Consider the following 55,180-nt stretch of genomic DNA (forward strand, 5'->3'; position numbering starts at 1 on the left):
GTGCGCGACTCCGCCGCCAACGAAGCCATCGTCATGCGTGCCGCGCACCACTGCGGGCTGAACGTGGCCCCCGTGTTCTACGAACCCACCACCCGCGCCTGCATCGTCGAACGCTTCGACCGCGTGCGCCAACCCGACGGCAGCCTGCGCCGCCTGGTGCAGTACGACTTCTGCCAGCTCTCCGGCCTGGGCTCGGAGCGCAAGTACGAGAAGGAAGGCGGCCCCAGCCTGGCGGCCTGCGCCGCCCTGGTGCGCCGCTACAGCGCCCGCCCCGCGCTGGACTTGCAGGCGCTGGCGCAGTGGGTGCTGTTCAACCTGTACGTCGGCAACAACGACAGCCACGCCAAGAACCTCTCCATCTACCACCGCCCCGGCGAAGGCGTGCGCCTGACGCCCTTCTATGACCTGATGTGCACGCGCATCTATCCCGGACTGTCAGACGAATTCGCGTTCAGCCTTGGCGGCGAAACGCGCCCTGGGCAGTTCGGCGGCGAGCATCTGGAGGCCCTGGCGGCGCAATTGGGCATGGGGGCTCGCTATGTCCGCGGGATGGCAGGCGAGTTGGCTGCGCGGGTGCCGGAGGCACTGAACCTTGGCCTTGAAGAAGTCATGCCCTTCCTCCCTGCCAGCGGGCAAGGTTTGGCTGACAGGCTGGCCATGAAGGTGAAGTCCATCACACGGCGCACGGTCGAGCGTTTCAGGTAGCGGCGTTTCGCTGCTCAGGCTCGCCCATAGGCCGCTGGGCGACTGCCCGTCATCCCCTTTCACACTCCCGCATTCCAATCGTCACATGCACCCACGCGCTGGCAGCGCCGGGCGATGACGCGCGGCATCGGTTACCTGATCGCGGCACAGTTCGTGTCGGGGCTGGCCGACAACGCATTGCTCATCGTCGCCATCGCGCGGCTGGCGGAGCTGGGCGACCAGCCGTGGATGGCGCCGCTGCTCAAGGGCGTGTTCACGCTGGCCTATGTGGTGCTGGCGCCGCTGGTGGGCGCGCTGGCCGACCGCTGGCCGAAGGCGCGGGTGATGCTGGCCGCCAACGCGCTGAAGGGCGCCGGCTGCGCGCTGATGCTGGCGGGCGCCGACCCGCTGCTGGCCTACGGGCTGGCGGGCGTGGGCGCGGCGGTGTATTCGCCCGCCAAGTACGGCCTGGTGGTGGAGCTGGCGCCACCGCAGCAACTGGTGAACGCCAATGGCTGGCTGGAGGTGACGACGGTGGCCGCCATCATCCTGGGCACGGCGCTGGGCGGCGTGCTGGTGGGGCCGACGCTGGTGCAGGCGCTGGGCACCGCGCCGGCCGGCGCGGGCCTGGCGGTGGGCGGCGCGCTGGTGGTGGCGCTGGGCGTGGTGCTGGTGCTGTACGGGCTGGCCGGGGCGCTGAACCTGGCGATTCCGCGGCCCGCGGCCAGCGTGGCCGAGCGGCACGCGCTGCCACCCGGCGCGCTGCAATTTTTGCAGCGCTTTGCGCACGCCCAGCGCACGCTGTGGCGTGATGCGCTGGGTGGCGCCTCGCTGGGCGTGACGACGCTGTTCTGGGGTGCGGGGGCCACGCTGCAGTTCGTGGTGCTGGCCTGGGCACAGCAGCGGCTGGGCTTGTCGCTGTCGCAGGCGGCGTACCTGCAGGGCGTGGTGGCGGTGGGCATTGCGCTGGGCGCGCTGGCCGCCGGGCGCTGGGTGGCACTGGGGCAGGCGCTGCGCGTGCTGCCGCTGGGCGTGGCGATGGGCCTGGCCGTGCCGCTGCTGACGCTGGTGCACAGCGTGGCGCTGGCGGCGCCGTTGCTGGCGGCGGTGGGTGCGCTGGCGGGCTTGTTCGTGGTGCCGATGAACGCGCTGCTGCAGCACCGCGGCCAGCGGCTGCTGGGCAGCGGCGAATCCATCGCGGTGCAGAACTTCAATGAAAACGCGGCCGTGCTGGCGATGCTGGGCACGTATGCGGGGCTGCAGGCCGCGGGCTGGCCGCTGCCGTGGCTGGTGGGGCTGCTGGGCACGGCGGTGGCCGCCGGGGTGGCGCTGGTGATGTGGCGCCTGCGCCAGCGGGCCGCGCGCGGGTTGATGTGGAGCGCACCTTGAAGCCGTTGAGATTTCCGCCGTCCCTGACACGCTGCCGGCCCTCACCCCAACCCTCTCCCAGAGGGAGAGGGAGCTTTCTTTGGCGCAGCACGCGCTGTCGAGCCTCGAGAAGCCGCCCTCCAGGAAAACGCCGACAGGTTGAAGCCGCCTGGCTTATCTGCACCCGACAAACGACGCATGACTTGGCTTCGCCTCCATGACGAAGCGCGTCGTCATTTGTCATGCCGGCACCCGCCGGCAGTCATTCGTCATTTGTCATCGCAAGCCTTGAAGGAGCCAACATGAAGATCATGATCGTCACCGACGCGTGGGAGCCGCAGGTCAATGGCGTGGTGCGCACGCTGAAGATGACCACGCGCCACCTGCAGGAGATGGGGCACAGCACGCACATCCTGTCGCCGCTGGATTTCAGGTCGTTCCCCTGCCCCACCTACCCCGAGATTTCCCTCGCGGTGGTCACGCGGCGCGCGGTGGCGCGGCACATCGACGCCGTGGCGCCCGACTGCCTGCACATCGCCACCGAGGGGCCACTGGGCTGGGCCGCGCGGGCGGTGGCGGTCAAGCGTGGCTGGCCGTTCACCACGGCGTACCACAGCCGCTTTCCCGAGTACGTGCATGCGCGCGTGCGGGTGCCGGTGGGCTGGAGCTACGCGCTGCTGCGCAAGTTCCACAACGCCGGCCGCGCCACGCTGGCGCCCACGCCGGCCATCGTCGATGACCTGCGGGCGCGCGGCTTCACCCAGGCGCGGCTGTGGTCGCGCGGGGTCAATCTGGAAGCCTTCAGCCCCGAGGGGCCGAGGCTGCCGCGCGACAGCTCTCCGGTGTTCCTCTACGTCGGCCGGCTGGCGGTGGAGAAGCAGGTGCACAAGTTTCTCGAACTCGATCTGCCGGGCGAGAAGTGGGTGGCCGGCACGGGGCCGGAAGAAGCCAGGCTGAAGGCGCAGTACCCCCACGCGCGCTGGTTCGGCGTGCTGAGCGGCGACGATCTGGCCACCGTGTACCGCAGCGCCGACGTGATGGTGTTCCCCAGCGTGACCGACACCTTCGGCCTGGTGATGGTGGAGTCGATGGCCTGCGGCACGCCGGTGGCCGCCTACCCGGTGCCGGGGCCGATCGACGTGGTGGGCCACGATTCGGCCGGTGGCGTGATCGACGACGACCTGCGCGCCGCCTGCCTGGCCGCGCTGGCCGCCGCGCGACGGCGTGCGGCGGCACGCCGAACAGTTCAACTGGCCCACGGCCACGCGGCAGTTCGAGCAGGCGCTGGTGCGCATCGCACGGACCAGCGACGTGGACAAGCAGGCGCCGCGCGAGTCGCTGCAAAGCCCGTGAGGGGCGGCGGCCCGGTGCGTGCCGTGCGGGTCCACGCCCCTTGCTTTGCAGGCCGCGAGCGAACGCGCCGGATACTACAAAAATAGCTGCCAGCGCTTGTCAGGCAAGCGCTGGCAGCCATTTTCACATCAAAGCCCTGCGCTGCAGGGCGGGCGCCCATCAGCCTTCGGGATTGGCCTTCTTGTAGGCGGCGATGCCGTCGGTGATTTCCTTGCGGGCGGCGTCGGGGCCTTCCCAGCCCAGCACCTTGACCCACTTGCCCGGCTCCAGGTCCTTATAGTGCTCGAAGAAGTGCGCGATGGAGGCGGTGCGCGCGGGGTTCAGGTCTTCCGGCTTCTGCCAGCTGCTGTAGAGCGACAGCACCTTCCTGATCGGCACGGCCAGCACCTTGCCGTCTTCGCCCGCTTCGTCCTGCATCTTCAGGATGCCGATGGGGCGGCAGGTGACCACCACGCCGGGGATCAGCGGCACGGGCGTGACCACCAGCACGTCCACCGGGTCGCCGTCGCCCGACAGCGTCTGCGGCACGTAGCCGTAGTTGGTGGGGTAGTGCATCGCCGTGCTCATGAAGCGGTCGACGAAGATGGCGCCGGTGTCCTTGTCGACCTCGTACTTGATGGGGTCGGCGTTCATCGGGATCTCGATGACGACGTTGAACTCGTCGGGCGCCTTGGCGCCAGGGGAAACGTGGTCGAGGGACATTGTTGGTTCTCGTGGGTTGATGTGGATTAAGACAGCGGGTAAGACTGGCTGGGATTAACCCTGATTTTACTTTCGCCCCCTTGCACCCGCGGATTCGTCACGTTTTCCGGCTAAATTCGCGCTGTTGGCCAATCGACTGTCCCTTTCTGATCAGAGGGAACGAGGAAGCAACGCAGTGGAGGGCCGGGCTGCGTTGCACCGCTGGCAGACGGCCCCTCCGAAGCGCAACCGCTTTTGTGAGGAGATATCAATGACAGGCAACTCGGCGCTGATACTGGCGCTCGTCTGCGGTCTGATCGCCGTCGTGTACGGCTTCTGGGCCCGCGGATGGATTCTTTCGCAGGACGCGGGCAACGCCCGCATGCAGGAAATCGCGGCCGCCATCCAGACCGGCGCGGCGGCCTACCTGGCCCGGCAATACAAGACCATCGCCATCGTCGGCGTGGTGCTGGCGATCCTGATCGCCATGGTGCTGGACGTGACCACCGCCATCGGTTTCGTCGTCGGCGCGGTGCTCTCGGGGGCCTGCGGCTTCATCGGCATGAACGTCTCGGTGCGCGCCAACGTGCGCACCGCGCAGGCGGCCACCAAGGGCATCGGCCCGGCGCTGGACGTGGCCTTCCGCGGCGGCGCCATCACCGGCATGCTGGTGGTGGGCCTGGGGCTGCTGGGCGTGGCGGCGTTCACCTGGTTCCTGGTCGGCAACGGCCAGCTGTCGCCCACGGCCAAGCTGTCCACCCTGCTCAACCCGCTGATCGGCTTTGCCTTCGGCTCGTCGCTGATCTCGATCTTCGCGCGTCTGGGCGGCGGCATCTTCACCAAGGGCGCCGACGTGGGCGCCGACCTGGTGGGCAAGGTCGAGGCCGGCATCCCGGAGGACGACCCGCGCAACCCCGCCGTGATCGCCGACAACGTGGGCGACAACGTGGGCGACTGCGCCGGCATGGCCGCCGACCTGTTCGAGACCTACGCCGTCACGCTGATCGCCACCATGGTGCTGGGCGCGCTGATGGTGGCCACGGCCCCGTGGCAGGCGGTGATGTACCCGCTGGCGCTGGGCGCGGTGTCGATCATCGGCTCGATCATCGGCACCTTCTTCGTCAAGGCCTCGCCCGGCATGAAGAACGTGATGCCGGCGCTCTACAAGGGCCTGGCGATCGCGGGCATCCTGAGCCTGATCCTGTTCTACTTCGTTACCGCCTGGATCATCCCCGACAACGCCATTGCCCCCAGCGGCAGTGTGATGCGCCTGTTCGGCGCCTGCGTGGTCGGCCTGCTGCTGACCGCGGCGCTGGTGTGGATCACCGAGTACTACACCGGCACGCAGTACAAGCCGGTGCAGCACGTGGCGCAGGCCAGCACCACCGGCCACGCCACCAACATCATCGCCGGCATCGGCGTCAGCATGAAGTCCACTGCCTGGCCGGTGATCTTCGTCTGCATCGCCATCATCGCCGCCTACTGGCTGGCCGGCCTGTACGGCGTGGCGGTGGCCGCCATGTCGATGCTGAGCATGGCCGGCATCATCGTCGCGCTGGACGCCTACGGCCCCATCACCGACAACGCCGGCGGCATTGCCGAGATGGCCGAGATGCCGCCCGCCGTGCGCGACATCACCGACCCGCTGGACGCCGTGGGCAACACCACCAAGGCCGTCACCAAGGGCTACGCCATCGGCTCGGCCGGGCTGGCGGCGCTGGTGCTGTTCGCCGACTACACGCACAAGCTGGAAAGCTTCGGCCAGGCCATCAGCTTCGACCTGAGCGACCCGATGGTGATCGTGGGCCTGTTCATCGGCGGCCTGATCCCCTACCTGTTCGGCGCCATGGCGATGGAAGCCGTGGGCCGCGCCGCCGGCAGCGTGGTGGAGGAAGTGCGCCGCCAGTTCCGCGAGATCCCCGGCATCATGGCCGGCACGGCCAAGCCCGAGTACGGCCGCGCGGTCGACATGCTCACCGGCGCCGCCATCAAGGAGATGATGATCCCCAGCCTGCTGCCCGTGGTGGTGCCGATCCTCGTCGGCCTGGCACTGGGGCCGAAGGCGCTGGGCGGCCTGCTGATGGGCACCATCGTCACTGGCCTGTTCGTGGCCATCAGCATGTGTACCGGCGGCGGCGCCTGGGACAACGCCAAGAAGTACATCGAGGACGGCCACCACGGCGGCAAGGGCAGCGAGGCGCACAAGGCCGCCGTCACCGGCGACACCGTGGGCGACCCCTACAAGGACACCGCCGGCCCCGCCGTCAACCCGCTGATCAAGATCATCAACATCGTGGCGCTGCTGATCGTGCCGCTGGTGGTGGGCATGCACCCCACCACGCGCGATCTGGCGCCCAGCGCCCGGCGGCGGCCACCGCTGCCAGCAGCGCGGCGACCGGCGTCTCGGCCGCGCCCACGGGCACGGTGTACGGCGTGCCGTCGGCCGGCACGGCCCTGGCCACGCCGCCGGCGCCCGCCGCGGCACCGGCACCGGCCGCCGCCCCGGCACCCGCACCCGCCGCCGCACCTGCGTCGGCACCGGCGTCGGCAGCGTTCAGCCCCGCATCGGCGCCCGCCGCGGTGGTGGCCGAGGATGCCAGCGCGGTCGCCGTCGAAGGCGAGAAGGTGGTGTTCTACTTCGCCACCGGCAAGACCGAGCCACACCCCGACGGCGCGCAGACCCTGCAGCGCATCGTCGATGGCGTGAACGCCGGCAACAAGGCCGTCATCAGCGGCTACGTCGACAGCACGGGCAGCGCCGCCGCGAACGAGGAAATCGCCAAGCAACGCGCCTTCGCCGTGCGCGACCTGCTCAAGAGCCTGGGCGTGGCCGAAGACAGGATCGACCTGCAGAAGCCCGCCGATATCCAGGCCGGCGCCGGTGCGCAGGCACGCCGGGTGGAGGTGGCGCTGCAATAAGCCGCGCCGCACGCCCCTGCTGCCAGGCCCGCCGCATCGGCGGGCCTTTTGTATCTGCTCCAGGTGACCCAGCCACATACTCCCAATCTACATGGCCGCCAGCGCCCTATGGACAAGCGCTACAACAAGATACTCCCCAAAAACCTGATGCAGGTGCTGATTGTGATGCCGCCGCGGGTACCGCCGCCCCGCCACCCGCGCACCGCTGCGTGCGCCCGGCAGACGTGCCGCGCTGGAATACCGCTTCACCCCGGGCGTTGTCAACCAAGAGTGATCGCCCCGCACCGATCCCCTCAGGGTCGGCCGATACCCGGCGTTTCAATGCGCACATTAGTATTAGGATTTGACCTACAAGCCCGCGTCGACAGCGCCGCCATAGTCCACACGAGCAGCGCAGCCTTGCCTGACACGACACCCGCTTCATGACCTTGCCCCCTCCGCCCCTTCTGCCCCCGCCGCCGACGAGCAGTTGGTGACAACCGCCAACAGCCTGCCCGCCGGCACGCGCCTGGCCGAGTTCGAGCTGCGCGGCGTGCTGGGCGAAGGCGGTTTTGCCACGGTCTACCGTGCGCACGACCACTCGCTGCGGCGCACTGTCGCCATCAAGGAATACATGCCCGGTGCACTCGCCACGCGCGCGCCCGACGGCAGCGTGATCGCGCGCGAGCCGCAGATGCAGGCCACCCTGGCGCGCGGGCTGGACAGCTTTTTGAACGAGGCGCGCCTGCTGGCGCAGTTCGACCACCCGGCGCTGATCCGCGTCTACCGCTTCTGGGAGCAGAACGGTACCGCCTACATGGCCATGCAGCTGTGCCAGGGCCGCACCCTGCGCGCGCTGCGCCAGGCCGAGCCCCGGCTGGTGGCCAGCGAGCCCTGGCTCAAGCACATGCTGTCGCCCATCCTCGACGCGCTGGAGCTGCTGCACGCCAACGACTGCTACCACCGCGACATCTCGCCCGACAACATCATGGTGCTGGACTCCGGCGTGCCGATGCTGCTGGACTTCGGCGCCGCGCGGCAGGCCATGGGCGACGCCACGCAGGCGCTGACGGTGATCGTCAAGCCCGGCTTCGCCCCCATCGAGCAGTACGACAGCGTGCTGGAGCAAGGCCCCTGGACCGACGTCTACAGCCTGGGCGCGGTGCTGCACTTCCTGGTCACCGGCCAGCCCGTCACCGCCTCGGTGTCGCGGCTGCTGAAGGATCCGCTGCCCCGGCTGGCCGACACCCCGGGCTGGCGCTGTCGCCCGCCTTCGCGCGCGCCATCGACCGCGCGCTGACGGTGCACCCCGAAGACCGCATCCGCAGCATCGCCGAATTCCGCGAGGCGCTGGAGCTGCCCACCTTCTGGGCCGAGATGCAGCGCCAGAGCGTCGAGCTGGGCGCCCTGCGCAGCCACTCGGGCACCACCGGCTTCGGCGCGCTGGCCGAGCTGGGCGACGACGACGCTGCGCCCAGCGACCTCGGCCCCGCCACGCTGCCGCCGCCCGAAGAGCGGGCCATGCCCGCTGCGGCGCCGCGCCGCCCGCGCCCCGACGCCGCCGAACGGGCGCGCACCCCGGCCGAGCGGCCGCGGCCACCCGCCCCGGCAACCCGGTCCGGCACGCCGCCAGCGCCGCATGCCGCTGGCGCCGCCGCGCGCGCCCGGCCGCGCGATGCGCGCACGCTGGCCGGCGGCGTTCTGGCCGTGGCCAGCGTGCTGGTGCTGCTGGGCCTGGCCGCCTGGCGCCCGGGCAGCGATGCGCCGGTGCCGCCCCCGCCTCGCCCGCCACGGCGGCGCCCAGCATTGCGACGGCGACCACGCCGCCGGCCGCTGCCCCGGCCGCCGCAACGCCTGCGCCCGCGCCGGCCGCTGCCGACACCGTCGGCGCGCACCTGCGCCTCGACATCGCGCCCTGGGGCGTGGTGTACGTCGACGGGCAGATGCAGGGCCTGACGCCGCCGCTCAAGCAGTTCTGGCTGCAACCGGGCCAGCACACCATCGAAGTGCGCAACACCGGCCTGCCGAGCCATACCGAAACCATTACCATCGAAGCGGGGAAAGACGTGCAGCTTCGCCATCAGTTCGAGTGAAGCCACGGCCTGGCCCGCAGCAGGGAGACGGTCACATGCTTCGGAGATCTGTGCTGTGCTGGGGTACGCTCGGCCCCTTGACGCTGCTCGGCGGTTGCGCCACGGTGCGCGACAAGCTGGGCATCGGCCAGGCCCCGCAGCCCGCACCGGCCCGCCGCCCGGCCGAGGCGCCCCGCGCCCGCCCTGCCCCACCGGCGGCGCCCGCCCCGCACCTGCGCCTGAAGCCGCCACCCCACCGGCCGACGAGCCGGCACCACCCACCGGCGAAGCCGTGTACGCCGAGGGCCTGCGCCTGTACCGCGCCGGCCGGTACGACGAAGCCATCGCGCGCTTCGCGGCCGTGCAGGCGCCCACCGCGCTGCGCGTGCAGGCGCTCAAGCACACCGCCTTCAGTTACTGCGTCACCAACCGGCTGCCGTCGTGCCAGCGGGCGTTTCAGGATGCGCTGGCGCTGGCGCCGGGCTTTCGGCTGAGCAAGGCCGAGCGCGGCCACCCGGTGTGGGGCCCGGTGTTCGACAAGGCCCTGCTGCAAAGCCAGCCGGCGCGCCGGCGGCGCTGACGGCGCGCGTGGTCAGCCCCGCCGCCACAGCAGGGCCGCCATGGCCACGGCGCTGAACATGGCGCCGGCGCCAAACGTCCACGCCGGCCCCCAGTACTGCCACAGCAGGCCGGCCACCACGCTGGCGGCCAGCATGGCCAGGCCGCTCATCAGGTTGAAGAAGCCGTAGGCGGTGCCGCGCAGATCGGCCGGCGCGGTGTCGGCCACCATGGCGGCCAGCAGGCCCTGCGTCATGCCCATGTGCACGCCCCACAGCGCCACGCCCAGCAGCAGGCCCGTCCAGTGCGTGCTGGCGGCCAGCACCACGTCGGCCAGCACCAGCACGGCCAGGCCAGCCAGCAGCAGGCGCCGGTGCGACACGCGGTCCGACAGCTTGCCGAACGGGTAGGCGGTGACCGAAAACACGGCGTTCATCGCCACCATCACCAGCGGCACCAGCGCCAGGGCGATGCCGACCTGCTCGGCGCGCAGCACCAGGAAGGCCTCTGAAAACCGCGCCAGCGTGAACACCGCGCCCACGCCCACCACCCACCAGTAGGCGCGCGGCAGGCGCTTCAGGTTGGTGCGGCTGATGGGGTTCACGCGCGGCGCGCCCGCGGGCCGCTCGGGCTCCTGCACGCCCAGCACCAGCAGCAGCACGCACAGCACGGCCGGGATGATCGCGACGGCGAACACGGCGCGGAAATCGTTGGCCCACACCAGCATCAGCCCCACGGCCAGCAGCGGCCCCAGGAAGGCGCCCACGGTGTCCAGCGACTGGCGCAGCCCGAAGGCGGCGCCGCGCTGCTCGGGCGGCGCGATGTCGGCCACCAGCGCGTCGCGCGGCGCGCCGCGGATGCCCTTGCCCACACGGTCGAGCAGGCGCGCCGTGAAGATCATGCCCGGCCCCGTGGCCAGCGCGAACAGCGGCTTGGTGGCGGCGCCCAGGCCGTAGCCCAGCACCGCCAGCGGCTTGCGCTTGCCGAACCAGTCGCTGATGACGCCCGAGAACACCTTCAGGATCAGCGCCGTGGCCTCGGCCAGCCCCTCCAGCAGGCCGACCAGCGCCACGCTCATGCCCAGCGTGCCGACCATGAACAGCGGCAGCAGCGCGTGGATCATCTCGCTGGAGATGTCCATCAGCAGGCTGACGAAGCCCAGCACCCAGATACCGGAGGGCAGGGATGGGCGAGGTGCGGCGGGGTTCATGGCGGTTGGCGCGGGTCGTGATCCGGGGCGATTGTGCGCCAGCGGGCTGCGGGTTCGCCCGCTTCCGCGCGCCCGGGGCGCGGCCTACCATGCAGGCCAGCCTGGAGACCACCGCATGAAGACCCTGACCGAGCAGCTCGCCCAGTACGCCGACTACCACCGCGACCCGCGCAACATCCTCACGCACTTCATCGGCATCCCGATGATCGTGCTGGCCGTGCAGGTGCTGCTGTCGCGCCCGGCCTGGCCGCTGGGCGCCTTCGTGCTCACGCCGGCGCTGCTGGTCACGCTGCTGGCCTGCCTGTACTACGTCGCGCTCGACCGCCCGCTGGGCGTGCTGATGGCCGCACTGCTGGCCGCCGGCCTGGCGCTGGCGGGGCAGATCGCCGCGCTGCCCACCGGCGCCTGGCTGTGGTGGGGCATCGGCCTGTTCGTGGTCGGCTGGGCGATCCAGTTTGTCGGCCACGTCTACGAAGGGCGCAAACCGGCCTTCGTGGACGACCTGGTCGGCCTCGTCATCGGCCCGCTGTTCGTGGTGGCCGAGGCGGTGTTCGCGCTGGGGCTGCGGCGCGATCTGCACGCCGCCATCGAGCAGCGCGCCGGCCCGGTGCGCCAGCGCGCACCCGCGGGCCGTGGCGCGGCGCGCTCCTGAACTATTATTTCAATAGCTTCCGGCGCTTGATGGACGGGCGCTGCAGGCCAATTTGGCTTGAAACACCGGGTCGTGCGCCGATTTGCCGCAAAATGCCCGGATGCAGCTCAACTTCATCGCCGACCAATCCGTCGCCTCGCATTCCGGCCGCACGCTGCCGGTGATCGACCCGTCCGACGGCCAGCCTTTCGACGACATCCAGCGCAGCGACGAGCGCGACATCGACGACGCCGTGCGCGCCGCGCGCCAATGCTTCGAAGGGCCGTGGAGTGCGCTGAGCGCCGCCGAGCGCGGGCGCCTGCTGATGGCCCTGTCGAACAAGGTGGCCGAGCACGCCGACGAGCTGGCCGCGCTGGAGCAGCGCGACTGCGGCAAACCCACCAAGCAGGCCAAGGCCGACGCCGCCGCGCTGGTGCGCTACTTCGAGTTCTACGCCGGCGCCTGCGACAAGCTGCATGGCGAGACCCTGCCCTACCAGAGCGGCTACAGCGTGTTCACCTGGCGCGAGCCGCACGGCGTGACGGGCCACGTGATCCCGTGGAACTACCCCATGCAGATCTTCGGCCGCAGCGTGGGCGGCGCGCTGGCGGCGGGCAACTGCTGCGTGGTCAAGCCGGCCGAGGACGCGTGCCTGTCGCTGATCCGCGTGGCGCAACTGGCGGCCGAAGTGGGCTTTCCGCCCGGCGCCATCAACATCGTCACCGGCTACGGCCACGAGGTGGGCGACGCGCTGGCGCGCCATGCCGGCATCAACCACATCAGCTTCACCGGCAGCCCCAGGGTGGGCACGCTCATCCAGCAGGTGGCCGCCGAGCGGCACTGCCCGGTGACGCTGGAGCTGGGCGGCAAGAGCCCGCAGATCATCTTTGCCGACGCCGACCTCGACGCCGCGCTGCCAGTGGTCATCAACGCCATCGTGCAGAACGCGGGACAGACGTGCAGCGCCGGCTCGCGCGTGCTGATCGAGCAGCGCATCTACGACGACGTGCTGGCGCGCCTGGGCGAGGCTTTCGAGGCGCTGCGTGTCGGCCCGGCGGCGCTGGACCTCGACGTGGGCCCGCTGATCCGCCAGACGCAGCAGCAGCGCGTGTGGGATTTCCTCAGTGACGCGCAGAGCGCCGGTATCCCCATCGTGGCGCAGGGCACGGTGGTCGACGAGGCGCCCGAAACCGGCTTCTACCAGGCGCCGGTGCTGCTGGCCGACGTGCCGGTGGCGCACCGCGTGGCGCAGGAAGAGGTGTTCGGCCCGGTGCTGTCGGCCATGCCGTTCACCGACGAAGACCACGCGGTCGAACTGGCCAACGCCACTTCCTTCGGCCTGGTGGCCGGCGTGTGGACGCGCGACGGCGCGCGCCAGTTCCGCATGGCACGGCGGATGAAGGCCGGCCAGGTGTTCATCAACAACTACGGCGCCGGCGGCGGCGTGGAGCTGCCCTTCGGCGGCTACAAATCGAGCGGCTACGGGCGCGAAAAGGGCTTCGAGGCGCTGTACGGCTTCACCGTGCTGAAGACCGTGGCGGTGCGCCACGGCTGACTGGCGCGCACGGCAATTTCAAGCAAAGAGCTGCCGGCGCTTGTGTAGCAAGCGCCGGCAGCTCTTTTGGAAGCAAATTCAGCCGATCAGCGGCGACCGCCCAGCAGCGAGCCGCCGATCTTCAGCAGATCGCCCAGGTCGACCTTGCCGTCGCCGTCCTGGTCCAGCACGGCATTCATCAGGCCGCCGCCCAGGCCGCCCTGGCTTTGCACGCGGCTGTGCTCCTGGCCCAGCATGCTGCCCAGGCCGCCGGCGTCCATGTTCTTCGCCATCACCTGCTTAGCCAGGAAGGCCATCACGATGGGCGCCAGGATTTTCAGCAACTGGCCCGACTGGCCGCTATTCAGGCCCGTCGCCTGGCCCAGGCCCGATTCGGCCCGCGGCTGCGCGCCGCCGAAGATGTGGCCCAGGATGCCGCCGGCATCCAGCTGCCGGCTGGCCGGGGCGCCGCCGCCGAGCACGCTGCCCAGCAGGCCGCCCAGGCCACCCAGCGCACCGGCGCTGCCGCCACCACCGCCGCCCAGCAGGCCGCCGAGCATGCCGCCCAGGTCCATGGCGCCGCTGCCGGCGTGGTCGCGCTGCAGCGCGTTGAAGAGGTCGCCCGCGCCACCCGGTTGCTGGGCATTGCGGCCCAGCGCGCCCACGATCATGGGCAGCGCGGCGGCAATGGCGTCCTGCGCGGTGCGGGGTCGGTGCCCAGTTGCTGCGCAATCTGGCCCGCGGGCGCGCCTTGCAGTTGGCCGAGCAGATCGTCGATGAGGGAGCCGTTCATGAGAAGTCCTTGCTGGTGTGTGAAGGGATGGATCAAACAACGTACATGGTATCCCCAGGGCCGACATCCCCGCGAATCGGTGGGCGCGCGGCGCGACTAAACTGCCCGACCAGCGACCATTTCACGACCATGAGGAGCAAGAGCAACATGCGCGTTTCGGGCAAATCCATCATCGTCACCGGCGCCGGCGGCGGCATCGGCGAAGGCATTGCGCGGCGGCTGGCGGCCGAGGGCGCCGCCGTCATCGTGAACGACATCAACGCCGCGCTGGGCGAGAAGGTGACGGCCGACATCACCGCCGCCGGCGGCCGGGCGCGCTTTGTCGCCGGCGACGTGACCCAGGGCGACGACTGGCACACGCTGGTGGCCGCCGCGCAGGATTTCGGCGGCCGGCTCGACGTGATCGTCAACAACGCCGGCTGGACGCACCGCAACCGCCCCATGCTGGAAGTGAGCGAGGCCGAGTTCGACAAGGTCTACGACGTCAACATGAAGAGCATCTACTGGAGCGCCATCCACGGCGTGCCGGCAATGCAGCAGGCGGGCGGCGGCAGCTTCATCAACATCGCCTCCACCGCCGGCGTGCGCCCGCGCCCGGGGCTGACCTGGTACAACGGCAGCAAGGCGGCGGTGATCGTCACCAGTAAGTCGATGGCGGCCGAGCTGGGACCGCAGAACATCCGCGTGAACTGCATCAACCCCGTGTTCAACCCCGACACCGGCCTGTCGGCCGATTTCGCCGGCGGCCCGGTCGACGAGGCGCGCCGCGCCCGGTTTCTGGCCACCATCCCGCTGGGGCGCTTTTCCACCGCGCTGGACGTGGCCAACGCCGCGCTCTACCTGGCCAGCGACGAGGCCGCCTTCATCAGCGGCGTCTGCATCGAGGTGGACGGCGCGCGCTGCGTCTGACGACCGCCCGGCCCCACGGACCGACCACCCTCCGCCTGAACCCACCGACCACGTCGGGCAGGCGTGTTCGCGCGCCTGCCCGCCTGTTGGCGCGCCCAAACCCGGGCGCAGCCGGCGTGGAGCGCGCCTGCGCGGCAGACCTTGCACGCGCGTTGGTCGCGACAAATCGACCAATACTCCACCGATTTCGTGCAATCTGGCACGGACCAGTGCTGCGCCTGCGCACCCACTGCTTCTTTAGGTGTCCACGCGTCATTACACTTTGAAGCACCAAAACCGCGATGAGTTGACCACCATGCGACCGACCGCCGCCGCGCTTGCCCCCGTCCTGCCCCGTCGCTTGCGCCCGAGCGGGGCGCTTGCCGGCGCTACTTTGGCACTGGCCGCGCTGGTGGGCGCGGGCGCGCAAGCGGCCAACGCGCCGTTCCCCACCGTGACGACGCCCGTCAAGCTGGACACCCGGGTGCTGGCATCGGCCAGCTGGTATGAGGCGCTCAACACCATCGTCTACGAGGCCGGGACGTACCACATGTGGTATGTCAACCCCGATCTCACGGGCGTTCGCCACGCCACCTCGTCAGACGGGATCAACTTCACCACCCTCGGGGCGACCTCACCCTGCCCGCCAACTGGTGGACGGCCTATGGCGCCACGGTGCAGCCCCAGATCAACTACCTGCGCGTCTCGCGCGACGGCGGCGGCAACTGGATCCTGATGATATGGCACCCCAATGGCGCCAACCAGGGCCAGTTCAAATACAACACCAGCCTGTGGCTGCTCGGCAGCAACATCGCCAACACCGCGCCAACGCTGATCGGCCCGCTGCCGATCAGCCCGGGCGGCAACCACGTCGGCCCGTTCGGCATTGTCGGCGACCACCTCTATCTCGGCCAAGACACCGCGCAGGCCTTTGGGCGGTATCTGCTCACGCCCAGCACGACCAGCTCGCCACCCACCACCTGGCCAACCGGGATGGTGGAGGCCGCCAACGCCTATGCCGGCACCGGCCTGTGCTCGTTCGCCATCTGCCCGGGCGACCCTAATTCGTCCTACATCCACAACTACGGCCGCACGCTCGACCAGGGCGGTGTGCTGGGCACCTACTACACGCTTTACAACTACAACTCCTGGACCCGACGCAGCAAACAGCTGTGGTACATGGAAAGCACGGACGGCGGCGACACCTGGGGCAGCGCCCAACCGCTGTTCACCGACGGCAATGCCGTCACCGTGGATGGCCTGCCCAACGCCGGCAACTTCAGCCTGCCCGAGGTCACGGCCCTGGGCGGCGGCCAGTACCGCACCTACTTCAATACCGTGGATGCCTGCGGCAACTTCGTGACCGTGACCGCGCCCCTGGCGGGCACGCAACAGGGCCTGACCGTGACCAAGGGCTTCAGCCCCAGCACCGTGGCGCCCGGCGGCAGCAGCCAGCTCACCGTGACCCTGACGGCCCCGGCGGCCACATGCGCCCCGGCGCCCACCACGCCGATCTACACCGGCCTGGGCTTCACCGACACCCTGCCCGCCGGCATGACCCTGGCCGCCGCGCCGGCCGCCAGCACCACCTGTGCCGGGGCCACGCTTGCGGCCACCGGCGGCGCGGATTCGTTCTCGCTGTCCGGCGCCAGCCTGGCGCCGGGGCCTCGTGCACGGCGACGGTGACCGTGGCCGTGGCGGGGGCAGGCACCTTCCACAACGTCATCAGCGCGTCGATGGGCCAGCCCGGCGCGGTCACCAACGACCAGGCCGTGCCCGCGCTGGCCGACGCCGTCGCCAACCTGCAGGCGGGCATCGCGCGAGTGGCGCCGGTGCCCACGCTGGGCGAAGCCGCGCTGATGGCCATGGGCCTGCTGCTGGGCGCCATGGGGCTGCGCCGCCTGCGCCCCGCGCGCCGCAGCTGATTCAGAGGTCAAACAGCCATCCGGCGCCCGTCCAACGGGCGCTGGCAGCTATCAAGTCAAAAGCAAACTGCGGCCCAGCTAGAGCCAGCGCGCCAGGTCCACCACGTCCTCGGCAAACAGCTGGCCCTTTTCGGCCTGCACCACGCGGCCGTCCTTGCCGCGCACCACGGTGACGGGCAGGCCCTCGGGCTTGGGGTAGGCCGCGGCCAGTTCAGGGCCGAGCCACGCGGCTGGGAAGGTGTAGCCTTTTTCTGCAGGTAGGCCACGGCTTCGTCGGGCTTCTTGTCGATGGACAGCGCCAGCATGCGCAGGCCTCGGTCTTTCTGAGCCGCCCACAGCTTCTGCATCTCCGGGCTTTGCTGGGCGCAGAACGGGCACCAACTGGCCCACCAGTACAGCACCAGCGCGCGGCCTTCGGCTTGCGCCGGCTCGAAGCGGCCGCCGCCCAGCAGCGGCACGGCGGCCAGCGGATAGGGCGCGCCCACCGCCGGCAACGGCGTCGCGGCGGCCTTCTGCGCGGGGGCCCAGGGCACGGTCAACACACTCGCAGCGGCGCCCGCTTGCAACAGCTGGCGGCGTGACAAGGCAAGGCGGTGCATGGCGAAATCCTTCGGTGGCTGGCGGCGGACGATGCAGCCCATGGTAGCGCGGCCCGATGGCCTTGCTGCAAGGCGGATTCAGGCGCTTTGGGATAATTTGCCGCATGGGCGAACGCGTCATTCCCTTGGTTGATCACCGCACCGTCGGCTTGGCGGTGCCGGCGCCGGGCGCGCCCGCGCCGGCCGGCACACTGGTCGACACGCGCGGGCGGCCGCTGCGCGACCTGCGCATCAGCGTCACCGACCGCTGCAACTTCCGCTGCAGCTACTGCATGCCCAAGGACGTGTTCAACAACGAATACGCCTACCTGCCGCACAGCGCGCTGCTGTCGTTCGAGGAAACCACGCGTCTGGCCACGCGCTTTGTGGCCCACGGCGTGCACAAGCTGCGCCTGACGGGCGGCGAGCCGCTGCTGCGCAAGGGGCTGGAGACGCTGATCGCGCAATTGGCCGCACTGCGCACACCGGATGGCCAGCCGCTCGACATCACGCTGACCACCAACGGGTCGCTGCTCGCGCGCAAGGCGCAGGCGCTGAAAAGCGCCGGCCTGAATCGCGTCACGGTCAGCCTGGATGGCTTGGATGACGCCACCTTCCGCGCCATGAACGACGTGGACTTTCCAGTCGCCGACGTGCTGGCCGGCATCGAGGCGGCGCGCGCGGCGGGCTTGGGCCAGTACCCGGACGGGCGCCCTGGCGCCCTGAAGGTCAACATGGTCGTCAAGCGCGGCACCAACGACGACCAGATCCTGCCCATGGCGCGGCACTTTCGCGGCACCGGCGTCACGCTGCGCTTCATCGAATACATGGACGTGGGCGCCACCAACGGCTGGCGCATGGACGAGGTGTTGCCATCGGCCGAAGTCGTCAAGCGGCTGCAAGCCGAATTCGCGCTGGTGCCGCTGCAAGCCAGCGCGCCGGGCGAAACCGCCGAGCGCTGGGGTTATGCCGGTGCCGATGGGCGGCACGACCCGCTGCTCGGCGAAGTCGGCTTCATCAGCAGCGTCACGCAGGCTTTCTGCGGCGACTGCAACCGCGCCCGCCTGTCGATGGACGGCAAGCTGTTCCTGTGCCTGTTCGCCGGCCAGGGCTACGACCTGCGCGCCCTGATGCGCGATGGCGCGACAGACGAACAGCTCGATGCCGCCATCGCCGCCATCTGGCAAGGCCGCAGCGACCGCTACAGCGAACTGCGCGCCAGCCTGCCGGCCGACGTGCAGCAGGCGGTGCGGCGGGTGGAGATGAGTTACATCGGGGATAAACGTTCCCCCTGAGTCGCCTGTGGCGCCTTCCCCGGGGGACAACGCTGGCGCTCGGGGAACCCCGAGCGCGGCGTTCCCGTGTGGCCTGCTCCGCGGCCTTTCGATTGCTGGGGCATTGGCCGTACAATTTTCAAAATTGAAATTTATACGGCCAATTGATTGAGATTGCCATGGACTGGATTGCCCTGCCCGATGCCGCCGTGCGCCAAAGCATCGACAGCGCCACGGTCTTCGCTGAATTCCAGCGCGTACAGGGTGAGGCGCGCAGCGTGGCTGGCGGCATGTACTTCAAACGCCAGGGCCCATATGAATACCTGGTGCGCACCAGCCCCGACAACCGCCAGCAGCGCATCGGCCCCCGAACCGCCGAAACGGAAGACATCCACGCCCGCTTCATCGCCCGGAAAAGCCGCATCGAGGCGCGCCACAAATCCTTGCGCGACGCGGTGCGCGAAGCCGAGCGGCTGAACAAGGCGCTCAAGGTGGGGCGCGTACCCGCCATCGTCGTGGCGCTGCTGCAGGCCCTGCACGAGGCCGGTCTGGCCGAACACTTCCGGGTGGTGGGCACGCACGCGCTGTACGCCTATGAAAGCGCAGCCGGGGTGCGCATCACGCCCGGCGCGCTGGCCACGCAGGACGTCGATCTGCTGTGGGATGCGCGCCGTCGCGTGCGCTTTCTGGCCGACATGGCGCGGCTGGACAGCTCGCTGCTCGACGTGCTGCGCCGGGCCGACCGGAGCTTCGAGCGCAAGGAAGACCAGCTGGAAACCGCGATCAATGCGCGCGGCTTCGAGGTCGACTTTCTGCGCCGCCAGCCGCAGGACGACGACCCCCACCCGTTCCGCTTCTCCGACGACGAGGGCGACCTGTGGCCCGTGCAGGCGCGGCGCGCCGCCGTGCTGGCCAGCGCGCCGGTGTTCGAACAGGTGGTGGTGGCCACCACGGGCGCCATGGCGCTGATGCGCACTGTCGAGCCGCGCACCTTCGTCGAGTTCAAACGCTGGATGGCGACGCAACCCTCGCGCCCCGCCCCGCGGCGCCAGCGCGATGCGCGCCAAGCCGACATCGTGCAGGCCATGCTGGACGACGCGCTCATCGCACCGCACGAACAGGTATAACCCCGCATGACTTCCACCGACCTGCCCGCCTCCGACGCCATCACCGCCCTCCTGCTCGCCGGCGGTCGCGGCAGCCGCATGGGCGGGGTCGACAAGGGCCTGCAGAACTACCACGGCACGCCGCTGGCGCTGCACGCGCTGATGCGGCTGCAGCAGCAGACGCTGCCGCCCGCCGAGGTGATGATCAACGCCAACCGCAACCTGGGCGCCTACGAAGCCTTCGGCGCGCCGGTGTGGCCCGATTCGCTGCCCGATTTCGCCGGGCCGCTCGCTGGCTTTCTGACCGGGCTGGAGCGCTGCGAGACACCGCTGCTGCTGACGCTGCCGTGCGACGTGCCGAACTTTCCGCTATCGCTTTGCGAGCGCCTGGCGCATGCCCTGCAAGCGCAGGATGCCGACATCGCCATGGCCGCGGCGCCCGAGGAAGATGGTCAGTTGCGCACGCAACCGGTGTTCTGCCTGCTGCGCACCAGCCTGCTGGAGAGCCTGGTGGGCTTCACCCAGAGCGGCGGCCGCAAGATCGACGCCTGGACGGCGCAGCACCAGCAGGTCGTGGTGCCGTTCAACGAACCCGGCGACGACCCGCGCGCCTTCGCCAACGCCAACACGCTGGCCGAATTGCGCGCGCTCGAACACCCACGATAACGCCCAGGAGACACGCCATGCCGCCCGCCGACCTCACCATCCGCCTGCTGACCCACGCCGACCTGCCCGCCTACAAGGCGCTGCGCGACACCGGCCTGCAGCACGACCCGGAAGCCTTCACCAGCGACTTCGACACCGCCAGCGCGCTGCCGCCCGCCACCTACGCCACGCGCCTGGGCCAGCCGCCCGACGACCACTTCATCCTCGGCGCCTTCGACGCCGGCGGCGCCATGCTGGGCGCCGTGGTGTGCGAGCGCGAGGCGCGGCTGAAGAAGCGCCACGAGGCCGAGCTGGTGGGCATGATCATCGCGCCCGCGATGCGCCAACGCGGCATCGGCAAGGCGCTGCTGAAAGAGTTCGACACCCTGGTGCGCAAGCTGCCGGGGCTGGAGCATGTGGTGCTGAGCGTCACCGCCGACCACGCTGCCGCCGTCAAGCTGTACGAGGGCGCGGGCTTCGTGCGCTACGGGCTGCAGCCGCGCGCCATCAAGATCGGTGAGCAGTACCACGACAAGGCGCTGATGCTCAAGCAGCTATGATTTACATAGTTGCCTGCGCTGACTACACAAGCGCTACAGCCCATTTTTGTTCATAAATACAGCCATGAAGACGATCGCCCAGATCGCCGCCGAACTGCAGGGCTACGACCCGCAGGCCCTGCCCGCCGATGCGGTGAACGCCTTCCTCGCCGAGTTGGTCGCACCCGTCACCCAGACCGAGCGCGTGCCCTTGTTCGAAGCCCTCGGCCGCGTGCTGGCCGAGGACATCGTCTCGCCCATCAGCGTGCCGCCGCACGACAACTCGGCCATGGACGGCTTTGCCTTCGACGGCGCGCAACTGGTGCCGGGCCAGCCGCTGGCGCTGAAGATCGTCGGCACCGCCCTGGCCGGCCCCGCCTGGCGCGGCCGCGTGGTGCGCGGCGAGTGCGTGAAGATCATGACCGGCGCCGTGATGCCCGAGGGGCTGGATACGGTGGTGCCGCAGGAGTTCACGCGCGTCGAAGACGACACGGTCACCGTGCCCGCCGACGTGGTGAAACCCGGCGACAACCGCCGCAAGCTCGGCGAAGACCTGATGGCCGGCCAGACCGCGCTGCAAAAAGGCGAGCGCCTGGCGCCTGCCGCGCTAGGCCTGGTGGCCAGTCTGGGGCTGGCGGAGGTGACCGTGTTCCGCCGCCTGCGCGTGGCCTACTTCTCCACCGGCGACGAGATCCTGTCGTTCGGCGAAGCGCCGCGCGAAGGCGCTGTGTACGACAGCAACCGCTACACCGTGTTCGGCCTGCTCACGCGGCTGGGCGGGCAGGTGATCGACCTGGGCGTGGTGAAGGACGACCCGGCGCTGCTCGAAGCCGCCTTCACCCAGGCCGCCGCGCAGGCCGATGCCGTGATCACCAGCGGCGGCGTGAGCGTGGGCGAGGCCGACTACACCAAGGCCATGATGAGGAAGCTGGGCGATGTGGCCTTCTGGCGCATCGCCATGCGGCCCGGGCGGCCCATGGCGGTGGGGCGCATCGCGGGCGGTTCATTGGCCAAATCGGCCTTCAGCGCAGATTCAGCAAGCGCCGACAGCTATTCAGACGATAGCAACCATGCCATCCTGTTCGGCCTGCCCGGCAACCCGGTGGCGGTGATGGTGACCTTCTACGCCTTCGTGCGCCCGGCCCTGCTGCGCATGATGGGCGCGCGCCCTGAAAGCCCCGTGCTGCTGCGCGCCGCCAGCGAAGAGCCAATGCGCAAGAAGCCCGGCCGCACCGAATACCAGCGCGGCATCGTCACGCGCCACGCCGATGGCAGCCTGAGCGTGCGCACCACCGGCAACCAGGGCTCGGGCGTGCTGTCGGGCATGGTGAAGGCGAACGGGCTGATCGTGCTCGGCCATGCGCAAGGCAACGTGGCCGTGGGCGATGCGGTGAGCGTGATGATGTTCGAGGGCGCGACGGGCTGACGGCGGCGCCGCACGCGCCCGGCGGCGGCAGCGCCTTGCGCCGCTGTCCGACAACCGCGCCGCGCCGGCTCCGTAAGATCGGTGCCATGCCCTACACCGCCACCTTCACCCCCGAAACCCTGACCCGCGCCGACGTGGACGCCTCGCGCGGCCCGCTGGTGCTGGAATTCGGCACCAACTGGTGCGGCTGGTGCGGCGGCGCGCAGCCGCATGTGCAGGCCGCGTTCGAGCAGGCCGGCGCCAACGTGCCGCACGTCAAGGTCGAGGACGGTCCGGGCCGGCGGCTGGGGCGCAGCTTCGGCGTCAAGCTGTGGCCGACGCTGGTGTTTCTGCGCGATGGCGTGGAGGTCGAGAAGCTGGTGCGGCCACAGGGCGCCGACGACATCGTGGCGGCGCTTCAGCGCATCGCCTGAACAAGCCGCAGCCTCTTGCCCAGAGGGCGCAAACAGCTATCAAGACCGAAGCAAAAACAAACCGTCTGCCACACCGGTTGGTGCCGATCGATGATGTCCTGGCAGCGCTGAAAGCGCACGCAAGGCACCACCTGGCGCCGATCAATCCGCCACCACCTGGCGCAGCCAGTCGGGCAGCGGGGCCGACTTCTGGTTGGGGAAGTCGACCCACACCGTGGTGGCGCCGCCGGTGGAGCAGATCACGCCGGGCTGGTCGGTGCGCTCCATGGTGCACCAGCTGTCGAACGAGGTGCGGCCGGCGTTGCTGACGTAGGTCTTGATGAGGATGTCGCCCGGGTACTCGAACTGGCGGATGAAGTTGCAGAACGCGTTGACGATGACCAGACCCTCGCCCGCCGGGTTGGCCACGAAGCCCATCGAGGTGAACCAGTCGATGCGCGCCGTCTCCATGTAGCGGAAGTACACCGTGTTGTTGATGTGGCCCATGGCGTCCATGTCGCCCCAGCGGATGGGGATGGTCATCTCGTAGACCAGTTTCTTCTGCTCGGGAATGTCGATGCGCATGGGCGGCTTTCAGGCGGTGGGGTTCAACGATGGGCGCGGATGGACGCAAGGATACCGGCGGTGAACAGCGCCGCCGCCGCCCACTGCGCCAGCGTGGGCCAGCGGCCGTCCCACAGAAAGGAATAGAGCAGCGCGAACAGCGTCTCGCTCACGATCAGCTGCCCGCACAGGCTGGCCGGCAGGCGCCGGCTGGCCTGGTTCCACAGGATGGTGGCCAGCCAGCTGGAGCCGAAGCCGATGGCCACGGCGATCAGCGCGAACAGCGGCCAGCCAGGGCTGGCCATGAGCTGCGGCAGCGGCGTGCCGAGCGTGAGGGCCAGCAGCAACCCGCCCAGGCCGGTGGCCACGCCCAGCCAGTTGGCCCAGTCGGTGGAGCCCACCTCGGGGTGCTGGCGCAGCCAGCGCGCGTTGAGCAGGGTGAACACCGTCCAGCACACCATGGCCAGCACCGACAGCGCGATGCCGCGCCAGTAGGTGCTGCTGGTCGCTATGCTTTCTGAAGCTGCCGGCGCTTGCTCCGCGCCGGACAGGGCCGCATTCGACATCAGTACCAGCCCCGCCGCCGTGAGCGCCAGCCCCGGCAGCATGGCCGCCCAGCGCAGGCCATGCGGCTTGCCCAGCAGCATGACCCAGATGGGAATGGTGCCGACGATGAGCGCCGGCATCTCGGTGCCGGCATCGCGGATCGACAGCACCAGCACCCAGTAATAACCCGTGAAGCCCAGCACGCTGAGCCACAGCGCGCCCCAGGCCTGCGCCAGCGTGGGCCGCCGCGCGCGCCGCCACGACACGGCCAGCACCGCCACCGACACCGCGCCGTAGACCACGAAACGCCCGGCCGTCAGGTCGATGCCGGCGAAGCCGCTGACCATGCGCGGCGCCACGAACACCAGCCCCCACAGCGCGCCGGCGGCCAGGCCGGCGAGGATGCCGGTCAGCACTGCCCGGCCCCATCGCCCGCGCGCGGGAGAGGGTGGGGGTGAGGGTCAGCGCATCGGGCGCCGCGGTGGCTCGCCCTCACCCCGGCCCTCTCCCGCCAGCGGGAGAGGGAGAAAACCGAAGCGCTGCGCCGCAGGAAAGATCAGACGGCAAAGCCGTCGTCCGCCGCAATCACCGCGCCGTTCACGAAGTGGCTCTGGTCGCTGGCCAGCATCATCAGCACGGCGTCCAGGTCCTTGGGGTCGCCCACGCGCTTGCGCGGCAGCATGGCGATGAGCTTCTGGCCCTGCTCGGTGCTCCAGTGGTGGTGGTTGATCTCGGTGTCGATGTAGCCGGGGCAGATGGCGTTGACGTTGATGCCGAAGCGGCCCCACTCCAGCGCCATGGCCTTGGTCATCTGGATGACGGCGGCCTTGCTCATGCAATACACGCCGATCTGCGGCAGCACCTTCAGCCCCGCCATGCTGGCGATGTTGATGATGCGCCCGCCGGTGAAGCTGCCCGGCGCCGCGCCCTTGGCCCGCGCGATCATGCGCTTGCCCACTTCCTGCGCCATGAAGAAAGCGCCGCGCACGTTGGTGTCGAAGATGAAGTCGTAGTCGTCCTCGCCCACGTCCTGGATGCGATGGGTGGTGCTGACGCCAGAGTTGTTGACCAGGATGTCGATGGAGCCCATCTCGGTCTCGGCGTGGGCCACGGCGGCCTTGATGGATTGCACGTCGGTCACGTCGCACTCGACCACGTGTGCATCGCCGCCCTCGCCCTCGATGCGCGCGCGCAGGTCCTTCAGCTTTTCCATGCGGCGGCTGGCCAGCACCACGCCGGCGCCGGCCGCGGCCAGCGTGCGGGCAAACTGCGCGCCCAGGCCGCCCGAGGCGCCAGTGACAAGGGCCACGCGGCCGGACAAATCAATGCTGTAGGTCATGTGCTTTTTCCTTCTGGGATGCGCGTCTGCAATGGGGCATGGATGATGCATGACCCGTGCATAAAATCAGTCACGCACCCGACAAGCCGCGCAGCATGCCCGCGCGGACAATCGACCATTATTTCAAACGCACGAGAGAGGCGCCCATGACCCCCGACGAAATCATCCAGCAGTACGGCCCCCGCGAAGCCATGGAGTACGACGTCGTCATCGTCGGCGCCGGCCCGGCCGGCCTGTCGGCGGCCATCCGCATCAAGCAGCTGGCGGCCGAGAAAGGCCAGGACGTGTCGGTGGTGGTGCTGGAGAAAGGCTCCGAGCCCGGCGCGCACATCCTCTCCGGCGCGGTGATGGACCCGAAGGCGCTGACCGAACTGATCCCCGACTGGAAGGAAAAAGGCGCGCCGCTCAATCAGCTGGTGACCGACGACGCCTACGTGTTCCTGCACGAGGGGGTGGCGGCACGCGCGTGCCCAACCTGTTCCTGCCGCCGTTCGCGCACAACCACGGCAACTACATCGTCAGCCTGGGCAACGTGGTGCGCTGGCTGGCGCAGCAGGCCGAGGAACTGGGCGTGGAGATCTTCCCCGGCTTTGCCGCCGCCGAGGTGCTGTACAACGAGGACGGCAGCGTGAAGGGCGTGGCCACCGGCAACATGGGCATCGGCAAGGACGGCCAGCCGACCGAGAACTTCCAGCTCGGCATGGAATTGCTGGGCAAATACACGCTGTTCGCCGAAGGCTCGCGCGGGCACCTGGGCCGCCGCCTGATCGAGCGCTTCAAGCTCGACGCCGACAGTGACCCGCAGAGCTACGCCATCGGCATAAAGGAGCTGTGGGAGATCGACCCCAGCCGCCACACGCCCGGCTTCGTGATGCACAGCGCCGGCTGGCCGATGGACGAGCACACCTACGGCGGCGCCTTCCTCTACCACGCCGAGGACAACAAGGTGTATTGCGGCTACGTGATCGGGTTGAACTACAAGAACCCGTACATGAGCCCGTTCGAGGAGTTCCAGCGCTGGAAGACACACCCGCGCGTGAAGTGGTACTTCACCGACGACAACGGCCAGGTGAACGCCAAGCGGCTGAGCTACGGCGCGCGCGCCATCACCGCTGGCGGCGTGCTGGCGCTGCCCAAGACGGTGTTCCCCGGCGGCGCGCTGCTGGGCTGCGATGCGGGCTTCCTGAACGTGAGCCGCATCAAGGGCAGCCACGCGGCCATCAAGACCGGCGCGCTGGCCGGCGAGGCGGCCTACGAGGCCGTGACCGCCGGCCGCCAGCACGACGAGCTGAGCGCCTACCCCGACGCCTTCCAGCACAGCTGGCTGGCCGCCGAGCTGCACAAGGACCGCAACTTCAAGAACTGGTTCAAGAAGGGCCTGACCACCGGCACGCTGATGAACGGCCTCGACCAGATGGTGTTCCGCGGTCACGCGCCGTGGACGCTGCACCGCGCCGAGCCCGACCACGTGCAGCTCAAGCCCGCGGCCGAGTGCCAGCCCATTGCCTACCCCAAGCCCGATGGCCAGCTGACCTTCGACCGGCTGTCGAGCGTGTTCATCAGCAACACCAGCCACGAGGAGAACCAGCCCGCGCACCTGACGCTGAAAGACCCGACGGTGCCGGTCAACATCAACCTGGCCAAGTTCGCCGGGCCGGAGGCGCGCTACTGCCCCGCCGGCGTGTACGAGTTCGTGCCCGACGAGGCCAAGGGCGGCAGCGCGCAGCGCCTGCAGATCAACGCCGCCAACTGCGTGCACTGCAAGACCTGCGACATCAAGGACCCGACGCAGAACATCGTGTGGGTCACGCCCGAGGGCGGCGGCGGGCCCAACTATTCGGGCATGTGACCGCCACGGCGCCGCGTCCACGCGTGGCGTCGTGCAATTAATTTGATAGCTGTTTGCGCACGTCATATAAGGATTTCAGATACAAAATGATCTGAAATCCTTGTGCATGGGGCGCAAGAAGCTATTGTTTTTCATCTTTCATCCAGCGCATCAGGAGGCCGCATGCACCTCGTCATCACCGGTGGCGCCGGCTTTCTGGGCGTGAGGCTGGCCCGCACCCTGCTGCAGCGCGGCACGCTGGCGTTGGCGGGCGCGGCGCCGCAGCCCATCACGCGCCTCACGCTGGTCGACCGCGCCGCGCCGCCCGTTGATCTGACGGCCGATGCGCGCGTGCAGGTCGTCACCGGCGACCTGAACGAACTGCTCACCCCCGATGCCCACGGCACCACGCGCGCCGTGCCGGCCGACGCGCAGGCCGTGGTGCACCTGGCCGCCGCCGTCAGCGGCGAGTGCGAGGCCGACTTCGACCTCGGCCTGCGCAGCAACCTCGATGCCACGCGCGCCCTGCTGCAGGCCTGCCGGCGCCTGGGCACGCCGCCGGTGTTCGTGTTCTCGTCGTCGCTGGCCGTGTTCGGCCACACGCTCGAGCAGCCCCTGCCCGCCGTGATCGAGGACGACACCCTGCCCACGCCGCAGAACAGCTACGGCATACAGAAGTTCATGTGCGAGCAGCTGGTGGCCGACTGCACCCGCAAGGGCTTCGTGCGCGGCCGCAGCGTGCGCCTGATGACGGTGAGCGTGCGCCCCGGCAAGCCCAACGCCGCGGCGTCCAGCTTTCTCAGCGGCATGGTGCGCGAGCCGCTGGCCGGCCGGCGCGCCGTGTGCCCCGTGCCGCCGGATACCAAGGTGGCGCTGTCCTCGCCCGCGCGCACCGTCGAAGGCCTGGTCCGCGCGCTGGAAGCCAGCGACGCCGACTGGGGTCCGCGCACCGCCCTGAACCTGCCCGCCGTGGCCACCACCGCGGGCGAGATGGCCGCCGCCCTGGCCCGCGTGGCCGGCGACGACGTGGCCGCGCGCATCGACTGGGTGCCCGACGCAGCCATCACCCGCATCATCGCCAGCTGGCCGGCGGCCATGAACGCGCGCCGCGCCGCGCGGCTGGGCCTGCAGGCCGACGCCAGCTACGACGACATCATCCGCGACCACCTGCGAGAAAACCCGCTGGCGCTGCCTGAGCTTTCGTCCCCATAATGCTTGCGCCCGCGCGCACCCGGTGCGGGCACCGGCCGGGCCGGCACCCCACACGGCGCCAGGCCTGCGTATTCCAAGCAGTACGGAGACAAACCCCATGACAACCCGTTCCTGGCTCATCGGCGCCTTCTGCGCGCTGGGCCTTGCCGCCGCCGCGTCGGCGCAGACCACCATGAAGATCAACGTCTCGGCGGCGCAGAACAGCCACCACGGCGTCGGCATCGACGTGTTCGCCAAGGAGGTGGAGCAGCGCACCAACGGCCGCTACAAGTTCCAGACCTTCTACAACGGCGCGCTGGGCGGCGAGCGCGAATCGATCGAGGCGGTGCAGCTCGGCACGCAGGAGATGACCTTCTGCACCAGCGGCGCCATCCCTAACTTCGTGCCCGAGACCAAGATCGTCGACGTGCCCTTCCTATTCCGCGACAAGGCGCACGCCCGCGCCGTGTTCGACGGCCCCATCGGCGAGGAGCTGGCGAAGAAATTCGAGGCCAAGGGCTTCAAGGCCCTGGCCTGGGCCGACAACGGCGTGCGCCACATCACCAACAGCAAGCGCGACGTGAAGACGCCCGACGACCTGAAGGGCCTGAAGCTGCGCACCATGGAGAACCCGGTGCACATCGCGGCCTACAAGTCGCTCGGCATCATGCCCACGCCCATGCCCTGGCCCGAGGTGTTCACCGCGCTGCAGCAGGGCACGGTGGACGGGCAGGAGAACCCGCTGTCCGTCATCCTGTCGCAGAAACTGGACCAGGTGCAGAAGCACCTCACGCTCACCGGCCACGTGTATTCGCCCATGGTGTTCCTGATGAACAAGGGCCTGTACGACAAGCTCTCGGCCGCCGACAAGCAGGCTTTCCTCGACGCCGCCAAGGTGGCCGCCAAGGCCAACCGCGCCAAGGTCGACGAGGACGACGCCAAGGGCGTCGCCGAGCTGCGCGCGCGCGGCATGACCGTCATCGACAACATCGACCGCAACCAGTTCGCCGCCGCGCTGGCACCGGCCAATGCCCAGTTCGAGAAGGAATTCGGCAAGGCTGCGATGGACCGCATCCGCGCCGTCAAGTAGGCGACAGCAGCCACCTTTTCATGCGCGAAAACCCCGTGGCCCCCGCGCCAGGGGCGCGCACATAATGGCGGCCGCCGTGCGTGCCCCTGGCGCGCACCCGCAGTTCGCATTCGATACTGAATCAGGAGACCTTTTCATGAAGTTGCACCAACTCGCCCTCGGTTTCGGTCTGGCGTTCGGCCTGGTGGCCGGCGCCGCCGCGCAGACCACCATGCGCATCAGCATCTCGGTGGCGCAGAACTCGCACCAGGGCATCGCCATCGACACCTTCGCCAAGGAAGTGGAGAAGCGCACGCAAGGCCGCTACAAGGTCCAGACCTTCTACAACGGGGCGCTGGGTGGCGAGCGCGAATCCATCGAGGCGGTGCAGCTCGGCACGCAGGAGTTGGCCTTCAGCTCCAGCGGCCCGGTGCCCAACTTCGTGCCCGAGACCAAGATCCTCGACGTGCCCTTCCTGTTCCGCGACAAGGCGCACGCCCGCGCCGTGCTCGACGGCCCGATCGGCGACGAACTGCTGAAGAAGTTCGAGCCCAAGGGCTTCAAGGCCCTGGCCTGGGCCGAGAACGGCTTCCGCCACATGACCAACAGCAAGCGCTCGGTCAACTCGCCCGACGACCTGAAGGGCCTGAAGATGCGCACCATGGAGAACCCGGTGCACATCGCCGCCTACAAGGCCTTCGGCATCATCACCACGCCCATGGCCTTCCCCGAGGTGTTCACCGCGCTGCAGCAAGGCACGGTGGACGGACAGGAGAACCCGCTGCCGGTCATCATCTCGGCCAAGTTCGACCAGGTGCAGAAGCACCTGTCGCTCACGGGCCACGTGTACTCGCCCGCCATCTTCGTGATGAACAAGGGCGCGTTCGACAAGCTCTCGGCCGCCGACAAGCAGGCCTTCATCGACGCCGCCAAGGAAGGCACCAAGGCCAACCGCGCGCGCGTGGACGAGGACGACGCCAAGGGCGTGGCCGACCTGCGCAGCAAGGGCATGACGGTGGTCGACAACGTCGACAAGGCCAAGTTCCAGGCCGCGCTGACCGGCGTGAACGCCCAGTTCGAGAAGGAGTTCGGCAAGGCCAACCTGGACCGCATCCGCAACTTCAAGTGATGCGGGTTGTTCGATCGCTACATTCGATGTAGCACCCAGTGCCCGCCCGCCCTGCGCGGCGGGCATTTTTGTTTCAAGCGATGGTTTGCCATGAAGGCCTTGTTCCTCTCCTTTGAAAGCTGGACCACCCGCATCGCGATGGGGCTGGCCTGCCTGATGTTGGCCGTGGCCTCGGGCCTGGCGGTGTTCCAGGTCATCACCCGTTTCGTGCTGCAGCAGCCGGCGGAATGGACGGAAGTGCTGATCCGCTTCAGCCTGATCTGGATGGTGTTCCTCGGCATCCCCATGGCCTTCCGCCAGGGCGCCATGGTGAGCGTGGACGCGCTCTACCGGGCCGTGCCCACGCACCTCAAGCGCATCCTCGACGCCATCGTGGCGCTGGCCGCACTGACGCTGATGCTGATCATCCTGTGGTGGGGCTACGACTACGCGGTGCGCGGCAGCGTGCAGACCATGGCCGGGCTGGAATCGCTGTCGATGTTCTGGGCCTACATCGCCATGCCGGCGGGCGCGGTGTTCGCCATCATCGCCATCGTCGCCAACTACATCGACCCGCGCCGCATGGAACTGGAGACCGCGCAATGAGCACCGCCGGACCGCTCCAAGGTGCGAAGGCCCCTCGGGGGCAGCGCAGACGCGCAGCGTCAAGCGTGGGGGCACGCATGACCACCGCCATGCTCATTACCATGGTGCTGGGCTTCGCGCTCAGCGTCTCGGTCGCGGTGTCGATCGGGCTGGCGTCGATCGTCGGCATCCAGGTCAACAACGCGCACATGCTGATCTCCGCCAAGGAGATCTTCAACTCGATCAACAAGTTTCCGCTCGCCGCCGTGCCCTTCTTCATCCTGGCCGGCAACCTGATGGAGACCGGCGGCATCTCGCGCCGGCTGGTGGAGTTCGCCAAGAGCCTGGTCGGTGGCGTGCAGGGCGGCCTGCCGATGACCTGCGTGCTCACCTGCATGATTTTCGCCGCCGTGTCGGGCTCGTCGGTGGCCACCACCTTCGCCATCGGCGCCATCCTGATCCCGGCGCTGATCAAGCACGGCTATCCCACCAGCTACGCCGCCGCGCTGCAGGCCACCAGCGCCGAGCTGGGCGTGATCATCCCGCCGTCGATCCCGATGATCCTGTACGGCGTGTCGGCCGAGGTGTCGATCGGCGAGCTGTTCATCGCCGGCTTCGGCCCCGGCGTGCTGATCAGCGGCGCGCTGATGCTGTTCGTGTGGATCTACTGCAAGTGGAAGGGCTGGGGCAAGAACGACGGCGATGGCCGCCTGGGCATCTTCGCCGCCACCCGGCAGGCGTTCTGGGCACTGCTGATGCCGGTCATCATCCTCGGCGGCATCTACGGCGGCGTGTTCACGCCCACCGAGGCGTCGGCCGTGGCGGTGCTCTACGCGCTCATCGTCGGCATGCTGATCTACCGCGAGATCGGCGTGAAGGACTTGCTGCCCGTGCTGCGCCGGTCGGTCATGTCGTCGGCGGTGATCATGTTCATCATCGCCAACGCCGGCCTGTTCGCCTTCCTGATCACCCGCGCCGGCGTGCCCGAGGCCATCGGCCACTGGCTGGAGCAGGTGCTGCAAAGCCCCGCCATGTTCCTTCTGGGCATCAACGCCGCCCTGTTCATCATCGGCATGTTCATCGAGACCAGCGCCGCCATCATCGTGCTGGCGCCGATCCTGGCGCCGGTGGCCATGCACTTCGGCGTCGATCCGGTGCACTTCGGCCTGATCATGGTGGTGAACCTGGCGCTGGGCATGATCACGCCGCCCTTCGGCGTCAACCTGTTCGCGGCCTGCACGGTGGCGCGCATCTCGCTCGACAAGATCATCCGGCACCTGCTGCCCTTCGTGGGCGTGATCCTGCTGTGCCTGCTGGTGATCACCTACGTGCCGGCGCTCTCCCTCGGGCTGCGCGATCTCGTGTACAGATAGCCCCTGAGGCGCTGACGCGCCTTCCCCCAGGGGACAACGCTGGTGGCCGGGAGGCCCCGGCCACAGCATTCCCGCACGGCCTGCTCCGCGGCCATCTGATTCACGGGCCGTGGCAGAATCGCTGGTGTCAGGAGAGAGCGCCGTCACACGCGCCGCCGAAGGCCGAACGCTCAGGCAAAAGGACTGGCCAAAACGATTCTGCTGGAGAGAGGCCGCGGCACCAGGCACGCGGCCCACCGAAGGGGCAAGACCTGCGCGCGGCGCCCGCCGCGGCGGGTTGAATCTCTCAGGTAAAGGGGACAGCAGGGTTCCGCCGCCCGCCGCCGACCGGCGTTGGGCAATGCTTTTGAACAACGCATTCGAGGAGCCCTGCCATGTCGGCCCCTGGTACCGAACTTCTGAAAACCCCTTGCACGCCCTGCACGTCGACCTCGGCGCGCGCATGGTGCCCTTTGCCGGTTACAGCATGCCGGTGCAGTACCCCGCCGGCCTGATCGCCGAGCACCGGCACGTGCGCGAAGCCGCCGGCCTGTTCGACGTTTCGCACATGGGCCAGGTCAAGCTGGTCGGTGCCGATGCCGCCGCCGCGCTCGAATCCCTGATGCCCGTCGACGTGATGAGTCTGGGCGTGGACAAGCAGCGCTACGGCCTGCTGCTGACCGACCAGGGCACCATCATCGACGACCTGATGTTCGTCAACTTCGGCGACCCTGCCGCCCGCACCGGCGAGGCGCTGCCGCGCGCGGCGGGCGAGCGCGAGGGCCCGCAGCTGTTCCTGATCGTCAACGGCGCCTGCAAGGCCGGCGACATCGCGCACATGCAGGCCAGGATCGGCGAGCGCTGCCACGTGCTGCCCATGCCCGAGCGCGCCCTGCTCGCCCTGCAAGGCCCGAAGGCCGTGGATGCGCTGAAGCGCCTGGTGCCCGGCGTCGAGCAACTGGTGTTCATGACCGGCGGCGCCTTCGGCTGGAACGGCACCGACCTGTACGTCACCCGCAGCGGCTACACCGGCGAGGACGGCTTCGAGATCTCGATCCACGAGTCACAGGCCGAGGCCTTCGCACGCGCGCTGCTGGCGCAGCCTGAAGTGGCGCCCATCGGCCTGGGCGCACGCAACAGCCTGCGCCTGGAAGCCGGCCTGTGCCTGTACGGCAACGACATCGACACCACCACCACGCCCATCGAGGCGGGCCTGAACTGGGCCATCCAGAAGGTGCGCCGCACCGGCGGCGAGCGCGCGGGAGGCTTTCCGGGCGCCGACAAGGTTCTGCCCTTCATGCAGGACGCCGCCGGCAACCCGGCCGCGCAAAAGGTGGCCCGCAAGCGCGTGGCGCTGATGGGCAAGGAGCGCGTGCCGGTGCGCGAGCATGTCGAACTGCAGAACGCCGACGGCCAGAAGATCGGCGAAACCACCAGCGGCCTGCTCGGCCCCAGCATCGACCAACCCATCGCCATGGGCTACGTCAGCCCTGAATACGCCGCCGTCGGCACGCCCGTGTTCGCGCTGGTGCGCGGCAAGCAGATTCCCATGGAAGTGGCCGCCACGCCCTTCGTGCCCAACCGTTACCACCGCGGCTGATTTCAAGCCAAATCAGCCGCCAACGCCCACCCCATCTGCGCAACCCACTCTCTTTTTGGAGCAATCATGACCGTCAAGTACAGCGAAGACCACGAATGGATCAAGGTCGAGGGCGACATCGCCACCGTCGGCATCACGCAGCACGCGCAGGACGCGCTGGGCGACGTGGTGTTCGTCGAACTGCCTGAAGTGGGCAAGACCTACGCCCAGAAAGACACCGCCGGCGTGGTCGAGAGCGTGAAGGCCGCCGCCGATGTGTACATGCCCGTCAGCGGCGAGATCGTCGAGATCAACCAGGCGCTGGCCGACGAACCCAGCCTGGCCAACAGCGACCCCATGGGCGCCGGCTGGTTCTTCAAGGTCAAGCTGTCCGACGCCAGCCAGTTGGACGCGCTGATGGACGAGGCCGCCTACAAGGCTTTCGCCGCCTGATCCGCCGATAAAGCACTGCGTGAGGCGCATCGCGTGCAGCGGTGCGCCTTGCCCATGGTTTTGTCTGGAGCACCCGTCATGTCCCAAGCCCCTTCCCTTGCCAGCCTGGAAAACGCCAGCGAATTCGTCGCCCGCCACATCGGTATCACGCCGGACGAAGAGCAGAAGATGCTCGCCGTCATCGGCGAGAAGTCGCGCCAGTCGCTGATCGACTCCATCGTGCCGCGCAGCATCGCGCGCCAGAGCGCCATGACGCTGCCGCCGGCCTGCACCGAGGCCGATGCGCTGGCCGAACTGAAGGCCATGGCGTCGAAGAACCAGCACCAGATGAAGAGCTTCATCGGCCAGGGCTACTACCCCAACCACCTGCCGGGCGTGATCCTGCGCAACGTGCTGGAGAACCCCGGCTGGTACACCTCGTACACGCCCTACCAGGCCGAGATCAGCCAGGGCCGCATGGAGGCGCTGCTGAACTTCCAGACCATGGTGGCCGACCTGACGGGCATGGACATCGCCAACGCCTCGATGCTGGACGAAGCCACCGCCGCCGCCGAGGCCATGACGCTGGCCAAGCGATCGGTCAAGGCCAAGGGCGACGTGATCGTGGTGAGCGGCGACGCGCACCCGCAGACCATCGAGGTGATGCAGACCCGCGCCGCGCCGCTGGGCCTGACGGTGAAGCTGGCCAACTCGGCCGAAGAGTGGGACGCCGCGATTGCCGCCGACGACTACTTCGCCGCGCTGATCCAGTATCCGTGCAGCAGCGGCTGGCTGATGGACTGGAGCGGCGAGGCGGACAAGATCCACGCCAAGAACGCTGCCGTCATCATGGCCAGCGACCTGCTGGCGCTGACGCTGCTGAAGTCGCCCGGCGAGATGGGCGCTGACATCGTGGTCGGCAACTCGCAGCGCTTCGGCATGCCCATGGGCGCGGGCGGGCCGCACGCGGCGTTCATGGCCTGCAAGGACGCCTTCAAGCGCAGCCTGCCGGGCCGCCTGGTCGGCGTCAGCGTCGACGTGCACGGCAAACCGGCGTATCGCCTGGCGCTGCAGACGCGCGAGCAGCACATCCGCCGCGAGAAGGCCACCAGCAACATCTGCACCGCGCAGGCGCTGCCAGCCATCATCGCCAGCATGTACGGCGTGTACCACGGCCCGGCAGGGCTGAAGCGCATTGCCGAACGCGTGACGCGCCTCGTCAGCATCTTCACCGCCGGCATGCAGTCCATGGGCTTCACGGCCATGCACGCCGACTCCGGCTTCGACACCGTCAGCTTCAAGACCGACGGCGCTACCGATACGATAGCTGCCCGCGCCGTGCAGATGGGCGCCAACCTGCGCAAGGCCTGGGACGTGTACCTGTGCGTGTCACTTGACGAAACCAGCACGCGCGCCGATGTGGAGTTGCTGTGGTCCATCTTCGGTGACGGCAAGCAGCTGCCCGACTTCGCCGCGCTCGAAGGCTCCGCCCCCGCGCTCATCCCCGCCGCACTGCGCCGCACCAGCGCCTTCATGACGCACCCGGTGTTCAACACCCACCACAGCGAAACCGCCATGCTGCGCTACATCCGCCAGCTGTCCGACAAGGACCTGGCGCTCGACCGCAGCATGATCCCGCTGGGCAGCTGCACCATGAAGCTGAACGCCACCAGCGAGATGATTCCCATCACCTGGCCCGAGTTCGGCAACGTGCACCCGTTCGCGCCGGCCGACCAGCAGGCCGGCTATGCCGAACTCGACCAGCAGTTGCGCGCCTGGCTGAGCAGCATCACCGGCTATGCCGACGTGAGCCTGCAGCCCAACGCCGGCAGCCAGGGTGAATACGCCGGCCTGCTGGCCATCAAGGCCTGGCAGGAGGCGCGCGGCCAGGGCCAGCGCGACGTGTGCCTGATCCCCAGCAGCGCGCACGGCACCAACCCGGCCAGCGCCATGATGGCGGGCCTGAAGGTGGTCGTCACCAAGTGCGACGAGGCCGGCAACGTCGACCTCGATGACCTGAAGGCCAAGTGCGCGCAGCACGCCGACCAGCTGGCCTGCATCATGATCACCTACCCCAGCACGCACGGCGTGTTCGAGACGCAGGTGAAGGAAGTGTGCGAAGTCGTGCACCAGCACGGCGGCCGCGTGTACCTGGACGGCGCCAACATGAACGCCATGGTCGGCGTGGCCGCGCCGGGCGAGTTCGGCGGCGACGTGAGCCACCTGAACCTGCACAAGACCTTCTGCATCCCGCACGGCGGCGGCGGCCCCGGCGTCGGCCCCGTGTGCGTGGTGGAAGACCTGGTGCCCTACCTGCCCGGCCACGCCACGGCCGGCGACGTGCGCAAGATCGGCGCTGTCAGCGCGGCGCCCTATGGCAACGCCAGCGTGCTGCCCATCACCTGGATGTACATCCGCATGATGGGTGCCGCCGGCCTGACGCGCGCCACCGAGGTGGCCATTCTGTCGGCCAACTACATCAGCAAGCGCCTGAAGGATCATTACCCCACCCTGTACGCCAGCGCCAACGGCCACGTCGCGCACGAGTGCATCCTGGATTTGCGCGATTTGAAAGAGACCAGCGGCGTGATGGCCGAAGACGTCGCCAAGCGCCTGGCCGACTACGGCTTCCACGCGCCGACGCTGAGCTTCCCGTCGCCAACACGCTGATGGTGGAGCCCACTGAGAGCGAGCCGCTGGCCGAGATCGACCGCTTCATCGACGCCATGATCGCCATCCGGCAAGAAATCCGCCGCGTCGAGCAAGGCGAATGGCCGCAGGACGACAACCCGCTGAAGAACGCCCCGCACACCGCCGACAGCCTGCTGGCCGCCGACTGGCCGCACCCGTATGCGCGCGAAGTGGGCGCCGCGCTGGCCGGCCGCGTGCCCGGCAGCGTGAAGTACTGGCCGCCCGTGGGCCGCGTCGACAACGTGTACGGCGACCGCAACTTGTTCTGCAGCTGCGTGCCGCTGGACGCCTACGCCGACGCGGCGACGTGAGCTTGCCCGCCCCCGCCATCCGCCGCGTGGATTACACCGCCGCGGCGGATCGTGCCGCGCTCATCACCCTGCTCGACGCCTACGCACAAGACCCGATGGGCGGCGGCACGCCGCTGGCCGATGACGTCAAGGCGCGCCTGTGCGACGAGCTGGCGGCCCTGCCCTCGGCGGCCAGCTTCATCGCCTGGATCGGCGACGAGGCCGTGGGCCTGGTCAACACCTTCGAGGGTTATTCCACCTTCAAGGCGCGGCCGCTGCTGAACGTGCACGACATCGCCGTGCTGCCGGCGCAGCGCGGGCGCGGCGTCGGCCAGGCGCTGCTGGCCGCGTGCGAGGCGCATGCGCGCGAGCGCGGCTGCTGCAAGCTGACGCTGGAGGTGCTGTCGGGCAACCAGCGCGCCCTGCGCAGCTACCAGCGCTTCGGCTTCGCGCCTTACGTGCTCGACCCGGCCGAAGGCCACGCGCTGCTGATGCAGAAATGGCTCTGAAACGCGCTGCAAGGCGCCAAATCAGGCGATAACGGTTTGACGCGGTAGTGCAGTCTCATATTAAGAGCTGCTTGCGCCCGGCGGATGGGCGCCAAAGGCGATTTTCATTGTTGAAATAATTTCCAAGGTCCCCCTGGTTTTTCAACGTGCGCTGCGCTGCGGCCTGTCGATCCTCACGGCGCGCCGTCGCGCGGCAGGCCCGCACTCATTCCAATTCCAGATCAAAACTGCAATAGCTCGTCATTCCGGCGCAAAGCCTGCCCCGTACCGCGATACGGGGCCGGAATCCAGACGGCGTGTGCGGAGAGCCATGGATCCCGGCCATCGCCGGGATGACGGTGATCGACGCATTGAATTGAAATGGAATCACACCAGCCGCACCAGCAGCGCCGCGTAGCCGGCGTCGGGGTGCACGGCGCGCACCGGCGGGCGGCTTTCGGCCAGCGTGATGGCGGACGTGCGCGCCAGCAGCTCCTCCATCAGCACGCGCAACTCCAGCCGCGCCAGCGGCGCACCGGGGCAGACGTGGATGCCGGCGCCGTACAGCAGGTTCGGCGACGGATCGCGGTCGATGCGGAAGCTGTCGGGCTCGTCGAAGGCGCGCGGGTCGCGGTTGGCGGCGATCCAGTGGATCGTCAGGCGGTCGCCGGGCTCGAACTGGCGGCCGCCCAATGCCACGGCCCGGCGTACGATGCGGCGGTTGGCCGCCAGCGGCCCGTCGATGCGCAGCACCTCGTCGATGGCCGGCGGCAGCAGCGCGGCTGCGCGCGCAGGCGCTGCTGCCAGTCGGGCGACGTGGCCAGCCAGTGCACCAGGATGCCGATCGACGCCGCGATGGTGCCGACCTCGCCCACCGTCCAGTTGCGCAGCACGCTGGCCAGCTCGCGCAGGTCCAGCGGGCGCCCGTCCACCTGCAGGTGCATCAGCTCGGCGCTGATGTCCTGGTCGGGCGCCGATTCGCGGCGCGCGGCGCGCATGCGGTCGACCAGGCGCTCGAACTCCTGCGCCACGGCGGCCGTGCTGGCGCGGTCGCCCGAGCGCGTGGCTTCGCGGCTGCGGCGCAGCCAGTCGAGCAGTTCGTCCTGGATCAGCGGCGGCCAGCCCAGGAAGGCCGACTGCACGCGCACGGCGAACGGCAGCGCGAATTCGCGCACCACGTCCAGCTCGCGCAACTGCAGCGCCTGCTGCAGCATAGCGCCCACGATGTCGCGGCAGACCGGCTCGAAGCGCTGCATGCGCGGCGGCGCGAAGAACGGATCGAGCGCGCGCCGGTAGGCGGTGTGCTGCGGCGGGTCGTAGCCGTTGGGCACCGCCGGGTGCGCAGACACGGCGTTGCCGAAAGTCTCGTGCTCGTGCAGCACGCGCAGCACCTCGGCGTGGCGCAGCACCGACCCTTGCCGGGCCTCGCTCCAGGCCACGGGGCACCGTTCGCGCAGGGCGTCGTATTCGATGCGCGGGTCGGCTGCGCTGGCCTCAGGCGGCGCAGGCATCGGCACCCTCCGTCTCGATCCAGTGCTGCAGCGCGCCGGGCGGCGGCAGGCGGCCGAACCAGCCCAGGTGCATCACGCGCGCCACGCCGGTGGCGATGTCCTGCAGCTCCGCCGCGGGCGCCGGCGCGAAGACGGCTTGCGTGTGCACTTGCCACAGTTGCAGCCAGCGCTTGAGGTGGTGCGGCGCGATGCGCGGCAGCGCCATGTGCTTGCCGTACACGTTGCCGCGAAAGCTGCGCGAGACCTTGGTGGCCGTGCACCAGAAGTCGACCATGCGTTCGAGGTGCGGCGCCCAGCGGTCGTGCAACTCGGCCTCGAACACGGGGCCGAGTTCGGCGTCGGCGCGGATCGCGTCGTAGAAGCGGTGCACGAGTTGCGCGATGTGCTCGCGGTCGAACGACAGGCACGATGAGGCGGCGGCAGGCATGGCTTCACCATAGTCCTGTTGCCGCCGGCCGGCCAATGCGCCGCGCTTCCCCATGCGGGCAGTGCTGGCAATGGGCGGTCGGCGTGCCGGCGCCGGCGGCGTCAGCCCTCGCGGCGCGCGTCGCGCAGGTAGAACTTCGGATAGTGCTTTTCCACCACCGGGCCGTCGAAGTCCCAGGTCAGGCACTTGCCCAGGTGCGGCGGTGGGTGCTCGGGGTCGACGGGCGTGACGTCCTGCACCATGGTCTGGAAGGCGGCGGTGGCCATGTTGAACAGCAGCTCGCGCAGGTGCGCGCAACCCTGGATGCCGCCCAGGTGCTGCTCGATGGCGCGCCGCCAGCCGCGCGCCAGGCGGCTGCCCACCATGCGCTGCATCGGCGCCATCGCCTGGGGGCAGGGCCCGTGGGGAAAGTGGTCCATGGCGACTTCGATGGCGTGCACCACGGTGTCGCTGTCCACCGTCAGGCGGATCGCCATGCCGTGGATCGGCTGGCCGGCGGCCCAGCGGCCTTCGCCGGGGATCTCGAACGGCGCGGTCTTGGTGTCGCGCAGCTCGGCCTCGATGTCCCACAGGCCGTCGTCGCGACGGTAGCCGCGAAAGACGACGTGGCGGTCATGCAGGTGCGAGCGGGCAACGGGCGGGGAAAGCGGCACGGGAAGGTCCTGTCACGTGAAAACCATGAAAAGACGGGATTGTTGCGGGTTCTGGGCGCGCTCGCTGCGGTTCGCAGAAACCCGGCGGCGCTGTCTTGCCCCTTCCCCGCTGGGGGCCGGGATGGGGCCGGCGGCGCTGACCCGGGAAGCGCTGCTGCCCGCCGTGCCCCGCCCCTCTCCCGCTGGCGGCAGAGGGCTGGGGTGAGGGCCGCGCCGACTCGCGCCCCGCCCTGGCCATCGACAAGCATCTGCCCCAGCACCAGACCCAAGCGCCTCGCCCCTGACTGCCGCAGCCACCCCCAAACCAATGCCAGAATCCCGCTTTCCCAACGATCCTCCGACGGCGGCGCGGAACCATCCGCCCCACCAGCGACTCATGGAATCACCATGACACTCAGCGCCAGGCTGCAGCGCCTGATCCCCACCCGCGAGCAGCTGCAGGCTGGCCGCTTCACCCGCTGGCTGGCGCCCTGGCTGGGCCAGCGGCGGCTGTGGCGGCTGTCGCGCCATGGCGTGGCGCTGGGCATGGCCATCGGCATCTTCTTCGGGCTGCTGATCCCGATCGCGCAGATTCCCGCCTCGGCCGCCGTCGCCATCGTGCTGCGCGCCAACCTGCCGGCGGCCATGGGCAGCACGCTGGTGACCAACCCGCTCACCTTCGGGCCGATCTACTACCTGGCCTACCAGGCCGGCAGCCGCATCGTCGGCAAGCCGGTGCCCAACGCCGAGGCCGAGATCGCCCGCATCACCGAGGAGCTGGAGGCCGAAGAGCGCGTCACCGGCGAGCCGCCGTCGCCCTGGCAGCGCCTGCAGGCGCTGGGCAAGCCGCTCATCGTGGGGCTGGCAGTGTTCGCCGTCATCGGCGGGCTGCTGACCTACGCGCTGGTGTCGGGCGGCTGGTGGCTGTGGGCGCGCTGGCGCCGCCGCCGGCGCCGACTGCAGCCGTCGTGACGGCCGGGGCGCGCGGCTAACATCGGGCGCATCGCCCTCGGATCGCCCCTGCACCGCCCATGCCCATGCCTTCTGCCCCACCTGCCCTGTTCCCCGGCGCCATCACCCAGGTGCGCGGCCTGGAGGTCGGCCAGTTCACCGACCCGCGCCGCCCCACCGGCTGCAGCGTGGTCATCGCGCGCACCGGCGCCGTGGGCGGGGTGGACGTGCGCGGCGCCGCGCCCGGCACGCGCGAGACCGATCTGCTCGACCCCGCCAACCTGGTGGGCGTGGTGCACGCCGTGCTGCTCACCGGCGGCAGCGCCTGGGGCTGGATGCCGCCGGCGGCGTGATGCGCTGGCTGGAGGAAGAAGGCGTGGGCCTCTACGTGGGCAGCGCGCCGGGCCAGGTGGTGCCCATCGTGCCGGCGGCGGTGCTGTTCGACCTGCACCTGGGCGATGCCCGCATCCGCCCCGATGCCGCCGCCGGCTACGCCGCCTGCCAGGCCGCCGGCGACGAGATCGCCCAAGGCAACGCCGGCGCCGGCGCCGGCGCCACCGTGGGCAAGCTGTTCGGCATGCCGTATGCCATGAAGGGCGGCATCGGCACCGCATCGGTCACCGTGGACGGCGTGACCGTGGGCGCGCTGATCGCCGTCAACGCGCTGGGCGACGTGGTCGACCCCGCCACCGGCCAGCCCATCGCCGGCGCGCGCACCGAAGACGGCCAGCAACTGCGCGGCAGCGTGGTCGCCGCGCTGGCGGGCGACAAGCCGCTGGCCCTGCTGGCTGGCGCCAACACCACCATCGGCGTCGTCGCCACCGATGCGCCTTTGACCAAGGCGCAGTGCCAGCGCCTGGCCGGCGCCGGGCACGACGGGCTGGCGCGCGCGATCCGCCCCGTGCACACCATGAGCGACGGCGACACGCTGTTCGCGCTGTCCACCGGCATGGCCGGCGCGCTCGACTTCAACGTGCTGTGCACCATGGCCGGCGAGGCCGTGGCGCGTGCCTGCGTGAACGCGGTGCAGTCCGCGCAGGGCATGACCACCGACACGCTGGCGTTGCCAGCCGCTTCCGATCTGATAGCTGCCAGCGCCCGCCCCGCCGGCGCCAGAGCCCGGAAATCGCCATGATCGGCCCGGTACGCCGCACCCTCAAGCTGATCGTGCTGTCGATCCGCGACATGCTGGTCTCGGCCGGCCCGGTGGCGCTGATCGCCGCCGGCGTGCTGGTGGCCGCCTACTGGTGGCTCGACCCGCAACCGCCCAAGACCGTGACGCTGGCCACCGGCCCCGCCGGCAGCGCCTATGCCGAGTTCGGCCAGCGCTACGCGGCAGCGCTGGCCAGGAGCGGCATCACGGTGCAGCAGTCGCCCACCGAAGGCTCGCTGGCCAACCTGCAGGCGCTGCGCGCGGGCACCGCCGGCTCCGCCTTCGTGCGCGGTGGCAGCGCCGATCCGCAGGCCGATGGCGATGCCGGCATCACCTCGCTCGGCGCGCTGTTCTACGAGCCGATCTGGGTGTTCTACCGTACCGATACGATGGCGGCGCCTGCGCCAACCGCTACCGAAACCGCAGCAACCCGCCCGCCCGCCGCCGCCGCCTCAGAGCCCGCGCCGCCCCGCCGCTGACCACGCTGCCGCAGCTTCGCGGCCTGCGCGTCAACATCGACCAGCCCGGCAGCGGCGTGCCCGACATGCTGCAGCGCCTGCTGCAGGCCAACGGCCTGCGCAGCGACACGCTGGTGCTGAGCCAGCTCGCGCCCGAAGCCGCCGCCGAAGCGCTGCAGGGCGGCCTGCTCGACGCCATGGTGCTGGTCACCGCGCCCGAATCCCCGGTGGTGCGCCAGTTGCTGCACGCCCCCGATATCGCGCTGATGGACGTGGCGCAGGCCGACGCGTATGTGCGGCGCTTTCCGTTTTGCAATCCATCACGCTGCCGCGCGGCGTGGTCGACCTGGCGGCCGACATTCCGCCGCACGACATCGGCCTGCTGGCCACCACCACCTCGCTGCTGACGCGCGAGGACACGCACCGCGCTGCGCCAGTTGTTCGCGCAGGCGGCGCAGGGGCTGCACAGCGACGCGGGCTGGTTCAACCGGGCGCGCGACTTTCCGAACACGCGCACCAGCGAGCTGCCCGTGAGCCCCGAGGGCGACCGCGCCATCAACGGCACGCCGCCGTTCTGGCAGCGCTACCTGCCGTTCTGGGCCAGCAACCTGCTGGAGCGCATGTGGCTGGTCATCGGCGGCCTGATCGTGCTGCTGCTGCCGCTGTCGCGCGTGGTGCCGCCGCTGTACACCTACCGCGTGCGCCAGCGCGTGTTCCGCTGGTATGCGCGGCTGCGCAGCATCGAGGCCAAGGTGGAGGAAGGCCGGGGCGAGCGCGACGAGTTGCTGAACGAGCTGGACGAACTCGACCGCGTGGCCAACCAGACCACCGTGCCGCTGGCGCACGCCGAAGAGCTGTACGCGCTGCGCAACAACATCGACGCCGTGCGCAAGCGGCTGCTGGCCCAGCGGGCGGCGTGAGGCGCTTCGATAACGATAGCTGGCGGCGCTGATTATTCAAGCGCCGGCGCTCGGAACCCGCACGAACCTGTGGGAGCGGGCTTGCCCGCGATGCAGCGCCTCATCACCACGCAAGCCCCATCGCGGGCAAGCCCGTTCCTACAAAAACCGTAGCTGCTTGCGCCCGTTGCGCCTTGATTTCAGATATTTTTCGCTTGAAACCCTTGCTGGATAAGCGCAACCCACTAACGAAACCATAGTTTCGATCACCCCGTCAATAACGGTCGAACACGCCCTGCATCTCCCGCACATCGGGCGAGCGCGTCAGTGCCAGCGCCGCCAGCAGCCGCGCGCGCGGCGGGTTCTGGTCGTCGGCGGCGATGCTGCCGCAGGCGTCGTCGTCGAAATTCGCGTTGCGGATCACCGGCCCCGCGCCCACGCGTGAGCAGCGCACCACCGGCACGCCGCGCGCGCAGCTCGGCAAACACGGGCTTCAGGTATTCGGGCACCGTGCCGCCGCCGAAGCCCGCGTGCACGATGGCGCGCGCGCCGGCCGCCACCCAGGCGTCGAACAGCTCGCGCCGCATGTGGCCGTGCCCCATGACGACGCCGACCAGCGGCAATGCGTCGATGGCAGTGATGTCGAACGCGCTCGCCGTCGTGTGCGGCCGCGTCACCGCCCGGTACCAGCGCGGCGCACCCTGCACCACCGCGCCCAGCGCGCCGTGCGGCGAGGCGAAGGCATCTAGCCGCTGGCTGTGCACCTTGGCCACGTCGCGCGCTGTGGATCTCCTCGTTCATCACCACCAGCACGCCGCGCCCGGCCGACGAGGCGTGCGCCGCCACCGCCACCGCGTGCAGCAGGTTGGCCGGCCCGTCGGCCGCGGGCGCCGTGCCCGGGCGCATGGCGCCCGTCAGCACGATGGGCTTGGCGCTCTTCACCACCAGGTGCAGGAAGTAGGCGCTCTCCTCCATCGTGTCGGTGCCGTGCGTGACGACCACGCCGTCCACGTCATCGCGCGCGCACAGCGCGGCCACGTGGCGCGCCAGCGCCAGCAGCTTGTCGTCGGTGAAGTCGGCCGAGTCGATCTGGAACAGCTGCTCGGCCTGCAGCGCGGCCAGCCGCTGCAGGCCCGGCACGGCGGCCAGCAGCTCGTCGGCCGACACCACGGCCGAGCGGTACGCGGCCGACGCCGCATCGCCCGGCGCCGTGCCGGCACCGGCGATGGTGCCGCCGGTGGCCACCACGGCGATGCGGGGCAGCGAAGCGGTTGGCGTGCGGTTCATGCGCGCGATTGTGCGCCAGCGGCGACACACGTCACGTTGCGGCGCTGTCCGGCATGGCGGCGCGGGCACGAATCGTTACACTGGCGCCAATCCGTCTTTGAGGGAACCCGCCATGAACTTCAAGCCCGTCCTCGTCGCCGCTGCCCTGCTGCTGGGCAGCACCGCCCACGCCGCGCTGAGCGCCCACAACACCGACGACGTGCTGCCCAACTCGCCCTGGAAGGAGCAGGGCCAGCCGGACGCGGGCAAGTTCAACCCCGCCAGCGGCCACGAAGAACTGGCCCCGGCCGTCGTGGTCGTGCCCGTGGCCCCCGCCGCCATGACCTATTACCCGCCCGCCATCGTCATCACCGAGCGCCCGCGCAAGCCCTACGCGCTGGTGGCCGCCCCCACCCTGCCCTGCGCGCCGGCCTACTGCCCGCGCCGTGTGCGGGTGGATCGCAACTGATGCGCTGACACCCCGAATTTTTCGATCAAAAGCAGGCTGGAGCCACCCGCAGCAGGCGCCTCCAGCTTTTTTGCAGCATCCGTGCAGCGCCGTCAGCGCGCCATCCGCATGGCCGCAAGGGCGGTGCTACCCTGCGGCCCTGTCACCACCTGCATGAAAGGCTCTCCGCATGGCCCGCCTGATCGCCTCCTGCACCCTCACCTTCGCCGCGCTGCTGGCGCCCGCCGCGCAGGCGGCGCTGAAACCCGGCGACGCCGCGCCCGCCTTCAAGACCCAGGCCGCGGTCGCCGGCAAGGCGTTCGACTTCGACCTGACCGCCGCGCTGAAAAAGGGCCCGGTGGTGCTGTACTTCTTCCCCAAGGCCTTCACCCGCGGCTGCACCATCGAGGCCAACGCCTTCGCCGAGGCCACGCCCCGGTTCGCCGCGCTGGGCGCCACCGTGGTCGGCATGTCGCACGACGACATCGACACGCTGAAGAAGTTCTCGGTCGAGGAATGCCGCGACCAGTTCGCCGTCGCCTCCGACCCGAAGGCGCAGACCATCAAGGCCTACGACGCCAGCTCGCTGCTGCCCGGCGTGGCCTCGCGCATCTCCTACGTCATCGGGCAGGACGGCAGGATCGCCTTCACCCACGAGGGCAGCAACCCGCTGCAGCATGTCGAGCAGACGCTGAACGCGGTGCAGAAGCTGACGGGCAAGCGTTGAATGTTGTCCTGTTCAAATAACGCGCCAACGCTTGTGCATCAAGCGCAGAATGCTACTATTTAAATAGCTTGTTTCGGGTTGATTAAATTCAGGGAGTCCCATCGCCCCAACGCCTTGCCGCAGGCTCACCCATGCCAGACAGCCGCACGATGACCATGCCCCGCGATCCATTCCATGCCCTCACCGCCCGGTGCCGCCACATTGCGGCACGCTTCATGGCGCAGTCGCTGTGCAGTCTGTGCCTGGTCGCGGCTGCACAGGCTGCCCCGGTGACAGCCGCCTACGGCACCTTCAGCGGCTTCTGGGATTCGACGACGGGCGTCGTGCCAGACAACCGCAACCAGTTGCTCGGTTTCAGCGTCGGCGGCGTCACCTACTCCACGGGCGTGGACGATGCCGCGCTGCTGGCGCACAACGTCACCGGCTTCAGTGCGCAGCGCTACATTGCCTTCAGCCCCGATGCGCTGCCTGCCACCCAGACCGGCAGCTATATCGGCATCATGCGCAACTGGGACGGCACGACGCAGGGTGTCACCGGCGTCATCCCCGGTTCGACCGACCCGCTGGCCACCTACCTGACCGACGGTGCGCAAGGGCTGGAGCTGGGCACTGCCGTGTTCAACCTCAGCGCTGGAGAACTGCACTTCCCGCTGCAATTGCGACCCGACGCGCTCGCCAGCGGCGCGCCGATCATCCTGGCGACGCAGATGGGCGACCCCGGCAGCTCCGACAGCTTCCACTTCGTCGACGCAGACGACGCCATCGTCGGTCAGGCCGTGCCCGTGAACTTCTCGACAGCATCCTTGCTGGGCCGGCAAAACTGGTCGTTCTACAACGCCACGGGAAGCCGCACCTATGCAACCAGCGTATCCCGCTCGCCCGGGCGCGATGTGCGCATGCAGGCCTTCACCCTTGCGGACTTCGGCATCAACGCCGCCAACATCGGCCAGGTGGCCGGCTTTGTGCAACAGCTGAGCGGGCAGTCCGACAGCGCCTTCGTCGCCTACAACAGCCTGCTGCTCGCCGCCAACCCCACCGACCTGGCGGTGAGCGTGACCGCGCCCGCCACGGCCGCAGTGGGCGATCCGGTCAACCTCAATGTCACGCTCGCCAACCAGGGCACCGATGATGCCAGCGGCATCGTCGTGACGGTGGCGCTGCCGCCCGGCTTCACGTTCGACAGCAGCACGGCGCCCGCAGGCACCAGCTACGACGCAACCACCGGCACGTGGACCGTGCCGTCCCTGCCCGCCGGCGGCAGCCGGACGCTGACCCTGGTGGCCACGGCCGGAACCCAAAGCGGCCCCTTCGGCGCCCAGGTGACAAGGCTCGACCAGGTCGACACGGACCCGACCAACGACAGCGCGAACAGCCCAGTGGTTGTGGCTGCGGCGCCTGCGCCGGGTGGCGGCACCGTGGCCGCCGTCCCCACACTGGATCACCCAGGTCTGTGGGGCCTGATGCTGCTCGTCGTGGCCGCTGCGGCACGCGGGCTGCGCAGACGCGCCTGAGCGCCACAGGCAGGGGTCAGTTCGGCAGGGCACGCCAGGTTTCGATGCAGTGCGCCGCCAGCGCCGTCACCCAGTCGGGCTGGCCGGGCACGAAGGCGAGCCCGAAGCGCGGGCTGACCAGAAAGCCCGCCCGCTCGAACGCCGCACCATCGTGCGCGGGCACAAAGCGGCCAGCCCGGCGAACGGCACGTCCACCACGTCGCCATCCAGCAGCAGATAGAGCACGGCCGCACGGCGCGTGACTTCTTCCAGGCGGCCGCTGCCATCCTGAAAGCGGAACACCACGTCGCCATAGTCCAGCTCCGTCAGGCCAATGCCATTGCCGCGCTCCCGCAGCGGCGCACCGTGACGGCGCTGCAGGTCGGCACGGCGCACGGTGAACGGCAGGCCATCGACCTCGGCGTAGGGTTTCAGCTTCATGCTCTGTAACCAGTCGTCACAAAATTGGCTTATTATGAGTGTGAATTTTTTCACACTGATTCATCGTTCGCGCCCATGACTGCACCTCGCCCCTTTTCATCTTGCCTGCGCCGCCGCGCCGCCCGCTGGATCGCGGTGGGTGTCAGCGGCGTGGCCTGGGCCCTGGCCGCCGTGCCTGCGGCAGCGCAGCCGGGCGCCGCGCCCATCACCATCGTGGTGCCCTACGCACAGAACGGCCCCACCGACCGCACGCTGCGCGCGATGGTGGCGCCGCTCAGCCAGGCGCTGGGCGGCACGCCGATCACGGTGAAAAACGTGGCCAGCCCCGGGGCGTGAATGGCCTGGCCGAGGTGGCCGCTGCCAAGCCCGATGGCCGCACGCTGCTGTTCACCAACACCAACGTGGCGCTGCTGCCCGCGCTGGGCGAGAAGCTGCCCTTCGACCCCAAGGACGCCTTCAGCCACCTGGGCCTGGTGCTGGAGTCGCCCATGGTGGTGCTGGGCCGCCCGTCGCTGGAGGCCACGACCTCCAAGGAACTGGCCGACTGGCTGATGCGCTCCGACGGACAGCAGATCCGACTGGCCGACGCGGGCGCGGGTTCGGCCTCGTACCTGTGCGGGATGTTCCTGCAGAGCCTGGCGCGCAAGGCCTTCGCCCGCACCGACTTTCCGGGCAGTGCGCCGGCCATGACGGCGCTGAAGGAGAACAAGGTCGACATCCTGTGCGACCAGACCCCGTCGGTGCGCGCACCGCTGGCCGCCAAGGAGGTGCGCGGCTATGCGTTGACCACCGGCATGCCCATGAGCAGCCCCCGTTTGCCGGCCTGACCACGCTGCGCCGCATGTTCTCGCGCGAACTCGAATTGAGCATCTGGCACGGCTTCTACGCGCCAAAGGGCCTGGCGCCGGACGTGCAGGCGCGGCTGAACACCGCCATCCGCCAGGCTGCCGCCGACCCGGCCTTCGTGGCCGACCAGCAGGCGCAGGGCGTGGTGATGGTGCGCGGCAGCCGCCTGACGCCTGAGGGACACAAGGCCTACATCGAGGAAACAATTCCGCTGTGGCAGCTCATCGTGTCGGTCAGCAAGGCCGGCGCGCGCTGAACGGCAGCCGCCGCCTCTTTACAAGCCAAATCAGGCTCCAGCGCCCGCCCATCAAGCGCTGCAAGCTATCAATAAAGTAGCACTTTGATCACGTGCCGCTGCCCGCCTGCGGGCCGGGTGGCGGCGTGTTGCCCTGCCACGAATCGCGGTTGCGCAGCACCACGGTGATCTGGCCATTGGTCTCGATGGTGGCGCGCTCCACCTCGTGCGTGTGCAGGCAGCCGGCGGCGCGCAGCGCGGCCTGCACGTCGTCGGCCGTCAGGCGCTCGGTGCGCATCAGTTGCTCGTCCAGCGTGCCGGTGCGAATCAGCACCTGTGGCTTGCCGTCGATCAGCCTCGCCAAGCGCGGGTAGCGCCAGGTCAGCTGCGCCGTCAGCGCGTGGCAGCCGATCAGCGTCAGCGCCGAAATCAGGCCGCCCAACAGCGAGTTGTCGCCCGCGTTCATCGAGTTCTGCACCGCGTTGGACAGGATCAGCAGCAGGATCAGGTCGAACGGGTCGTACTGGCCAATCTGGCGCCGCCCCGTCAGGCGAAGGAAGAACAGCAGAAACAGATACACCACGACACCGCGCAGCACGAATTCCCACCACGGGACGGAAAGCTCGAACATGGCCCTTGCTCCATAAGTTGCTGCGGGCATTGTGACCAACGCACACCACTGCGCAGGCGGCACTGGCGGCGAGGCGTCCGACAGCCGGCGTCGGCAGCGGCCGACAGGGCCCGGGCGCACCCACGCGGAAGATGGGCACACAGCCACCGCCGTGCTGTCCTGCAGTGCCGGCACGGCCATTCAGGAGTCATCTCATGCGCACCGCCACACTGAAACTCGCCCCTGCCCTCGTCATCGCCACGGCCTTTCTGGCCGCCTGCGGCCAGAAGGACGCCGCCACGCCGCAGACCCCCGCACCGGCCGGCGAGGCCATGGTCAAGGCCATCGATGCCGAAGCCGCTGCCAAGCAGGCTGCCGCCGCCACCGCGTCGGCCGCCAGTGCAGCGGCTGAAGCCACCCAGGCGCCACGGCCGCTTCTGAAGCGGCGCAGGCCACGGCCGATGCGGCGCAGGCACCGTCAACCACCGCCAGCCAGTGATTTCTTAGGGACGGCGCGGCACCCGCGCCACGCTGATCAGTCCCGCTGGGACATGGCGGCCGCATCCGGCGCCACGGCCGCAGGCAGCGGCACCGCCTCGGCGTAGTCCTGCGCTTCGTACTGTCCATCCAGCCACAGTGCCACCGGCCAGCGGTGGCGGCGCAGCCGCTGCTGGAAACCGCGCAGGTCCGCGCGGTGCTGGTGGATGGTGGTCTGCAGCGTCAATGCTTCGTCCATGAAGCTCAGGTTGCGCGCCTCGAAGCGCGTGGGTGCATACGCTTCGGCGCCGACGATCAAGGTCTGCCGCGGGTGCGCCAGCAGCGGCACAAACAGCTCGCGCACCACGCTCGGCAGCGCCGTGTGGCAACCCAGCGCGTACAGCGTAAACGGTGCCGCCGCCTGGCGCTGGATGCGTGCAAACAGGGTCTGCCATTGTTCGCGCGTGACCGACGCCAGCTCACCACGGAAGTAGCCGCCTTCATGGTGGCCCGACACCACCAGCCGGTCGAACTGCGGCACCTGCGCCAGCACGGCCTCGAGCTCGCGCTGCAGATCCTCGAAGCCGTAGTGCCCGGTCGCCGCCTCGCGCTCCAGCTCGGTGCGGCGCAGGTCGTCCCACACGGTGTCGCAACCGCTGGGTCGCTTGCCGGGTTCGGGCGCGGCGCAGTCCTGCGCCAGCAGGCTGAGGCGTTCGTTCTCGACCGCCGCCCGCATCACCGCCGCACGCGCCTCGGGCGTGATGCGTTCAAAGCTCGGCACCACGTACAGCTCGGTGTTGTTGGCGCGCGCACCGGCGCCACCCACCAGGCCGTTCTGCCGCGCCAGCCGCTCGTACACCATGCCGCGCTGACCCGCCGGGCGCTGCGCCGGGTCAACGTGCCATTGCATCACCGCGATTTCGCTGCCGGCGTTATTGAGATCGAGGAACAGCGTCTGGGCCCACGCTGCCGAGGTGGCCAGACACGCCACCGCACCACCCACCAGCGCAGCACGCGCCCTGGCCCACAGCCTGCCGCGGACCTGCCTGCCCTGAACGCCCCCTGAGCGCACAACCAACGCATACGCCGTTCTTCCTGAGAAAACCGCCCCTTGACCGGGGATCTGCCCTGTGCCCCCGCTCAAACTCCTCGAGTGGCGCCCAAGAAGTCACCATACCCGAAAAGCTGCAACAGGATGCAAACCACACCGCCCGACGCAGCCAAGCCCGAGGCTGCCGTGACCGAAGCCCGCTCCGCGTCAGTCGGCCGCCACGGCCGGCTCGGCCAGCAGGCGGCCCAGAGCCACGCCCAGTTGCAGGTCGTCCACATGCCCGAAGTGCCGCAGGCGCAAGCGGCCCTGGCGATCCAGCACCAGCGTGGTCGGCGTGCCCTGCAGCCCCAGCCGCGCCATGGTGCGCGGAATCGGCTGGCCGTCGCCTGAAGGTGCATCCACGCCGACGGGAAAGCTCAGCCTGTATTCATGGATGAAGGCCAGCAGCGCGTGCGGCTGCATGGCGTCGTGGTGCTCGAACACCGTGTGCAGACCGACCACCGCCACGCCCTGGTCTCCATACAGCTCATGCAGCTTGCGCGCCTGCGGAATGGCGTGGATCACGCAGCCCGGGCACAGCATCTGGAAGGCATGGATCAGCACCACCTGCCCGCGCAGATCGGCCAGGCGCAATGGCCCGTCGGTGTTGAACCATTGGGCGACGTCCCATTCGGGCATCGCGGCGTCGGTCGCAGCGTTCATGGCGAACTCCCGTTGCAGAAGTCTGGAACGCTAACCCAACCCACATGCACCGGCCAGCAGCAGGGCCATCCGGCAGAAACGCCCGCATCCGGCACATCAGCGAGCCGCTGGAGCGAAACCTGGTTCTTGAAGCGGCTGCGCAGCAAGCCGACCCCATGGCCGCGGAGCAGGCCACGCGGGAACGCCGCGGCCGGGGTCTCCCCGGCCGCCAGCGTTGTCCCCTTCGGGGAAGGCGCGCAGCGCCACAGGGGCGCTTATTTCAACGCCTTGTACCGCATCCGCTTCGGCTTGGCCCCTTCTTCGCCCAGGCGCTTGATCTTGTCGGCCTCGTACTCCTGGTAGTTGCCGTCGAAGAAGGTCCATTGCGAATCACCCTCGGCAGCCAGGATGTGGGTGCAGATGCGGTCGAGGAACCAGCGGTCATGGCTGATGACCATCACGCTGCCGGCAAGCTCCAGCAGCGCGTCTTCCAGCGCGCGCAGGGTTTCGACGTCAAGGTCGTTCGAGGGCTCGTCCAGCAGCAGCACGTTGCCGCCCTGCATCAGCGTCTTGGCCAGGTGCAGGCGGCCACGCTCGCCGCCCGACAGCATGCCGACCTTCTTCTGCTGGTCCTGGCCGTTGAAGTTGAAGCGGCCCGCGTAGGCGCGGCTGGGCATCTGGAACTTGCCGACGGTGATGATGTCGAGCCCGCCCGAGATGTCCTCCCACACCGTCTTGTCGGCCGACAGCGCGTCGCGGCTCTGGTCGACGAAGGCCATCTGCACGGTCTTGCCGATGGTGACTTCGCCGCTGTCAGGCTGTTCGATGCCGGCGATCAGCTTGAACAGCGTCGACTTGCCGGCGCCGTTGGGGCCGATGATGCCGACGATGGCACCGGCCGGCACCTTGAAGCTGAGGTTGTCGATCAGCAGACGGTCGCCGAAGCTCTTTGACACGCCCTTGAACTCGATCACTTCGGTGCCCAGGCGTTCGGCTACGGGGATGAAGATCTCCTGCGTTTCGTTGCGCTTCTGGTATTCGTAGTCGCTCAGCTCCTCGAAGCGGGCCAGGCGCGCCTTGCTCTTGGCCTGGCGGCCTTTGGGGTTCTGGCGCGCCCACTCCAGTTCCTTCTTCATGGCCTTGGCGCGGGCGTCCTCGCTGCGCTGCTCCTGGCGCAGGCGCGCTTCCTTCTGCTCCAGCCAGCTCGAGTAGTTGCCCTTGTACGGAATGCCGTGGCCGCGGTCGAGTTCCAGAATCCACTCGGCTGCGTTGTCGAGGAAGTAGCGGTCGTGCGTGATGGCGACGACGGTGCCGGTGAAGCGCTTGAGGAAGATCTCCAACCACTCGACGGATTCGGCGTCCAGGTGGTTGGTGGGTTCGTCCAGCAGCAGCATGTCGGGCTTGGACAGCAGCAGCTTGCACAGCGCCACGCGGCGCTTCTCGCCGCCCGAGCTTGCCGATCACCGCATCCCACGGCGGCAGGCGCAGCGCGTCGGCGGCGATTTCCAGCTGGTGCTCGCTGTCGGTGCCGGCGGCGGCGATGACGGCCTCCAGCTTGCCCTGCTCTTCGCTCAGCGCGTCGAAGTCGGCGTCGGGCTCGGCATAGGCGGCGTAGATTTCCTCCAGCCGCGCCTTGGCCGCGTTGACCTCGCCCATCGCCTCTTCCACCGCCTGGCGCACGGTGTGCTCGGGGTTGAGCTGCGGCTCCTGCGGCAGGTAGCCGATGTCCAGGCCCGGCATGGGAATGGCCTCGCCCTCGATGTCCTTGTCGATGCCGGCCATGATCTTCAGCAGCGTCGACTTGCCCGAGCCGTTCAGGCCCAGCACGCCGATCTTGGCGCCCGGGAAGAAGCTGAGCGAGATGTCCTTCAGGATCTGCCGCTTGGGCGGCACGATCTTGCCGACGCGGTTCATGGAAAAAACGTATTGGGCCATTTTTACTCTCGAATCAATAGCTGCCAGCGCACGTCAGTATTGCGCTGCAGGCCAAAAAGGCTTGAAAAAGGGAAGAGGGCGGCGCTGGGGTCAGCCGTGCAGGCGGCGCGCCGGACAGGGGCGATTATCGGCGCTGCGCGGTGGCTCGGCCACGGCGGCCGTCAATCACCGGGCGGCGGCGCGTCGCCTGTGTCCACGTCGTCGTCCAGGCCCGGCCCGCCGGGCGGCAGCGTCAGCAGCGACTGCAGCGCCGGCGGCAGGTAGCTGCGCGTCAGCCAGTCGGGCGCGGCGGGCCAGTCGGCCCAGTCGGTGCCGCGCAGCACCATGTGCAGCGCGTGCAGCCAGCGGTGCAGGCCGGTGCGGGAAAGGCGCAGGCGGCGCTGACCGGCGGGGTGTGAAACACCAGATCGTGCTGCGCGCCCGGCGCCTCCAGCGCGAACTGGGCGCACAGCACGGCGTGCTGCAGGGCGGGGGCGTTGGCGGCCTCGCGCCCCATCTGCAGCGCCCGGCCCTGCTCACCGGGCTGCGGCTGATTCAGCGAGGCGTCGTGCGCCGCGGCGGCGCGCTCGGTGGCGGGCCGCGCGGCGGCCGCGGGCGACGTGGCGGCCGCCGATTCGAGCACGCCCACCACCGCCTGCACCATGGCGCGCGCCAGCCGGCGCGTGATCCACACGCGCTGCGGCCAGGCGGCGCAGCTGATCCAGATGCGGTCTTCCGAAACGTTGTAGCCAAAAGTGGTGGAAACAGCCATGGCGCGGCGCGAACCGTGAAAGCGGACACCATGCGATAATAGGCGCGTCTGCAGCCCACCAGTTTGCTGCAGGCCAGCTCTTCCGCTGGGGCGTTGCCGGTCACTCCAAACCGCGAGCCCATCCCAAGAAGAACCCGCTGCAGCCTTCAACTGGCCGGCCCCCGCCGGATCAGGCCCGCGGCACAAGCGCCCAGAGACCGGCGCATCCATTGATGAACTTTGACCAACTGAACCTGGCCCCCGCCATCCTGCGGGCTGTGCAAGAGCAGGGCTACACGGCCCCCACCCCCATCCAGGCGCAAGCCATTCCGCTGGTGCTCGAAGGCCACGACCTGCTGGCCGGCGCGCAGACCGGCACCGGCAAGACGGCCGGCTTCACGCTGCCGATGCTGCACAAGCTCAGCACCACGCCGGCGCGTCAGCCGGGCGCCATCCGCGCCCTGGTGCTGACGCCCACGCGCGAACTCGCGGCCCAAGTCGAGGAGTCGGTGCGCACCTACGGCCAGTATCTCGACCTGAAGTCCACCGTGATCTTCGGCGGCGTGGGCATGAACCCGCAGGTCGACCGCATCCG

General features: G+C 69.4%; 54 protein-coding genes, 8 pseudogenes and 2 riboswitches (2 of these 64 only partly in view). Of the genes and pseudogenes, 43 read left to right on the forward strand and 19 right to left on the reverse strand.

Going from position 1 to position 55,180, the window contains the following annotated elements; translation table 11 throughout:
- From H0I39_RS03450 to H0I39_RS03460, 3 genes and pseudogenes are all read left to right on the forward strand, one after another.
- Positions 1-705: the 3' portion of a type II toxin-antitoxin system HipA family toxin gene (locus tag H0I39_RS03450; RefSeq protein ID WP_180549567.1), read on the forward strand. Its footprint begins 546 nt before the window's first position; 705 of the gene's 1,251 nt are visible here — the last part of the coding sequence; the start codon falls outside the window, past its left edge; it ends in the stop codon at positions 703-705.
- Positions 706-819: 114 nt separating this feature from the next.
- Positions 820-2,073, forward strand: coding sequence for a lysophospholipid transporter LplT (lplT, locus tag H0I39_RS03455; protein WP_180549568.1), 1,254 nt, complete (start codon positions 820-822; stop codon positions 2,071-2,073).
- Between the two features lie 281 nt (positions 2,074-2,354).
- A pseudogene (locus H0I39_RS03460) lies at positions 2,355-3,405 on the forward strand (glycosyltransferase family 4 protein).
- Between the two features lie 159 nt (positions 3,406-3,564).
- Here H0I39_RS03460 and ppa read toward each other — a convergent pair.
- On the reverse strand, positions 3,565-4,107 hold the full coding sequence (gene ppa, locus H0I39_RS03465) for an inorganic diphosphatase (RefSeq protein ID WP_180549569.1): 543 nt from the start codon (positions 4,105-4,107) through the stop codon (positions 3,565-3,567).
- Positions 4,108-4,357: 250 nt separating this feature from the next.
- On the opposite strand from ppa, the gene H0I39_RS03470 reads away from it, so the two are divergent.
- The 6 genes from H0I39_RS03470 to H0I39_RS23690 all read left to right on the forward strand — a co-directional run bounded on the left by H0I39_RS03470 (position 4,358) and on the right by H0I39_RS23690 (position 9,636).
- Entirely contained in the window at positions 4,358-6,793 is a 2,436-nt protein-coding gene (locus tag H0I39_RS03470; RefSeq protein WP_257645591.1) for a sodium-translocating pyrophosphatase, read from the forward strand.
- Complete coding sequence (locus tag H0I39_RS03475; protein ID WP_180549570.1) at positions 6,715-7,005, forward strand: OmpA family protein; 291 nt, start codon at positions 6,715-6,717, stop codon at positions 7,003-7,005. The genes H0I39_RS03470 and H0I39_RS03475 overlap by 79 nt, the downstream gene beginning before the upstream one ends.
- A gap of 472 nt (positions 7,006-7,477) precedes the next feature.
- On the forward strand, positions 7,478-8,284 hold the full coding sequence (locus H0I39_RS03480) for a serine/threonine-protein kinase (protein WP_180549571.1): 807 nt from the start codon (positions 7,478-7,480) through the stop codon (positions 8,282-8,284).
- A gap of 2 nt (positions 8,285-8,286) precedes the next feature.
- Positions 8,287-8,940, forward strand: a complete 654-nt coding sequence (locus H0I39_RS03485) for a hypothetical protein (protein ID WP_180549572.1) — start codon at positions 8,287-8,289, stop codon at positions 8,938-8,940.
- Positions 8,907-9,077 carry a PEGA domain-containing protein gene (locus tag H0I39_RS03490; protein ID WP_180549573.1) on the forward strand — a complete coding sequence of 57 codons (171 nt, stop codon included), beginning with the start codon at positions 8,907-8,909 and terminating at the stop codon, positions 9,075-9,077. The genes H0I39_RS03485 and H0I39_RS03490 overlap by 34 nt, the downstream gene beginning before the upstream one ends.
- 271 nt (positions 9,078-9,348) lie before the next feature.
- Positions 9,349-9,636 (forward strand): TssQ family T6SS-associated lipoprotein, encoded by a 288-nt coding sequence (locus H0I39_RS23690; RefSeq protein WP_180549574.1) that lies wholly within the window; start codon positions 9,349-9,351, stop codon positions 9,634-9,636.
- Between the two features lie 12 nt (positions 9,637-9,648).
- Here H0I39_RS23690 and H0I39_RS03500 read toward each other — a convergent pair whose 3' ends face one another.
- Positions 9,649-10,824 (reverse strand): MFS transporter, encoded by a 1,176-nt coding sequence (locus H0I39_RS03500; RefSeq protein ID WP_180549575.1) that lies wholly within the window; start codon positions 10,822-10,824, stop codon positions 9,649-9,651.
- Between the two features lie 115 nt (positions 10,825-10,939).
- On the opposite strand from H0I39_RS03500, the gene H0I39_RS03505 reads away from it, so the two are divergent.
- On the forward strand, positions 10,940-11,476 hold the full coding sequence (locus tag H0I39_RS03505; protein WP_180549576.1) for an Mpo1 family 2-hydroxy fatty acid dioxygenase: 537 nt from the start codon (positions 10,940-10,942) through the stop codon (positions 11,474-11,476).
- Positions 11,477-11,576: 100 nt separating this feature from the next.
- Positions 11,577-13,010, forward strand: coding sequence for an aldehyde dehydrogenase family protein (locus tag H0I39_RS03510; RefSeq protein ID WP_180549577.1), 1,434 nt, complete (start codon positions 11,577-11,579; stop codon positions 13,008-13,010).
- Between the two features lie 86 nt (positions 13,011-13,096).
- Here the strand turns inward: H0I39_RS03510 and H0I39_RS03515 are convergent.
- A pseudogene (locus H0I39_RS03515) lies at positions 13,097-13,782 on the reverse strand (DUF937 domain-containing protein).
- A gap of 147 nt (positions 13,783-13,929) precedes the next feature.
- On the opposite strand from H0I39_RS03515, the gene H0I39_RS03520 reads away from it, so the two are divergent.
- The 4 genes from H0I39_RS03520 to H0I39_RS03535 all read left to right on the forward strand — a co-directional run bounded on the left by H0I39_RS03520 (position 13,930) and on the right by H0I39_RS03535 (position 16,595).
- On the forward strand, positions 13,930-14,691 hold the full coding sequence (locus H0I39_RS03520) for an SDR family oxidoreductase (RefSeq protein ID WP_180549578.1): 762 nt from the start codon (positions 13,930-13,932) through the stop codon (positions 14,689-14,691).
- Between the two features lie 373 nt (positions 14,692-15,064).
- A complete protein-coding gene (locus H0I39_RS03525) occupies positions 15,065-15,406 on the forward strand; it encodes a hypothetical protein (RefSeq protein ID WP_180549579.1) in 342 nt (113 codons plus the stop codon).
- Positions 15,346-16,356: a DUF7933 domain-containing protein gene (locus H0I39_RS03530; protein WP_180549580.1), complete on the forward strand. Its 1,011-nt coding sequence runs from the start codon at positions 15,346-15,348 to the stop codon at positions 16,354-16,356. Before H0I39_RS03525 ends, H0I39_RS03530 begins: the two co-directional genes overlap by 61 nt.
- Positions 16,353-16,595 carry an IPTL-CTERM sorting domain-containing protein gene (locus H0I39_RS03535; protein WP_180549581.1) on the forward strand — a complete coding sequence of 81 codons (243 nt, stop codon included), beginning with the start codon at positions 16,353-16,355 and terminating at the stop codon, positions 16,593-16,595. The genes H0I39_RS03530 and H0I39_RS03535 overlap by 4 nt, the downstream gene beginning before the upstream one ends.
- A 56-nt stretch (positions 16,596-16,651) precedes the next feature.
- Here the strand turns inward: H0I39_RS03535 and H0I39_RS03540 are convergent, their stop codons facing one another.
- Positions 16,652-17,194, reverse strand: a complete 543-nt coding sequence (locus H0I39_RS03540; RefSeq protein WP_257645594.1) for a TlpA family protein disulfide reductase — start codon at positions 17,192-17,194, stop codon at positions 16,652-16,654.
- A 104-nt stretch (positions 17,195-17,298) separates the two neighbouring features.
- Here H0I39_RS03540 and moaA point away from each other — a divergent pair, with 104 nt between their 5' ends.
- The 6 genes from moaA (at position 17,299) to H0I39_RS03570 (ending at position 22,576) form a co-directional block, all read left to right on the forward strand.
- Positions 17,299-18,468: a GTP 3',8-cyclase MoaA gene (moaA, locus tag H0I39_RS03545; RefSeq protein ID WP_180549582.1), complete on the forward strand. Its 1,170-nt coding sequence runs from the start codon at positions 17,299-17,301 to the stop codon at positions 18,466-18,468.
- Positions 18,469-18,626: 158 nt separating this feature from the next.
- Positions 18,627-19,574 (forward strand): GSU2403 family nucleotidyltransferase fold protein, encoded by a 948-nt coding sequence (locus H0I39_RS03550; protein ID WP_180549583.1) that lies wholly within the window; start codon positions 18,627-18,629, stop codon positions 19,572-19,574.
- A 6-nt stretch (positions 19,575-19,580) separates the two neighbouring features.
- A complete protein-coding gene (gene mobA, locus H0I39_RS03555) occupies positions 19,581-20,219 on the forward strand; it encodes a molybdenum cofactor guanylyltransferase MobA (protein WP_180549584.1) in 639 nt (212 codons plus the stop codon).
- Positions 20,220-20,236: 17 nt separating this feature from the next.
- The gene (locus H0I39_RS03560; RefSeq protein WP_180549585.1) at positions 20,237-20,758 is read left to right on the forward strand and encodes a GNAT family N-acetyltransferase; all 522 of its coding nucleotides are present in this window, start codon (positions 20,237-20,239) and stop codon (positions 20,756-20,758) included.
- A gap of 64 nt (positions 20,759-20,822) precedes the next feature.
- Complete coding sequence (moeA, locus tag H0I39_RS03565; protein ID WP_180549586.1) at positions 20,823-22,163, forward strand: molybdopterin molybdotransferase MoeA; 1,341 nt, start codon at positions 20,823-20,825, stop codon at positions 22,161-22,163.
- Positions 22,164-22,249: 86 nt separating this feature from the next.
- The gene (locus tag H0I39_RS03570; protein WP_180549587.1) at positions 22,250-22,576 is read left to right on the forward strand and encodes a thioredoxin family protein; all 327 of its coding nucleotides are present in this window, start codon (positions 22,250-22,252) and stop codon (positions 22,574-22,576) included.
- Between the two features lie 141 nt (positions 22,577-22,717).
- On the opposite strand, the gene H0I39_RS03575 is transcribed toward H0I39_RS03570, so the two are convergent.
- The 3 genes from H0I39_RS03575 to H0I39_RS03585 all read right to left on the reverse strand — a co-directional run bounded on the left by H0I39_RS03575 (position 22,718) and on the right by H0I39_RS03585 (position 25,004).
- The gene (locus tag H0I39_RS03575; RefSeq protein ID WP_180549588.1) at positions 22,718-23,140 is read right to left on the reverse strand and encodes an acyl-CoA thioesterase; all 423 of its coding nucleotides are present in this window, start codon (positions 23,138-23,140) and stop codon (positions 22,718-22,720) included.
- A 23-nt stretch (positions 23,141-23,163) separates the two neighbouring features.
- Entirely contained in the window at positions 23,164-24,081 is a 918-nt protein-coding gene (locus H0I39_RS03580; RefSeq protein WP_180549589.1) for a DMT family transporter, read from the reverse strand.
- A gap of 140 nt (positions 24,082-24,221) precedes the next feature.
- A complete protein-coding gene (locus H0I39_RS03585; protein ID WP_180549590.1) occupies positions 24,222-25,004 on the reverse strand; it encodes an SDR family oxidoreductase in 783 nt (260 codons plus the stop codon).
- 146 nt (positions 25,005-25,150) lie between these two features.
- On the opposite strand from H0I39_RS03585, the gene H0I39_RS23890 reads away from it, so the two are divergent.
- The 11 genes and pseudogenes from H0I39_RS23890 (at position 25,151) to H0I39_RS03635 (ending at position 37,638) form a co-directional block, all read left to right on the forward strand.
- Positions 25,151-25,636 carry an NAD(P)/FAD-dependent oxidoreductase gene (locus H0I39_RS23890; protein ID WP_373368252.1) on the forward strand — a complete coding sequence of 162 codons (486 nt, stop codon included), beginning with the start codon at positions 25,151-25,153 and terminating at the stop codon, positions 25,634-25,636.
- Positions 25,637-25,704: 68 nt separating this feature from the next.
- Positions 25,705-26,853: an electron transfer flavoprotein-ubiquinone oxidoreductase gene (locus H0I39_RS03590; protein ID WP_373368329.1), complete on the forward strand. Its 1,149-nt coding sequence runs from the start codon at positions 25,705-25,707 to the stop codon at positions 26,851-26,853.
- Positions 26,854-27,015: 162 nt separating this feature from the next.
- On the forward strand, positions 27,016-28,044 hold the full coding sequence (denD, locus tag H0I39_RS03595; protein WP_180549591.1) for a D-erythronate dehydrogenase: 1,029 nt from the start codon (positions 27,016-27,018) through the stop codon (positions 28,042-28,044).
- 97 nt (positions 28,045-28,141) lie between these two features.
- Complete coding sequence (locus tag H0I39_RS03600; RefSeq protein WP_180549592.1) at positions 28,142-29,113, forward strand: TRAP transporter substrate-binding protein; 972 nt, start codon at positions 28,142-28,144, stop codon at positions 29,111-29,113.
- Positions 29,114-29,249: 136 nt separating this feature from the next.
- Positions 29,250-30,221 (forward strand): TRAP transporter substrate-binding protein, encoded by a 972-nt coding sequence (locus H0I39_RS03605; protein ID WP_180549593.1) that lies wholly within the window; start codon positions 29,250-29,252, stop codon positions 30,219-30,221.
- 90 nt (positions 30,222-30,311) lie between these two features.
- Positions 30,312-30,806 carry a TRAP transporter small permease gene (locus H0I39_RS03610; RefSeq protein WP_180549594.1) on the forward strand — a complete coding sequence of 165 codons (495 nt, stop codon included), beginning with the start codon at positions 30,312-30,314 and terminating at the stop codon, positions 30,804-30,806.
- A gap of 77 nt (positions 30,807-30,883) precedes the next feature.
- Positions 30,884-32,158: a TRAP transporter large permease gene (locus H0I39_RS03615; protein ID WP_180549595.1), complete on the forward strand. Its 1,275-nt coding sequence runs from the start codon at positions 30,884-30,886 to the stop codon at positions 32,156-32,158.
- A 118-nt stretch (positions 32,159-32,276) separates the two neighbouring features.
- Positions 32,277-32,354, forward strand: a riboswitch (glycine riboswitch).
- A riboswitch (glycine riboswitch) is annotated at positions 32,355-32,468 on the forward strand.
- Between the two features lie 132 nt (positions 32,469-32,600).
- Positions 32,601-33,737, forward strand: coding sequence for a glycine cleavage system aminomethyltransferase GcvT (gene gcvT, locus H0I39_RS03620; protein WP_257645967.1), 1,137 nt, complete (start codon positions 32,601-32,603; stop codon positions 33,735-33,737).
- Between the two features lie 66 nt (positions 33,738-33,803).
- Positions 33,804-34,169, forward strand: a complete 366-nt coding sequence (gene gcvH, locus H0I39_RS03625) for a glycine cleavage system protein GcvH (RefSeq protein WP_180549597.1) — start codon at positions 33,804-33,806, stop codon at positions 34,167-34,169.
- Between the two features lie 78 nt (positions 34,170-34,247).
- A pseudogene (gene gcvP, locus H0I39_RS03630) lies at positions 34,248-37,150 on the forward strand (aminomethyl-transferring glycine dehydrogenase).
- On the forward strand, positions 37,147-37,638 hold the full coding sequence (locus tag H0I39_RS03635; RefSeq protein ID WP_308645757.1) for a GNAT family N-acetyltransferase: 492 nt from the start codon (positions 37,147-37,149) through the stop codon (positions 37,636-37,638). The pseudogene gcvP and the gene H0I39_RS03635 overlap by 4 nt, the downstream one beginning before the upstream one ends.
- Positions 37,639-38,004: 366 nt before the next feature.
- Here the strand turns inward: H0I39_RS03635 and H0I39_RS21495 are convergent, their stop codons facing one another.
- The 4 genes from H0I39_RS21495 to H0I39_RS03650 form a co-directional block, all read right to left on the reverse strand.
- Positions 38,005-38,370: a cytochrome P450 gene (locus tag H0I39_RS21495; RefSeq protein WP_308645758.1), complete on the reverse strand. Its 366-nt coding sequence runs from the start codon at positions 38,368-38,370 to the stop codon at positions 38,005-38,007.
- Entirely contained in the window at positions 38,274-39,128 is an 855-nt protein-coding gene (locus tag H0I39_RS03640; RefSeq protein WP_257645595.1) for a cytochrome P450 family protein, read from the reverse strand. Before H0I39_RS03640 ends, H0I39_RS21495 begins: the two co-directional genes overlap by 97 nt.
- Entirely contained in the window at positions 39,112-39,555 is a 444-nt protein-coding gene (locus H0I39_RS03645) for a group III truncated hemoglobin (RefSeq protein WP_180549598.1), read from the reverse strand. The genes H0I39_RS03640 and H0I39_RS03645 overlap by 17 nt, the downstream gene beginning before the upstream one ends.
- Before the next feature lie 101 nt (positions 39,556-39,656).
- Positions 39,657-40,208 (reverse strand): DUF2889 domain-containing protein, encoded by a 552-nt coding sequence (locus tag H0I39_RS03650; protein WP_180549599.1) that lies wholly within the window; start codon positions 40,206-40,208, stop codon positions 39,657-39,659.
- Between the two features lie 387 nt (positions 40,209-40,595).
- On the opposite strand from H0I39_RS03650, the gene H0I39_RS03655 reads away from it, so the two are divergent.
- From H0I39_RS03655 to H0I39_RS03665, 3 genes and pseudogenes are all read left to right on the forward strand, one after another.
- Positions 40,596-41,159 carry a DUF2062 domain-containing protein gene (locus H0I39_RS03655; RefSeq protein ID WP_180549600.1) on the forward strand — a complete coding sequence of 188 codons (564 nt, stop codon included), beginning with the start codon at positions 40,596-40,598 and terminating at the stop codon, positions 41,157-41,159.
- Between the two features lie 65 nt (positions 41,160-41,224).
- Positions 41,225-42,273, forward strand: a pseudogene (locus tag H0I39_RS03660) (P1 family peptidase).
- Positions 42,270-43,669: pseudogene (locus tag H0I39_RS03665) on the forward strand (TAXI family TRAP transporter solute-binding subunit). The pseudogenes H0I39_RS03660 and H0I39_RS03665 overlap by 4 nt, the downstream one beginning before the upstream one ends.
- Positions 43,670-43,922: 253 nt before the next feature.
- Here H0I39_RS03665 and H0I39_RS03670 read toward each other — a convergent pair.
- Positions 43,923-44,935, reverse strand: a pseudogene (locus tag H0I39_RS03670) (asparaginase).
- 112 nt (positions 44,936-45,047) lie between these two features.
- On the opposite strand from H0I39_RS03670, the gene H0I39_RS03675 reads away from it, so the two are divergent.
- From H0I39_RS03675 to H0I39_RS03685, 3 genes are all read left to right on the forward strand, one after another.
- Positions 45,048-45,383 (forward strand): hypothetical protein, encoded by a 336-nt coding sequence (locus H0I39_RS03675; RefSeq protein WP_180549601.1) that lies wholly within the window; start codon positions 45,048-45,050, stop codon positions 45,381-45,383.
- Between the two features lie 169 nt (positions 45,384-45,552).
- Positions 45,553-46,089 carry a peroxiredoxin gene (locus tag H0I39_RS03680; RefSeq protein WP_180549602.1) on the forward strand — a complete coding sequence of 179 codons (537 nt, stop codon included), beginning with the start codon at positions 45,553-45,555 and terminating at the stop codon, positions 46,087-46,089.
- 131 nt (positions 46,090-46,220) lie between these two features.
- Complete coding sequence (locus H0I39_RS03685) at positions 46,221-47,600, forward strand: DUF11 domain-containing protein (protein WP_180549603.1); 1,380 nt, start codon at positions 46,221-46,223, stop codon at positions 47,598-47,600.
- 66 nt (positions 47,601-47,666) lie between these two features.
- Here the strand turns inward: H0I39_RS03685 and H0I39_RS03690 are convergent, their stop codons facing one another.
- Complete coding sequence (locus H0I39_RS03690) at positions 47,667-48,020, reverse strand: hypothetical protein (RefSeq protein ID WP_257645596.1); 354 nt, start codon at positions 48,018-48,020, stop codon at positions 47,667-47,669.
- Between the two features lie 75 nt (positions 48,021-48,095).
- Here H0I39_RS03690 and H0I39_RS03695 point away from each other — a divergent pair, with 75 nt between their 5' ends.
- The 3 genes from H0I39_RS03695 to H0I39_RS03705 are packed head-to-tail and all read left to right on the forward strand — an operon-like array spanning position 48,096 to position 49,122.
- Positions 48,096-48,356 (forward strand): hypothetical protein, encoded by a 261-nt coding sequence (locus tag H0I39_RS03695; RefSeq protein ID WP_180549604.1) that lies wholly within the window; start codon positions 48,096-48,098, stop codon positions 48,354-48,356.
- On the forward strand, positions 48,353-48,847 hold the full coding sequence (locus H0I39_RS03700) for a tripartite tricarboxylate transporter substrate-binding protein (RefSeq protein ID WP_180549605.1): 495 nt from the start codon (positions 48,353-48,355) through the stop codon (positions 48,845-48,847). Before H0I39_RS03695 ends, H0I39_RS03700 begins: the two co-directional genes overlap by 4 nt.
- 14 nt (positions 48,848-48,861) lie before the next feature.
- Positions 48,862-49,122, forward strand: a complete 261-nt coding sequence (locus H0I39_RS03705; RefSeq protein ID WP_180549606.1) for a type 2 periplasmic-binding domain-containing protein — start codon at positions 48,862-48,864, stop codon at positions 49,120-49,122.
- Between the two features lie 88 nt (positions 49,123-49,210).
- On the opposite strand, the gene H0I39_RS03710 is transcribed toward H0I39_RS03705, so the two are convergent.
- Positions 49,211-49,732, reverse strand: a complete 522-nt coding sequence (locus H0I39_RS03710; protein ID WP_180549607.1) for a DUF421 domain-containing protein — start codon at positions 49,730-49,732, stop codon at positions 49,211-49,213.
- Positions 49,733-49,926: 194 nt separating this feature from the next.
- Here H0I39_RS03710 and H0I39_RS03715 point away from each other — a divergent pair, with 194 nt between their 5' ends.
- Positions 49,927-50,316, forward strand: a complete 390-nt coding sequence (locus tag H0I39_RS03715) for a hypothetical protein (protein ID WP_257645597.1) — start codon at positions 49,927-49,929, stop codon at positions 50,314-50,316.
- Here H0I39_RS03715 and H0I39_RS03720 read toward each other — a convergent pair.
- From H0I39_RS03720 to H0I39_RS03740, 5 genes and pseudogenes are all read right to left on the reverse strand, one after another.
- Positions 50,247-51,179, reverse strand: coding sequence for a hypothetical protein (locus H0I39_RS03720; protein ID WP_180549608.1), 933 nt, complete (start codon positions 51,177-51,179; stop codon positions 50,247-50,249). The two genes, H0I39_RS03715 and H0I39_RS03720, sit on opposite strands and share 70 nt — an antisense overlap.
- A 267-nt stretch (positions 51,180-51,446) precedes the next feature.
- A complete protein-coding gene (locus H0I39_RS03725; RefSeq protein ID WP_180549609.1) occupies positions 51,447-51,941 on the reverse strand; it encodes a redoxin domain-containing protein in 495 nt (164 codons plus the stop codon).
- Between the two features lie 254 nt (positions 51,942-52,195).
- A pseudogene (gene ettA, locus H0I39_RS03730) lies at positions 52,196-53,855 on the reverse strand (energy-dependent translational throttle protein EttA).
- A gap of 161 nt (positions 53,856-54,016) precedes the next feature.
- The gene (locus tag H0I39_RS03735) at positions 54,017-54,181 is read right to left on the reverse strand and encodes a hypothetical protein (RefSeq protein ID WP_180549610.1); all 165 of its coding nucleotides are present in this window, start codon (positions 54,179-54,181) and stop codon (positions 54,017-54,019) included.
- Positions 54,127-54,606: a hypothetical protein gene (locus H0I39_RS03740; protein WP_180549611.1), complete on the reverse strand. Its 480-nt coding sequence runs from the start codon at positions 54,604-54,606 to the stop codon at positions 54,127-54,129. Before H0I39_RS03740 ends, H0I39_RS03735 begins: the two co-directional genes overlap by 55 nt.
- Positions 54,607-54,818: 212 nt before the next feature.
- Between H0I39_RS03740 and H0I39_RS03745 the strand changes: the two are divergent.
- A pseudogene (locus H0I39_RS03745) lies at positions 54,819-55,180 on the forward strand (DEAD/DEAH box helicase); it runs 1,469 nt beyond the window's last position.

Source organism: Ottowia beijingensis (genome assembly GCF_013423955.1).
In the GTDB taxonomy this organism is placed as follows: domain Bacteria; phylum Pseudomonadota; class Gammaproteobacteria; order Burkholderiales; family Burkholderiaceae_C; genus Ottowia; species Ottowia beijingensis.

Bases quoted from the DNA above. Each gene is read 5' to 3' on its own strand.
- gcvH (WP_180549597.1), top strand. From the start codon at position 33,804: ATGACCGTCAAGTACAGCGAAGACCACGAATGGATCAAGGTCGAGGGC.
- moaA (WP_180549582.1), top strand. From the start codon at position 17,299: ATGGGCGAACGCGTCATTCCCTTGGTTGATCACCGCACCGTCGGCTTG.
- H0I39_RS03605 (WP_180549593.1), top strand. From the start codon at position 29,250: ATGAAGTTGCACCAACTCGCCCTCGGTTTCGGTCTGGCGTTCGGCCTG.
- H0I39_RS03675 (WP_180549601.1), top strand. From the start codon at position 45,048: ATGAACTTCAAGCCCGTCCTCGTCGCCGCTGCCCTGCTGCTGGGCAGC.
- H0I39_RS03610 (WP_180549594.1), top strand. From the start codon at position 30,312: ATGAAGGCCTTGTTCCTCTCCTTTGAAAGCTGGACCACCCGCATCGCG.
- H0I39_RS03740 (WP_180549611.1), bottom strand. From the start codon at position 54,606: ATGGCTGTTTCCACCACTTTTGGCTACAACGTTTCGGAAGACCGCATC.
- H0I39_RS03585 (WP_180549590.1), bottom strand. From the start codon at position 25,004: ATGACCTACAGCATTGATTTGTCCGGCCGCGTGGCCCTTGTCACTGGC.
- H0I39_RS03655 (WP_180549600.1), top strand. From the start codon at position 40,596: ATGACACTCAGCGCCAGGCTGCAGCGCCTGATCCCCACCCGCGAGCAG.
- H0I39_RS03705 (WP_180549606.1), top strand. From the start codon at position 48,862: ATGTTCTCGCGCGAACTCGAATTGAGCATCTGGCACGGCTTCTACGCG.
- H0I39_RS03680 (WP_180549602.1), top strand. From the start codon at position 45,553: ATGGCCCGCCTGATCGCCTCCTGCACCCTCACCTTCGCCGCGCTGCTG.
- H0I39_RS03710 (WP_180549607.1), bottom strand. From the start codon at position 49,732: ATGTTCGAGCTTTCCGTCCCGTGGTGGGAATTCGTGCTGCGCGGTGTC.
- H0I39_RS03695 (WP_180549604.1), top strand. From the start codon at position 48,096: ATGACTGCACCTCGCCCCTTTTCATCTTGCCTGCGCCGCCGCGCCGCC.
- H0I39_RS03685 (WP_180549603.1), top strand. From the start codon at position 46,221: ATGCCAGACAGCCGCACGATGACCATGCCCCGCGATCCATTCCATGCC.
- H0I39_RS03645 (WP_180549598.1), bottom strand. From the start codon at position 39,555: ATGCCTGCCGCCGCCTCATCGTGCCTGTCGTTCGACCGCGAGCACATC.
- H0I39_RS03470 (WP_257645591.1), top strand. From the start codon at position 4,358: ATGACAGGCAACTCGGCGCTGATACTGGCGCTCGTCTGCGGTCTGATC.
- H0I39_RS03540 (WP_257645594.1), bottom strand. From the start codon at position 17,194: ATGCACCGCCTTGCCTTGTCACGCCGCCAGCTGTTGCAAGCGGGCGCC.
- H0I39_RS03500 (WP_180549575.1), bottom strand. From the start codon at position 10,824: ATGAACCCCGCCGCACCTCGCCCATCCCTGCCCTCCGGTATCTGGGTG.
- H0I39_RS03735 (WP_180549610.1), bottom strand. From the start codon at position 54,181: ATGGTGCTGCGCGGCACCGACTGGGCCGACTGGCCCGCCGCGCCCGAC.
- H0I39_RS03575 (WP_180549588.1), bottom strand. From the start codon at position 23,140: ATGCGCATCGACATTCCCGAGCAGAAGAAACTGGTCTACGAGATGACC.
- H0I39_RS03725 (WP_180549609.1), bottom strand. From the start codon at position 51,941: ATGAACGCTGCGACCGACGCCGCGATGCCCGAATGGGACGTCGCCCAA.
- ppa (WP_180549569.1), bottom strand. From the start codon at position 4,107: ATGTCCCTCGACCACGTTTCCCCTGGCGCCAAGGCGCCCGACGAGTTC.
- H0I39_RS03715 (WP_257645597.1), top strand. From the start codon at position 49,927: ATGCGCACCGCCACACTGAAACTCGCCCCTGCCCTCGTCATCGCCACG.
- H0I39_RS23890 (WP_373368252.1), top strand. From the start codon at position 25,151: ATGACCCCCGACGAAATCATCCAGCAGTACGGCCCCCGCGAAGCCATG.
- mobA (WP_180549584.1), top strand. From the start codon at position 19,581: ATGACTTCCACCGACCTGCCCGCCTCCGACGCCATCACCGCCCTCCTG.
- lplT (WP_180549568.1), top strand. From the start codon at position 820: ATGACGCGCGGCATCGGTTACCTGATCGCGGCACAGTTCGTGTCGGGG.
- gcvT (WP_257645967.1), top strand. From the start codon at position 32,601: ATGGTGCCCTTTGCCGGTTACAGCATGCCGGTGCAGTACCCCGCCGGC.
- H0I39_RS03600 (WP_180549592.1), top strand. From the start codon at position 28,142: ATGACAACCCGTTCCTGGCTCATCGGCGCCTTCTGCGCGCTGGGCCTT.
- H0I39_RS03505 (WP_180549576.1), top strand. From the start codon at position 10,940: ATGAAGACCCTGACCGAGCAGCTCGCCCAGTACGCCGACTACCACCGC.
- H0I39_RS03510 (WP_180549577.1), top strand. From the start codon at position 11,577: ATGCAGCTCAACTTCATCGCCGACCAATCCGTCGCCTCGCATTCCGGC.
- moeA (WP_180549586.1), top strand. From the start codon at position 20,823: ATGAAGACGATCGCCCAGATCGCCGCCGAACTGCAGGGCTACGACCCG.
- H0I39_RS03590 (WP_373368329.1), top strand. From the start codon at position 25,705: ATGGAATTGCTGGGCAAATACACGCTGTTCGCCGAAGGCTCGCGCGGG.
- H0I39_RS03560 (WP_180549585.1), top strand. From the start codon at position 20,237: ATGCCGCCCGCCGACCTCACCATCCGCCTGCTGACCCACGCCGACCTG.
- denD (WP_180549591.1), top strand. From the start codon at position 27,016: ATGCACCTCGTCATCACCGGTGGCGCCGGCTTTCTGGGCGTGAGGCTG.
- H0I39_RS03570 (WP_180549587.1), top strand. From the start codon at position 22,250: ATGCCCTACACCGCCACCTTCACCCCCGAAACCCTGACCCGCGCCGAC.
- H0I39_RS03690 (WP_257645596.1), bottom strand. From the start codon at position 48,020: ATGAAGCTGAAACCCTACGCCGAGGTCGATGGCCTGCCGTTCACCGTG.
- H0I39_RS03550 (WP_180549583.1), top strand. From the start codon at position 18,627: ATGGACTGGATTGCCCTGCCCGATGCCGCCGTGCGCCAAAGCATCGAC.
- H0I39_RS03640 (WP_257645595.1), bottom strand. From the start codon at position 39,128: ATGCCTGCGCCGCCTGAGGCCAGCGCAGCCGACCCGCGCATCGAATAC.
- H0I39_RS03615 (WP_180549595.1), top strand. From the start codon at position 30,884: ATGACCACCGCCATGCTCATTACCATGGTGCTGGGCTTCGCGCTCAGC.
- H0I39_RS03520 (WP_180549578.1), top strand. From the start codon at position 13,930: ATGCGCGTTTCGGGCAAATCCATCATCGTCACCGGCGCCGGCGGCGGC.